Genomic DNA, 57,671 nt, shown 5'->3' with positions numbered 1-57,671 from the left:
CAGGGCTTGGGGCCAAAATCTCTGAAGAACCCGTGAAAAAAAGATTTAGTTTGATCCCAGAATCAGGTTTAAATGTAGGTGTTAAAGTCGATAAAGACGCCGGCGTAACTGTCCCAACTAATTCAATAAATAGTTACAAAGAACAAGGTGTAGTGAAAACTAGCGATGTAATGACAGGAGCAACAATAACTCCAAGAGCCGTTGCTGATTCTATTAATGCAGCTGTAGAATTTTTAAAAGAGGAAGGGGTGATGTGAAAAGATGGCGGATCTGAAAAACTTTACCAACGGTTTGATAAAAAACAACCCAACTTTTGTTCAAGTGTTAGGAATGTGCCCTACTTTAGCTACAACTACAAGCGCAGAAAATGGTTTGGGTATGGGAATAGCTACTCTAGCTGTTTTAACAATGTCAAACATTGTAATCTCTTTGATCAGGAAAATAGTTCCTAAAAAGATAAGAATACCCATTTATATTGTTATTATAGCTTCTTTTGTAACAATGATAGATCTCATAATGCACGGACTAACATACGAATTATGGCAGACTTTGGGAATATTTATACCTTTGATAGTTGTGAACTGTATCATAATGGGAAGGGCAGAATCTTTCGCATCAAAAAACGGGGTATTAGATTCAATATTTGATGCCTTGGGAATCGGTTTAGGTTTTACAGGAGCACTCGTATTATTGGGATCAGTAAGAGAATTATTGGGTAACGGAACGATCTTTGGTTTTACGGTGTGGGGAGACGCCCTCAACTTATACCTTTTCATACTACCACCTGGCGCATTCATTACTTTAGGACTTTTACTTGGAATGTTCAATTCGATAGGTATAAGTAGAGAAAACAAAAAGAAGAAGGCAGGTGCTAAAAAATGAATCTTATCCTTCTCTTTATTTCAGCCGCTTTGGTAAACAATATTATTTTAACTAGATTTTTAGGTATTTGCCCTTTTTTAGGAGTTTCTAGAAGCAAAAGTTCCGCTGTTGGAATGTCTATCGCAGTAATTTTTGTCATGACGATAGCAGGAGTAATAACTTGGCTCTTAAATCAGATACTAATAATGCTTGGAGTAGAATTTTTAAGAACGATCGTGTTTATTTTGGTAATTGCTGTACTTGTTCAATTTGTTGAGTTCTTTATTAAGAAATCAAGTCCAGCCCTTTACGAAGCCTTGGGGATATACTTACCACTCATAACAACCAATTGTGCAATATTGGGGATCGCATTGTTAAACATACAAACTAATTACACCTTTATCGAAAGTTTGGTAAACTCTTTTGCTTCTGGATTGGGATTTTCGCTGGCATTAATAATATTTTCTTCAATAAGAGAAAAAATGCAACTAAACAATGTCCCAAAACCCTTCCAAGGTACCGCTTTAGCGCTAATAACGGCTGGACTTCTTTCAATGGCTTTTATGGGGTTTTCAGGTTTGGTGAAATTATGAAAAGGGAGAATAATCTCCCTTTCACTTTTTGTATATGTAGAATTCATCAATTATTTCGTCAATTGGAGTATATTGATTTGGGAAAAGAGGATTATCAACCCTCGCCACTGCTTTTACAGTAACTTTGATCGAATCTTCGTAAACATCAAAAATAATGTAATGGAGCTTTCCGAGAACGTGCTTTACATGCCAAGGCAGTGGATCCGCTCCATGATTTGTATTTAGCTTAGCACCCCCTCCACCACTGGTTATAAACATGATTCCATCCTTAAAATACCTTTCGTAAGCGTGTATATGTCCGTTTATCACAACATCAACACCGTACTTTTCGAAAATGGGCAACCAATTCTTTGTGTTGAAATGACCTTCGGGAAGATTTTCTTCCATATTACCATACTCCGTGGCTGTCGTCCAAAAAGGATGATGGAAAGCCACGAAGATAAATTTTTTATCATTATTGTTTTTAAGATCTTCTTCCAGCCACTTCATTTGTTTTTCATAAAGATCCGTAGATTCCAAAATATTAGAATCTAAGATAACAAAATGAGAGTTTCCATAATCAAAAGAGTACCATCTCTTGGAATAATCTCCACCACCACTTGGAAGCTCGAATGCCCTATAATAAAGTAAACTGTTTCTTTCGTGATTACCTAAAGCCATGTAATAGGGGATTTGAGAACTTAAAGGGTTTGCAGACTCAAAAAATTTACTCCAGCTCTTCTCTGATGTGCCTTCTTCCGTGTGATCTCCAGGCTTTAGAATGAATGCTGTATTTAGATCCGAATCTCCTACAATTCTATTAACAACGTAAGCGTGTCTTTCGTCATAGATTTGAGTATCTCCATAAACTATAAATCGAAAAGAATCAACATTTTCATCTAAAGGCTTGGTTTTAAAAGCCTTTTTTTCTGTCTTAACATCATTCAGAGTATAAGTATCTTCAACATTTATCACGTATTCATAGGAAGAATCAGGTTGCAAGCCAGAAAGTTCTATATAGTGATATTCCAAAGGAAACTCGTTTTGTATTTCTAACACCTTAGCTTCGCTACTTGAATCATAAACTTCTACAGTTGACCTGGCAGGGACAGCCATCCTGAAATTGATAGTCACACCATCTTCCTCTTTGTTAGTGAGGAAAGGTTGGTAAAAAAAGTAATTTTCTCCAACTTCAACAAAAAGGTCTTCAGACTCTACAATAGAGACAGATTCACTCTTCAAATTTCCAAAATCTACTTTAACTTGGAAATTCCCATAATCTTCATCATTGGGAAGATAAAATTCTGCTTTTCCTTTTTCATCAACTAGTTGAACATCTTGAATGGTTCCCAATTCATCTTCTACAACAACTCTCATGCCCTTAGCAGACTTTTCATTGTTCAATATTATATTTTTTTCGATAGTTGTATAACCTATACCGAATTTATCATAATATCTTTTTTCTATTTCGCTAACGCTCTCACCAACGGTTATAACTCTCGTAAATTCAAGAACATCCTCAGGTTCAAGGGTAAAAAATGAGATACTTGTGGTCATCTCGTCGTTTGCTATAACCCTCTGAAATGTTTGATCATCAACCGGGAAATAGCCAAAGCTTCCAAAATCTTGCTGAAGAACTAATACATAGTTATTTAAGATCTTTGACTTTATAAAAAAAGGAAATGTGTCGGAGTAATCTATTATTTCATTCATTTGGACTCGTTTTTTTGTTTCCGTTTTGTTAGTTATCATAGTACTCAATAAGAGGTTTTGTTCTTGTAGGGTGTAAGTATTCAACACTTTGAAGTCGTTTTCATCATAAATGAAAGAAATCGAATCTTCCGAAGTTTCTACAATGCTGTTTTGGAGCTCTACACCTGAAATTAGAATTTTATGATTTGTGAAAAGACTTTTATTAACTTCATTACTTTTAAAAAGGGTTATATATCCATTTTCTTTAGAAATTCCTATTGTCAAATAGTTGTTGGATAATATATAATTATCCTGATAAGATGAAATTAGATCTGCTGAAAAAAAGAGTACAGACAAAATAGCAAAAAATGTTACGATAAGATACTTTTTCACATTAATGCCCCCTTTTCGTGTTTTTTCGCTCTTTCAATATTATATCATATAAGAAAAACCCTTTGGTGTGGTATAATATTTGCTGAATTAAATTTTATGCGGAGGTGAAGTCATGGCAAAGAGAAGTTCTTATGCGAAAGAAGCAGAAGAAAAAATGAAAAAAACTCTTGAACATTTCGAGGACGAATTAAAAAAAGTAAGAACCGGACGACCTACTACCGCTATTTTTGAGGATATAAAAGTCGATTATTATGGTATGCCTACTCCCATTAATCAGGTTGCAACCTTAAGTGTTGGAGAAGAAAGAACAGTTGTCATAACCCCATGGGATAAAAAGATGCTGGAACCGATAGAAAAAGCTATAAATGCTTCTAATTTTGGCTTTCACGCGATAAACGATGGTAACGTAGTTAGGGTATCTTTCCCAAATCCCACTATTGAAGAAAGAAGAAAACTGGTAAAAGCTATAAAAGAGATGCTAGAAGAAACAAAAGTGGCTTTAAGAAATATTAGAAGAGATGATATAAAAAAGGTTAAAGAAATAAAGAACGAGGGTTCAATAAGTGAAGACGAGGCAAAAAAATTCGAAGAAGAAATCCAAGAGATTTTAAAAGAAAATGAAGATGAGGCAGAAAAAATATTCCAAAGAAAAGAAAAAGAGATCATGGAGTCATAAATGTGGAAAATATAAGTATGAAACTTTCAAAAGTACCTGCCCATGTTGGTATAATTATGGATGGAAACGGAAGATGGGCAACTAAAAGTGGCTATGACAGAAACTATGGACATCAAAGGGGTGCTGAAACTGCCCTCAAAGTTATTGAGTGGTCTAAAGAAGTTGGAATTAATTATCTTACCTTATACACCTTTTCAGAAGAAAATTGGAAGAGACCACAAAATGAAATAGAATTTTTATTTGATTTACTCATAAGATACTTTGAAGATAACCTTAAACGTATCATAGAAAATGGGGTAAATGTTAGATTTTTAGGAAGAATCAATAAACTGCCAGAAAGTCTCATAAAGACTTGTAAAGAAATCGAGGACATAAGTAAAAATAACAAAGATTTCAATTTGATCTTCGCCTTGAATTACAGTGGAAGACAAGAGATTGTAGATGCAGTAAATAAAATCTTGAAAGAACAGAAGACAACAATAACAAAAGAAGATATTGACAGCAACCTTTATTTACCAGATGTTCCTTATCCTGATTTAATAATAAGAACAGCAGGTGAAGAAAGACTAAGTAACTTCTTACTTTGGCAATCTGCTTATTCTGAACTGTATTTTACAGAAACTCTATGGCCTGATTTTTCCTATGATGATTACTTCAACGCCCTTTTAGATTATTCTAAAAGAGAGAGACGATTCGGGGGTATAAGCAGTAAGTCTAAAGATATGGAGGAAAACCTTTGAATAAAAAAGAACTCTGGACAAGAGTAATATCAGGGGTAATTATTGGACCTATAGTTGTTTTTTCTTATTTAACGTATCCCACTCTTTTAGGATTGGTTACAACTATAGTGATGTTAGCTTCCTTTGAATTGATTGAACTATTTACAAGTGATGTCAAAAATAGTTTCATCAAGCTTTTGCTTACTTTTATTGTAGGAACATCCAGTCTTATATATGGATTCTCCTTGGAGGCTGAATATAGAGGAATTTTACCTTTTGAAAGTGAAGGAATATTTTTCTTAGCTTTCGTAGCGTCTGTATTTTCGATCATGCTCTTAGTTAAAGAAATAACGCACACAAAAAGGTTCATAGAATCTTCTGCATTAAGTATTATCTACGTATCTTTTTTCCTTTCAAACTTTTATTTGATTCATTTGAACTATGGACCAGGGATGGCGATTTTAGCATTAACTGCAGTATGGGCTTATGACGCCGGTGCATATTTTTTTGGATTGAGTTTCGGTAAACATAAACTTTCTCCACATTTTTCACCAAAAAAAAGTTGGGAGGGATTATTAGGTGGCATCTTTTTCACTTTTGCTTATATATTTATATTTGATTCCATTGGGGTTTTTTTTGGAAGCATTCAAAAAATAACTCTCTTGCAAACCCTTATCTTTGCATTGATGGTGGGCTTTTTTGATACCATTGGAGATTTAACAGAATCAATTATTAAAAGATATTATAATGTAAAAGATTCTGGAGAAATTTTACCAGGTCATGGGGGAATGCTCGACAGAATTGATGGTTTGTTGATCGTAACCCCAATGTGGTATTTTTTGTTGAGAATACTGTGGATATAGGGGGCGAAAATGAAAAAGACAAAATTTAACGAAGGTTTCACAGTGGTTGAGGTTCTAATAGTATTGGGGATCATTTCAATCCTCGCAAGTATCGCTATCCCATCGGTTACGAGACTTATCAATCAAGCTAAAGCAACTAAAATAGTAACTGAAATGCAAAATGTTCAAGTCGCTGTAATGAACTATGGTATTTATAATTCAACCTTAAGTGGGGTGACGTTTGCTGCTCTCTTGTCAGACGGCTATTTAACTTCTCAACCAGAAAATATAGAAATAGTAAAAGATTCATCTACCCCATTAGAAATCAGAATCGTATATGACGGTGACTCACCTACCGCAACAGAGCTAAAAAAGATTAACAACAACATACTTATCGATAATGATACTGCCTATTTAGTAGTTAAATATTAAAAGAATAGAAAGCAGACACTTTAGTGAGGGTGGGAAACAGGGCAAAGGGTTACTGACAGAAGTTTTAGAGTTTTCAAAGAAAGAATAATTTGAAAAAAATTAGGAGGATTTCTATATGAAATATTTTACCTCTGAAGAAATCAGAGAAAATTTTTTGTATTTTTTCGAGAAAAAAGGGCATAAAAAGTTACCTAGTTCCTCATTAATTCCCAACGATCCTCAATTGTTGTTTACGGTGGCTGGAATGGTCCCTTTTAAACCAATATTTTGGGGAAAAGTTGAACCCACTTATACGAGAATCACTACATGTCAAAAATGTTTAAGAACGAACGATATAGAAAATGTTGGAAGGACCCCCAGGCATCATACTTTTTTTGAGATGTTGGGGAATTTTTCTTTTGGGGATTATTTCAAAAAAGAGGCTATAAAATGGGCTTGGGAATTTTTAACAGAAGAATTAGGACTTCCAGCAGAAAAATTATGGGCTTCTGTGTATGAAACTGATGACGAGGCTTTTAATATCTGGAAAGACGATATCAAAATACCTGAAAATAAAATACTAAGATTTGGTAAAGAAGAAAACTGGTGGGGACCTGCAGGTCCAACCGGTCCATGTGGCCCATGCTCAGAAATATACTTTGATACAGGGTACACCGAAAACTGTCCAGACCAAGAAAATTGCACCCCCGCCTGCGATTGTGGTCGTTTTGTCGAGATTTGGAACATAGTTTTCACTGAATATTATTCCGACGAAAACGGAAACCTATCCCCTTTACCAAGAAAAAACATTGATACCGGTGCGGGTTTTGAAAGAATCTGCGCAGTGGCTCAAGGTAAATATGATAATTTTGACTCCGATCTATTCAAAGAAATAATAGAAGAAATACAACGAATCTTTGGTGTAAAATTCAGAGAAAATAAACGTAAAGACGTATCAATAAAAGTAATAGCCGATCATTCAAGGGCGATTGCCTTTCTAATATCTGAAGGGATTATACCATCAAATGAAGGAAGAGGTTACGTTTTAAGGAGATTAATAAGAAGGGCTGTAAGACATGGAGCTTTGTTGGAAGCAAAAGGCCCCTTTTTAAGCAGTATCCTTGAAACAGTGATTAAAAAAATGGGAAAAATCTATCCTGAACTCATCGAAAAAGAATCTTTAATCAAAGATATTTCCTTTATGGAAGAAGAAAAGTTTTTTGAAACTATGGAAAAAGGAATGGAAAGGTTAAACAATATAATTCAAAACTTAAACAACGAAACTACATTACCGGGGAAAATAGCCTTCGAACTTTACGATACATACGGATTTCCTTTGGACCTCACAAAAGAGATATTATCCGAAAAAGGGATAGAAGTTGATGAAAAAGAATTTACAGAACTGATGAACAAGCAAAGAGAGATGGCAAGATCAGCTTCGGGTAAAGTAGAATATGATACAGAAAAACAAATTTACAAAGAAATCGATAAATTTTTGACTCCAACTGAATTTATTGGTTATGATAAACTAAGTTCGACAGAAGAAGTTCAGCTTATAATAAAAGGTAATAGTATTGTCCCACAAGCTCAAGAAGGTGACGAAATCGAACTCTTCTTCCCTAAAACGCCCTTTTATGCCGAAAGAGGAGGACAAGTCTCAGATAAGGGTGTTATCTACAATGAAACATTCGAAGCTGAAGTTATACATGTCAAACCTATAAGAAATGAGATAATATCTCACCTCGTAAAAATAAAAAAAGGTAGTATAAAAAACGGAGAAAGAGTATTTCTAAAAGTTGATGAAAAAAAGCGAAAAGCTACAGAGAAAAACCATACAGCGACACATCTTTTGCATTCTGCATTAAGAAAAGTAATTGGAGAGCATATAAGGCAGACTGGTTCATATGTAGCCCCAGAAAGATTAAGATTTGATTTCACACATTATGAACCTCTGACCCAAGATCAAATAAAGCAAATCGAATACCTTATAAACGAACAAATACAAAAAGCTATCCCTGTTAACATATACCTAAAAAGCTTAGAAGAAGCAAAAAGTATGGATGTTATAGCCTTATTTGAAGAAAAATACGGAGAAGTGGTAAGAATTGTGGAAATAGACGACTTCTCAAGAGAGCTCTGTGGAGGCACGCATGTTTCCAACACAGGAGAAATAGGTCTCTTCAAAATTTTGGAAGAATCCTCTATTTCATCAGGAGTTAGAAGAATAGAAGCTATTACAGGTTTTGAAAGTCTTAATTATGCTACAGAATTGGAAAGTATTATGACTAATTTATCTAAAATGTTGGATTCATCAAGGGACCAGATACCTGATAAAATCGAAGGTATTCTAAAAACTATAAAAAATCAGGAAAAAGAAATTAAACAACTTCAATTTCAGTTGGCCACAGAAAATATAGAAAGATTAGCTGAAACTCCACAAATCATAGAAGGCGAAAAGGTGGTAGTAGCTCAGTTAGAAAACTTAGAAAAAGATGTTCATGCTAACACGGCCGATATTTTACTTCAAAAGTTGGGTAGAGGCGTTGTGATCCTTTTCAACAAGAGTAACAATGATCAAGTAAGTTTGATAGTAAAGGTATCAAAAGACACTTCTAAAAAGTTCCACGCCGGAAACATTGCAAGAAAAATAGCCTCCTATTTAGGTGGCGGTGGAGGCGGCGGACCAACTTTTGCACAAGCTGGCGGAAAATATGCTAATAAGGTGAAAGAAGTGATAGAACACATAAATGATTTTATGGAGGTTTAATATTGCTTGGGGTTGCTTTATCCGGAGGTGGGGCCAAAGGCGCTGCCCACGTTGGAGCACTTTTAGAACTTGAAAAAATGGGAATTAAATTTGATATCGTTGTTGGTACAAGTATTGGCGCACTCGTAGGTGCTGGGTATGCCATTTTAGGTAATTCCAACTTATTATATGAATACGCTTTAAGGTTACAAAAAGCTCCTTTTATAAAAAAAGCACCCTCATCTCGTAAAATACCATCTATTTTGACGTGTATAGGTGCAAACTTGCTACCATCGGCTTTACCTTCTTTTCTTTATTTTTATATATTAAAAAGGATATTTAAAGACGTCACCTTTGAAGATTTGAAAATTAAATTCTATTGTACAGCGGTAAAAATGGATAGTGGAGATTTGGTAATTTTTCGTGAAGGACCTTTATTCCCAGCTTTAAAGGCTAGCATGGCGATGCCTGGTGCATTCAGGCCCTTTAAAATAAACGGTAGCAAATACATAGATGGCGGAACCCTGGAAAAGCTACCTATCCTAACGGCTAAAAAAGTTGGCGCAGATAAAATTATCGCCCTAAAACTCTTATCAAAGAAGATAAAATACGAGGAAATAAAAAATGCCTCCCAAGCTTTTGATAGGATGGATACAATAAGAGAAAATATATATGATAATTTAACTGAAAAGTTTGCTAACGTACTTATCGAATTGCCCACAGAAGATTTCAATACTTTAGATTTCACACAAACAGAAGCGTTAATAGATACTGGGAGAAGGGCTGTTTTAGAAAGAAAGGAAGAAATCTTGGAGAAAATATCATGATTTTAGTAAGTGGAGGATTTGGATGGCAAGGAATTAAAGCAGCTGAAAACTTAAAAGATTTGGATCTATCCAGTTATGATAAAATCATCACCAACGGCATCACAGGATTTTGTATCGCCTGTTTCCAACTCAAGAAAGAAAAGCTTCTTCATCAAAGTATAAAAAGCTTAAAACCCTACTTGAATACAATAGACAAAGATTACATCTTCTTTGGAAACATAAAAAATTGTCTGAAACTTTCTTCAAATTTAGGCAAGTATGAATATCAATTAAAAGAAGATGCTGAATTAAACATTCCCTTAGAAATCGAACTGATGAATTTAAAAACTGAAGAAATAACAACTAAAAAAATCAGCACCATTCAAGAAAGTTTTTTCTATTCTACCCTCTTACCTGGTATCAGACCACCATTTCAAGGATGGTGCAATACCGCTTCATTTTCAAGAACACCTTGCTACTCATTATTAAAGTATCAAGGTGAAGAAATAGAAATCTATGGATCGCCGTATAATTATCACAAATCTTCAACCATACAAAGGTTATACAAATCCATTCAGGTTATGAGAAGCAGATACTTTTACGAACTGGTCATGAATGAAATCAAAACAAAAAATACGGTAAATTTCAAAGGATAAAAGAAGGGAAAAGGTGAAAAAACTTTACCAGGTGGACGTTGAGGAAAGATCATCAAATAAAAGATACGAATGTCTATTACTTGTAAAAGATAAAGAAGAAATTTATGATATTCTGTCTAACCTCAACATCAGAGTTATCAACATCAATGTTGATAACTTTTATTTCAACAGTAAAAAATTCAATATTGATCAAATGATCAGCCTTGTTGATAATCTGTACCTCCTTGTAAACTCGGGGCTGACCCTCTTTGAAGCTATGGAATTTTTAGTTTTCAACGAACAGGTTGATAAGTTCATAAGAGGTGTTGTTTTTAAAGGTTACTTCTTAGTAAAAAAAGGATTAGACTACAAAACTGCATTTGACTTTCCTGAAATAGATAACTACTTTAGGTATACCATAAACATCTCAAAGACAACGCTAATTTTAAGAGAAAACTTATCCAATTTAAAAGATTACTATAACAACGTCAAACTTTCCAGGTCTACCGCCGAAAAATCATTAATTTATCCACTACTAATTCTTTCATCAATTTTGGTTTTGCTTTTTCTTCTAAATTTTTGGGTCATTCCACAGTTTTCTACTCTTTTAGGATACGATATTAATCTTGACTTATCAACTTACATGTTGATAAGTATGTTGATATTTTTCTTCTTTGGGTTGATAACTTTCTGGATAGGCAAGGGAAACGATATTTTTTGGACAAAGATTCCGTTTTTAAAGTCCTTGTACAAGAATTACATACTTCACGAATTCACAAGGAACGTTAACTTACTTTTAAAAAGTGGTCTCACAATATACAACGCTTTAGAAATAGTCCTTTCTAACACGAATTCACAGTATATATCATCTACTTTCTTAACAGCCTATTTGGATATAGAAAAAGGGAAAGATCTTACCGAAGTTTTTTCAAAAATAAAAGACGTTAAAGAATTTTCTTTAACAATGAGCGTCTCAAAAAGGAAAGGAAATTATAAAGAGGTATTTGACTTCTTAGAAAACTATTATTATTCGTCTTTTAAAACCGCTTCAGATAAGATTATGAAAATGATCGAACCTGTACTTATAATATTTTTATCTGTAATAATTTTGAGTTTAGCATTTGAAATTTACTCCAATGTCTACTTAGGGGGGATAAAATTTGAAATGGGGGGTACATTCTAAATCTCATAAGGAAGGCTTTTTACTTATGGAAGTGCTAGTTTCTTTGGGTATCGAATTAATCTTGTTCTCGTCTATAGTTTTTTTCACTGTATATCCACTTCAAAAATACTTTTCATCTCTTACGGAAAGATTCATAGCTTCAGAGGTGGTGTATAAAACACGAAGCGCCTCTACCCATTACGGAGAGGATAACAACTTAAACGGAATCCTACGCTCTCAAATAGTACAGGGAAAATTAAAAATCGTGACTTATGATATAAGATACAGAATAGAAGATCAAAGTAGCCAAGATCTATTATGGAGCTTTGGAAAAATAGCAGGAATGGGAGGTAGAATAGTAAACAGCGAAGGAAAAACCATATTCAACGTCGTCCCAGTCACAGGAGCTCTTACCAATCCATGATCTATCTTCAAGCCTTTGGAGGAAAATTATGATTAAGCTCAAATACAAAGGGAAAAAAGTATGTATAAATCATATTGATTGTTTTATTAAACCATTTGAAAATGAATTTCAACTGAGAAAAATATATTTCCAAGAAATAACGGATAAAAAAATTGCTTTTAAAAAGATCCATTCTTCTGATAAAGAATATTTTTTAGTAGTCGATGCTATCGACTACAACAAATCAAAAAGATCTTTATTCTTTGACACTATTCTACCGATTCAATCCATTCTTTTGAGAAAAGTCTTAGAATTCAAAGAGGGTAGATACGTTTTAGGTACAGATTTTTTCAATTATGAATTTATTAGAAACAAAGAATTCGCATTTTCAGGATTAATAGTTGACGAAAAACCAACATACTTTTTTAATAATCAAGAATTGAAGGAATTAGCAATAAAATATTTGGAGGATAAAAGAATTGTTCCTGTTAGAATCTAACGTTAGAAAATTTCTGAAATACACACTAATAACAATAATAATTATACTTTTCGTTCTTCTAGTTGTTGAAAGTTATGAGAAATATCAAGAATATCTGAATATCAAAAGGATGCAAAACAACTTAAATTATACTTACAACAACTACCTTTACAAAGTTGCCAACCAAAGGATGGTCGTAGAAGAATTTTTTGATTTCCTAACAGATAACAACTTCTTTCTAATAGAATTCAACTACTCCTTGACCGATGGACTATCAGCAAAAGTTGCAACCTTTATGGAGCCAACTCAGAAAATAAAGAGCAAGTACTCCATATCAGAAGTCTCTAAAATAAACATGGGATCCAATTATTACGTGGTTCTTGAAATTAAAGAACAAGGAGTCAACCAATGAAACGCTATCTATTTATTATTCTTTTGTTGATTATAACTTTAGTGTATATAAAAAATTATGAAATTGAATCACCGAACCTAAAATTCTCTCTCTATACCATATCAGAAGTAGAAAGCAACTTCTCATCAGAGCCTCTACAAAAAGAGTTAGAAAATATTTTATCTTCTGATCTTTTGTTGGAAAATATGATTATAAAAAGAAATAACGATTCTTTTCTTGAACTTGGGGATAATTTTGACATCTTAGTATCCTTTTCATACCCTAATTTTGAGTACAGCCCATCGGATGTTATTAATAATAAAAAATTACACATAAAAAGCTCAAACATTTTCAAGCCTTTAAAAATTGACTTATTAGATCTATGGTCACAAAAAGATAACTTGCCTAAATATCAAAAAGAAGGGGTAGAATTCTCAGGTTTTTTCATAGATTCAGAAGGAAGAAATACAGGGTTTGTTTATTTCTTCGATGAACTTATAAAGCTTTCCGCAGGCGATACATTGGGGGAAGATTTAGTATTGGCAATTTTCAATGATGGAATTTTAATTCTCACTCAAGATAAGAGACTATGTGTTCTCTAGTCAATTCAAATTTCTTTAATTTTCCCATCTCCACTAATAGTATCTGCAAGAAAAATTAACTTCATGTGAATTTTTATTTACTCTTTCGTTATTTTTTATCCCTCTAAGAATATTCGAATTTCTTCAATCTCTCGCTTACGTATAATATGGCCTAATGCAGGTTTTATAGATTTTTCAAAATATGGTATAATTAAATTGACAAACAAAATCTAAAAAAAGAGAGGCCAGACATGAATGAATTAGTGCACAATCCTCATGATCTATTCTTCAAACGAATTTTCAGTGACATAAGGATAGCTCGAGATTTCTTATGGAACTATCTACGTTTGCTGCTTTGTGCAAACTAATTTTTTAGATGATTTTGACTTTGAACTTGTTTTCGTGGATCTTAAGGGGCTTGCCTTTTGCTGGTTTATGTAAAAAAATCTTTTAAAACAAAATTAGGTTTTGGGGATCTTAAGGGGCTTGCCCCTTAATGTGTATGGCTACATATACATTCTGATGGAACACAAAAGCTACATTGAAGGGAAAGTAATCTTTCAACTGTTGAGATATATTACGAGCATCTGGGAAGAAAAATACGATCCCAAAACAAAAAAGGTACCAATAATAATACCGATGGTAATATACCATGGAAGAGAAATCTGGAACGTAGAAACGAATTTATTAAATATGGTACAAGGGATAGAAGATTTACCAAATGAACTAAAAACATACTTACCTACATACCGATATGAAATATGTGATTTCTCGATCAAAAGGAAAAAAAGGATAATAGGATTAACAGCGATGAAAGTTGCAATAGAAGCAATGAGAGCAGGAACGGCAATGACCAAAGAAGAATTTAAAGAAAGATTAAGAAGGGTATTTGAATACATAAAACAACTACCAGAAGAAGAGGTACATGAATGGTTTGAAGAGTGTATGATCTACTTACTAAACGTAAGGGAAGATGTAACGATAGAGGAGATATTAAAAGTACAAAAAGAAATAATGCCTGGAAGGGGTGAGATAGTTATGACGATAGCTGAAAAGTTGAGAAACGAAGGTAAATTAGAAGGAGAAAGAGAAGGGAAACTTGAAGGCGAAAGAGAGTTCGCAATTAGAATATTAAGCAAAAGATTTGGTAACCAACTAACTGAAGAGATAAAAGACAAGATAAGAAAAGCGGATGAAAAAACGATAAACTACATAGGGGATAACTTGTTAGAAATAACCATAGAAGAGCTAAAAGAGTTGTTGAAATAATGGGGTAGGAGGTAGATTAATTAATTTATCTACCTCCTTCCCGATTTTAGCTACATGTTTTTCATGGCATTATATACTATAGCGCAGAAATCAGAGAATGTCAGCAAATCATAGGGTTTGAATTCTCCATCTTTTACATCCATTACCTCTAACGCAGTTACTATCGCTATGCTGTTTTTAACTTCCTTATCAAGGTTATTGATATCTTTTGCCGGTAATATAAAGCATATATCCGAGTCTACAAGTTTACCATAACCCGCAGCTCTCGAAAGCCATAGGGCAATCTGGGCTCTTGTAACGGCATCGGATGGTTTTACATCCTCTTTTATCACACCTTGTTTCATTAAAGCTTTCAAGGCGATTCCTTCAGGCGTGGTTTCTACAGCCCCTTCCTCTGTTCTGGGCTCTGGCGTTGAATAATAATTTGGAATAAATGCCTTAGTAAGTATTAATGCAGCCTGGCCTACCGTCACATTTTCACTAATCTCTGGTACCGGTTGAGGCATAATACCCGTATCAATGAAAATCTTTAAGATCTTCTCATTCTTATCTCCGATTACTCCAGTATAAGGGTCGAACTTTCCTCCTGGCATAGGCAAGGTTGATTCACCATATCCTACAAACTCACCCGTCTTGGCGTCTATCCCAAAGCCGTTGATATCGGAGAGTTGATAAACAGGAATCGGTTCCCCCACAGGATCTCCTGTATACTGATCTCTCGGTAAAGCAAAGGAGAGCTGAAGTTTTTGATACTGAGACAGCTTTACCTCGGCTTCTTCAATGTTAATAATTCCAGTAGTATCGATCTTCTCGATGTCACTGTAATTAATATTAAATCGAACTACCTTACCCTCGTTATCAACATTGACATTAACCGTATTAACGGGGTATAAGACTCCCTCCTGATACATGATGAAGTTTACTGTGTAGTTGTAATCTTTGCCAGACACCACCAGCATGTTTTCAAAAGGAAGATTTGCCTTGGATAAATAATCCTTTGCAATTTCCACTGCCTTTTCTATTCCTATACCATTATCGGCATCCGAGAAAGTCGGCTGATTTAACCCTTTGCCATAATTAAGGCTTATTATCTTCCCTGTCTCCATCTCAATTACTGAGTTAAAAGTGATGTTGCTATCTTTATCCCCATGATTAGCAAAAATATTATATACGTTTATATTTTGATCGTTATAGTTTTCATTTATACTGATATTTAGATTGAATTTTTCTGGGTCATTACCCATGCTCTTCAGATATTCCTCCACAAAATCCTTTGCTTTCTTTTCATCCATCTTCCCCAGGGAAGACATTTTATTTACATTGGTTACCTTATACTCTTCCCTTTCGCCCATCTCAAAAGTCTGACCGGTGTAGTTTACGGGCTCCCCCGTTCTAGCATCAATCCCCATTGGCAAAGGATATAAGCCAGCGCTCTTGGCCGGAGCATACAAGAGCTTATTTTCGGGAGGGGAGTACTCTCTCCATATATCCTTCTGAACAAGGAAGGTACCCATTATTTGATCCATTTTCTCTAAAGCTTCATCTTCGCTCAGTAACCCATCGATGTCAACCTTAGATATGTCTGTCCAGTTAATGTAATAATTTGATACCTTTCCGGTTGTGGCATCAATACTTATATCTATCCCTTGGTTGATATCTATCCCGTCGTTGATACCACTTAGCTGTTCAACGTTTCTCTTGAAATGATAGGTATAATTTGTCTGCCCGTCTTTATAATTATAAAAACCATATTGAAAATCAGGGTCTTTGTCTATCTGGTCATATTTGTCGGGTGCGTACCTCTTTATGAAGTTTAAAGCCTTGTCTTTGAGCTCATCCCTCGTGTAGTTTGGTACATTGTTGTCTTCGCTACCTGGATAATAGTTTTTGTAGTACCTATAGCTCACCAGTTCACCCGTGGAGGCATCCACCAAAGCATTGACAGTGATATTTTCATCCCAATAGCGAATATTCCAAGCCTGAGATGGTACATCGTACCTATAACTCAGCTCGGCACTAAACTTTGCTGCATCGATACCTGAGATCTCTGATACTAAGTTTTTAGCCTTCTGGGAAGAATAAGTCGGCTCGACAGCAAAGACGCCCACCGCCAACATGCTTATGAACATAACAGTTGTAAGAACAACTGATAAAATATTTTTCATTGTTTACCATCTCCTCATATTTGCCTTCACCCCGAAGAGGATTCAAAGAAATAAATCTTCTTGTGGATAAATTATACAACATTCAAATAACAAAAAGTAAATCAAGTTCCAAGACAATAATTACTATCTAGCCATTACCCTATTTCGATGGCAATTAATTATGATCTAATATTGGTTAAAAACATTCACAAAATCCACTTGCATTTCAAAAAATTTTTTCTTCCCAATAGTAGTATCTGCAAAAAAAAATCAAAAAAAATAAATTTTCAAAAAAACAAAAAATCCTCTAAGAATGATGCTCATCATAAAAAAGAAATCCTCTAGGGGTGGTGGGCGGGAAAAGATAATAAGAAAAATAAAATATGAACAAATAATTAAATAATCTGGTATCATTTGGAGGAACATCAAATATACCAGATAAGAAAGAATACCCAAATTCTTGAAACAGATATTGAATATAACAAAGTTGATATTTATTAATTAAGTGAGCCTGATGTAATTAAAAATAAAATGGGTTATATAAGGAAAAGAATCGTAAAATTGCTATTTGTTTAAGAATTGAGCGAAAGTGTTGGGGTTTTGAGTGAACAGTTATATAAATTCTGGCAGCAAAAAAGAGGTGAAGAGAATGTTTAAACCCGATCAACCAATTGAATCATCTAAAGATGATATTTTAGGCAGAGCTTCATTTGCTCAAGCCCTAGGTGATGCTATTCTTAGTTATGAAGGAAAAGATAGTATCGTAATTGGGCTTTTCGGTGCGTGGGGATCAGGAAAAACCTCTATAATTAACATGGCTTTAGAGCATATTGAACTTATTTCAAAAGACAAAAGTGATGACGAGAAACCAATTGTTGTAAGATTTAACCCCTGGAATTATTCCGATCAAAACCAGCTTATTACTCAGTTTTTCAGACAATTATCAATAGTGCTCAGACGACCCGATTACGCAAGTGAGGCTAAAAAGGTAGGAAAGAGGTTAGAAACATATGCTGAAATTTTTGAACCATTTACAGTAATACCAACTGTCGGACCTATTGCAAGGATACTTTCTAAAACTTTTAAAAGTATCGGAAGTGCTACAAAAAGTCTGAGCGATCTTAAAGCAAATGATTTAAACACTATAAAAGCAGATATTAATAAGCTACTAGGTGAACAGAATCATAAAATTGTTGTTGTCATCGATGATATAGATCGGCTTAATAATACTGAAATTAGACAAATGTTTCAATTAGTCAAATCCTTAGGAGATTTTAAAAATACGATATACCTGCTTGCCTTTGATAAGAATGTTGTTATAAATGCCTTGAAGAAAGTTCAAGAGGGTTCAGGTTCAGAATATTTAGAAAAAGTGGTTCAAATACCTTTCGAAGTTCCGCTAATTTCGGAAGACGAAGTAGAGGATTTATTGAAGCGTGAAATTAACGAATTAGTCAATGACGTACCAGTGGAGAGATACGATCAAGAATATTGGTGGGATATATACCATAGCGGATTTAAGGATTTCTTTAGAAACATAAGAGACGTTACACGTTATTTGAACACACTACGTTTCAGCTTTGGAATGGTAAAGAACGAGGTAAATATAGTAGACTTTCTTGCTATTACAGCCATTCAGGTTTTCATTCCTGAAGTTTACTATGAAATAAGAGACAATAAAGATCTTTTCATGGGGGTATACCCTTATTATGGAAGGTCTGATGAAAGTAAAAAGAAAGCAAAAAAACATTGCGATGGGATAATTAGTAGAGGGAAAGTTCTTCCTCCAGAAGTTTTAAAAGATTTGTTGAAAAAGCTATTCCCAAAACTTGAATCTATTTACGGCAATAATAACTTTGGTCAGGAAGAGTTGAGAAATTGGAGAAAAGATTGTCGAATTTGTAGCCCCGATATTTTCGACATGTTCTTTAGGCTTTCTCTTCCAAAAGGAGAACTCTCCCAAAGAGAAATTGAGAGAATCTTGTCGTTAGGAAATAATTCTGAGCCGTTTGCCCAAGCACTTTTAAATCTAGAAGAGGAAAAGGTATCAAGGTTTCTTGAACGGTTAGAGGATTATGCTCTAAGTGATGCCTATATTCCTAAGGAAAATATAGAACCTATTATTACTGCTCTGATGGATGTAGGTGATTCGTTACCCGAAGGCGATTTAAATATATCTGGCCTATATGCGAAACTCCACCGGCTATTCGACAAACTCAGTCATCATTTTGAAAGCTATGATAAGAGATTCAGCATGTTCAAACGAGCAATTGAGAAAAGTACAAAGAGCTTATATACTATCGTTCATGAGATAAGCTTACAGAAAAAACCGTTTGGAAAATATAGATCCCAAGAAAATTTAGTTTCCACAGATGAACCAACTGTAAAATTGGAACAATTTGAAGAATTGAAAAAACTTGCCTACAACAAGCTTCAGATTTGGGCTAAAGATGGCAAATTAGCAAAGCACAAGTATTTGGTGTATATTCTTTTAGAGTTGAAAGAATGGAAGCCAGAAGGAGAAGTAGAAGTAGAAGTAGATAAGTTAGTGAACGATATGATAAAGAGCGATGATGGCTTGATTGATTTTATTACTAGCTTTTTAACGCGGGTCTCTCCTCACAATAGTTCAGATTCTCAGGAAAAAAGCCATTGTCGAATTGATGGAAGTATTGAGAATTTTGTAGACCTAAAAGAGATAGAACCACGAATAAGAGAGATATTCAATTCTCCAGTCTTTGCACAGTTGGAAGATAAAAAGAAACTTGCAATTGAAACGTTCTTAAATGGAAAAATAAAAGATACCTTTTAGATGCAGAGTTGAAACATCATATAATACAGTATAAAAGCTATTGATTTATCTCTGTTGAACTCCCTAGAGGTCTTTTCTGGTTAGTTCCATATCGAATGCCTCCATTTTTTCTTATCCTTTCCCCAAAAGAATCTAGGATATGATAACATTTCAAAGACTCGAATTATGATCTAACCATTCTTTTTCACGGACATCTAATATTATCTAATGCGGGTTTAAAGTCGAAAAATATGGTATAATTAATAATGGGTAGATTATCAGACTCACTCGTAACATTAATGGTATTAAAAAGATGGTTAAAAAGTGGCTTTTTGGAGTTTCTAAAGGTATCAAATAACTCTCAAAAGGAGTTGTGAAGTATTATGAATAAAAAAGTAATTGGTTTAATAATTTTAGTAATGTTCTTCTTAGCGCTTACTGTAAATGGGGCAGAAAATGAAACAAAATGGGAGGTTTTTGTCAGTAAAGATGAAATGACAGGGAAAGAGGTTGGGTATGCAATCTCCCCTTCAGTTACTTCAAGCCGGAAAATGGAAAATGAGGTATCAGCTAAGTTAATAGTAGCATATAATGGTGAATTTGAAATGGCTTTTATATCCTTTAGTGATATTCCACTTCTTCAAGGTACTTCAATTGGAGATGAATGGGACGAGATTATACATACAAGAATTAAATGGGATGATGAAGTAGAACCTGTTACATTACTTCACGAGTGGGATTCACCTGCTTTCCTTTTCAAAGAAGATGAAGAGATTGTTTCTAAAATTATTAATTCAGATACTATGATGCTTGAGTTGAATTGGTATGGTGAGGGAAATGTTTATTTTCAATTTCCTTTAGAGGGAGCAGATGAGGCAATTGATGAAATACATAAGAAGATTCCCAAAGATGAAGCAAAGTGGAGGGTTTATGTCAGTAAAGATGAAATGACAGGAGAAGAGGTTTGGTATGCAATCTCCCCTACAGTTACTTCAACCCAGAAAATGGAACATGAGGTATTAGCTTGTCTAATTGTAGGTTATAACGGTGAAATTGAATTGGTTAATATCTGGTTTAGTCTGATTCCAAATCTTCAAAATAGTTTAATTAATGATGGATATGATATTATACGTACAAGAATTAAATGGGATGATGAAGTAGAACCTGTTACATTACTTCATGAGTGGGGTTCATATGCTCTCATTTTCGCAGGAGATGAAAAAGATTATGTTTCTAAAATTATTAATTCAGATACCATGATGCTTGAGTTGAATTGGTATGGCGAAGGAAAAGTTTATTTTCAATTCCCTTTAGAAGGAGCAGCCGAGGCAATTGATGAGATACATAACAATTTTTCCGAATAAAAAGCAGCAGAAAAAAAGTAGGAGAACCCAAATTCTCTATTCCGTCTCCTTTTTTTTATTTTATTGGCTTTAAAGCTAATAATAATAGAAGTGTTTTCTATTATTATTAAGAATTAAAGAGTAAATCTTTAGAAATAACCATTGAAAATCTATTATTCTTTTTTAGTATCAGAATTCGGTTAGCCATAGCATATTATTCAGAATCATTATAATTACCAGTATTTCTATTATTTTTTCCAAATTTTGGCCAAGGTGAGTCTGCTAATCCACCACTATTTCCTTCTATTGCGTATAACTTACCATCTCCCGACCCAACATAAATAGTGCCATCACTTCCTATCGCTGGGGATGATCCAACATAATCTTCAGTCTCAAAAGACCATTTCTTTCCCTCATCATTACTTGGCCCAAAATAATTTTTGTGATAATTAACTTTTATTATTTTATCTAATTCTTCATTAAGAATGAATTCTAATAAATCAGTATTTTTTCGTACTTTTACTATATTTTTTATTTTTAGCGATTCATACTCATTATAATAATAGGAGTAACTATCACTTAAATTTTCACCATAAGAATAATCTAACGCTAATAAATATTGATTTACCAAACCATACTCATTCATTTCTGTTTTTCTTTCTTTAAGAACATATCCTTTAGACTCATTATCAAAATGGTATAAAGATATGATTTTCATGTTTTCTCCCAGCATGTTGTATTGAGCAGCCATACAAGCATCACCCAGTATTTTATGTATATATCTTAGTGGTTTATACATTTCCACCTTCAACACTATTTCATCTTCTGTTTGATTCAAAGACGAATTTATTGAATTACCGCTTATTTTTTTGGTTAAAATAAATTCATTTTCAATATAATTAAAAATAAGTAAATCCATGTGTAAGTTACCAGAACCAGCACCTGAAAAACTTATTATTAATGTATGTGGTCTTTTTAACTCATCTATTGCTATATGTTCAACAAAACTATATTCCACATAGTCTATATTTTCATTTTCTAAAATCTCCATTATGTTTACCTCATTTTTAAATGAATTATTCTGAAAAGAAAAAATTTTATTATAATTTAAGAAATTATACGTTACATCTTTTCCTATATAATACTTTTTCCCATTATCTTCTCCCAAATATCTCACTTCTATTGCATCACCATAAGGATCACTTAAAAATTGAATCACCACAGAATCATCTCTTTTTTCAAGTATATATTCCTGATTTAGGCCTACATCTAAAAAAGAGACAAAATCATCTACATTATTAATAATTGGATTATAATCACTATTTTCTATATTGTTAGAAAATCCAGAAAAAGTAGTAATAAAAATGCATAGTAAAGCTAAATATTTTTTCATCTTTCTTCCTCCTCGTATAATATGTATGGATATGAAACTTAAAAAATGTACTAAAAATCCGTCTTTTAATCTTTTTATTATTTCTTTTGTTGAGAATATCTAAGAATTCAAAGTTTTTGTTAATTATACCACATAAATCCTATTAAAATAATTACATTTCGATGACAATTAAACATGACCCCGAACGGATGGTAAGAATTCACAGTTCTCTTCCAAAAAGTGTGGGCAGAAAAAATAAAATATGAACAAAAGACTAAATAATCTGGTATCATTTAGAAGAACTCAAAATATACTAGAAGAGTGATACTAGCTAAGAAAAGAACAACATAAATTCTTTGAACAGATAGTGGATATAACAAAACCAGCTTAGATAACGAAGATAACATTCTATAAATTCTAGGTGTTCAATGTGTCAAGTGGTCAATTTGATATAGTGAAAATAAGAGAGAATAAAGATTACATTCTTCTCTTGAGAGAATCAAAAAACTATCTTTCAAAAAAAGGGGGTTTTAAGAAATGAAAATATCAAGAATGTTTTTATTATTGGGGTTATCGTTATTTTTAGGATCGTTTTGTTTTGCACAATCTGAAAACATAATAGTTGCCGTAGGATTAGAAGGGCTAGACATATTCGAGGTTAGTGATCCAACAGAACCAAAGCAAGTTGGACATTACGGAACATTAGGATTTGCATTCGACGTTTATGTAAAAGACAACTACGCATACGTGGCAAATTGGACAAACGGCTTGGTGATAATAGACATAAGTATTCCTACAAATCCAAAAAAGGTAGCGGCTTTCGACACAGCGGGTTATTCAAGTGGTGTTTATGTAAAAGGTGATTACGCCTATGTAGCAGATGGATATAATGGCTTGATGATAATAGACGTAAGTAACCCCATAGAACCAAATGAATTGGGACATTACCCCTCAGCAGCTTTCACACGAGGTGTTTATGTAAAGGATAACTATGCTTATTTGGCAAATGGTCATGGTCTGCTGATAGTAGACGTAAGTGATCCAAGAATTTCTAAAGAAGTGGGGTGTTTCGCAACTGCAGGTATGGCAGTGAATGTTTATGTAAACAATAATTACGCATACGTAGCAGATTGGATTAATGGATTGATGATAGTAGACATAAGCAATCCTAGAGATCCAAAAGAAGTGGGGAATTATGACACAGTAGATTATGCATATGGTGTTTATGTAAAAGATAATTATGCCTACGTGGCAGACGGAGTTAACGGCTTAGTGATACTGGACGTATGTAACCCTAGAGATCCAAAAATAGTGGAGCATTACTACATAGCTGGCAATGTACAAGATGTTTTCGTAAAAGGAAGTTACGCCTTCATCGCAGATAGCAAAAATGGTCTTGTGATATTAGACGTAACTAATCCTAGTGATTCAAAAGTAGTAGAGTATTACAATACAGCAGGTGAAGCAAAAAAAATTTATAGAAAAGATAATTATGCATATGTGGCAGACGGAGTTAACGGCTTGGTGATAGTAGAAGTAACTAACCCAAGAAATCCAAGAATAGTAGGGCATTACCCCACAGTAGGAGATGCAGAAGATGTTTATGTAAAAGATAATTACGCCTATGTGGCATGTGGGAGTGATGGTTGGTTGATAGTAGACGTAAGTATTCCAAAGAATCCAAAACCAGTAGGGCATTACAACGCAGCAGGTTTGACGCAGGGTATTTATGTAAAGGATAATTATGCTTATGTGTCTAATGGTTACGGTTTGTTGATAATAGACATAAGTGACTTAAGGATTCCTAAAGAAGTGGGGCATTATTACACAGCAGGTATGACTCAGGGTATTTATGTAAAGGATAATTATGCTTATGTGACTAGTTGGCATGGTTTGTTGATAGTAGACGTAAGTGACCCAAGAATTCCTAAAGAAATGGGACATTATTGCACAAATGAATCGTCTGATGTATATGTAGAAGAAGGATACGCCTACGTGGCAGATGGTAGTAATGGCTTGGTGATAGTAGATGTAAGTGATCCAACAAAACCAAAAGAAGTTGGACATTACGTAACATTAGAATTTGCATCGGACGTTTATGTAAGAGATAACTACGCATACGTGACAAATTGGACAAACGGCTTGATAATAGTAAACGTAAGTGATCCAACGGATCCGCAAAAAGCGGCGACTTTTGACACAGCAGGTTATTCAAATGGTGTTTATGTAAAAGGTGATTACGCGTATGTAGCAGATGGAGAAAATGGTTTAGTAATAGTGGATGTAAATAATCCTGATAATCCTACTCTTGCGGCTGATATGCTGTGGGTTACATTTTATGGTATTAGTGGTAATTGATTTTTTATAACATGTGTCAAATTTTTATAAAAATAAAATGAGTAATTAATAAACCAAAAAACTATCCCCCAAAGTTTTTGTCTTTTCCCCATTTATTGTGGATTGGTTTTTAAAAAATAAGCGGTAACAGAATCGTTATTATGGCTCTCAGACAATTATGTAAGGAAAGAGTATATAAACAAAGTGGAAGGGGTGAAATAGTTATGACGATAGCTGAAAAGTTAAGAAACGAAGGTAAATTAGAAGGTGAAAGAGAAGGTATTGAAAAAGGAAAACTTAAAGGTGAAAGAGAGTTCGCAATTAGAATATTAAGCAAAAGATTTGGTAACCAATTAACAGAAGAGATAAAAGACAAGATAAGAAAAGCAGATGAGAAGACGATAGATTACATAGGAGACAATTTATTAGAAATAACTATAGAAGAGCTAAAAGAGTTATTGAAATAATTTCTGAAAAGGCGCCCTTCATGGACGTTTTTTAATTAAAAATTTTTTACTAGCTTTAATAAACTTTTCTCTTTCTTCCTTTTCACAAAAATAGAAAAAGGAAGAATGGCTCCTGAGTTTGACAGTTACAAAAACGTAAGAATTAGACGTTTTTTAAGCTTTCACTAATTATACTATACAAATCCTATTAAATATCTCGATGACAATTAATTATGACCCCAAACGGATGGTAAGAATTCATGGTTCTCTTCCAAAAAGTGTGGGTAGAAAAAATGAAATATGAGCAAATGATTAAATAATCTGGTATCATTTAGAGGAAGAACATAAAATATCCAAGAAGTGATACCAGCTAAGAAAAGAACAACATAAATTCTCGAAATAGATAGTAATATAACAAAGCCAGCTTAGTTAACGAAGATAATATTTTCTAAATTCCACATGATGGAATGTATTAAGTGACCAATTTGATAAAGTGGGAATCAAAGAGAATAAAGATTACATTATTGTGGAAAAATTATATTTCAAAAAAGGGGTTTTAAGAAATGAAAAAAGCGAGAATATTTTTATTATTAGGGTTATCGGTTCTTTTAGCCTCGCTATGTTTGGCACAATCAGAAAACATAATAGTTGCCGTAGGATTAGAAGGATTAGACATATTTGATGTTAGTAATCTAACAAATCCTGTACATTTGTCGCATCTGAATTTAGAAGATGGAGCAAGGGATGTTTATTTAAAAGATAATTACGCATATGTGACTGATTGGAGAAATGGTTTGGTAATAGTAGATGTAACCAACCCAACAGACCCGAAAAAAATAAAACATTATGACACAGCAGGAGGGATAGCTGATTTTTATCTAAAAGACAATTACGCATATGTGGCAGATGGGGATAACTTGGTGATAGTAGATGTAAGTAATCCAACAGATTCAAAAAAAGTTGGGCATTACAATACAGCCGGCGAAGCCTGTGATGTTTATGTAAAAGGTGATTACGCATATGTGGCAGATTTATATAATGGCTTGGTGATAGTAAAAATAAACGATCCAACAAAACCAAGAGAAGTGGGGCGTTGCTCTACAGGAACGTTGTCTAATAACGTATATGTAAAGGAGAATTACGCATATGTACTAGATGTTTTTTCAGGTTTGGTGATAGTAGATGTAAGTAATCCTAGAGATCCAGAAGAAGTGGGGCATTACCAAGCAACCGACGAAGCCTATGATCTTTATGTAAAAGGTGATTACGCATATATTTCAATTGGAGGTTACATAGTGATAGTAGATGTAAGTAATCCTACCAATCCGCAAAAAGTAGGGGATTTCGAAATATCAGGTGTGGATTATATAAAAGATAATTACGCTTACGTAGCAAATGGAAGTGATGGTTTGGTAATATTAGACGTAAGTAATCCGACAGATCCAAAAGAAGTGGGGCATTACGACATAGCAGGCAATACAGAAGGTGTTTATGTGCAAGAAGAATACGCATACTTGGCAGATGGTAGTAATGGGTTGGTGATAATAGACGTAAGTAACCCTACTGAACCAAAAGCAGCTGGACATTGCGAGATAATAGGGGATGTAAAGAATGTTTGTGTAGAAGAAAAATACGCATTCGTAGCAGATGGAGAATATGGCATGGTGATAATAGATGTAAGTGATCCAACTGACCCAAAAGCAGTGGAAAATTTTGACACAATAGGGGTTGTAGAGAATGTTTATGTAGAAGAAAAATACGCCTATGTAGCAGATGCGGAAAATGGCCTGGTGATAGTAGATATAAGCAATTCAAAAAAACCAAAGGAAGTGGGACATTACAACACATTAGATTATGCATGGAGTGTTTATATACAAGAAGAATACGCATACGTGGCAGATAGTTATAATGGCCTGGTGATAGTAGATGTAAGTAATCCAAAATTTCCAAAAAGTGTGAAACACTACAACACGGCAGGACAGGCACAAGACGTTTATGTAAAAGACAGTTACGCATATGTGGCTGATGATAGTAATGGCTTGGTGATAGTAGACGTAAGCAATCCAACAGAGCCAAAAGAAATAGGGCACTACAACACGGCAGGACAGGCACAAGACGTTTATGTAAAAGACAGTTACGCATATGTGGCTGATGATAGTAATGGCTTGGTGATAGTAGATGTAAGCAACCCAACAGAGCCAAAAGAAGTAGGGCATTACAACACGGCAGGACAGGCACAAGACGTTTATGTAAAAGACAGTTACGCATATGTGGCTGATGATAGTAATGGCTTGGTGATAGTAGACGTAAGTGACCCTGAAAAGCCTACTCTTGCAGCTGATATGTTGTGGCTTTCATTTTATGACATTAGCGGGTACTAATTTTTTATAAAATGTGTCAAATTTTTATATAAAAAATGAATAATTAATGAACTCAAAAAAGGGGGTTGTAAGAAATGAAAAAAGCAAGAATATTTTTATTGGTAGCGGGGTTATTGTTATTTTTATCTTCGTTATGTACTGCACAAATGCCAACAGCCCCAGAAGAAGATTCAAGAAACATAATAGTTGCTGTAGGATTAGAGGGAATGGACATATTCGATATAAGTGATCCAACAGAACCAAAGGAAGTGGGCCATTACAATACAGGTTGGGCACAAGATGTTTATGTAAAAGATAATTACGCCTATGTAACAGACGGGATTAATGGTTTGGTGATAGTAGACATAAGCAATCCAACAAATCCAAAAGAAGTTGGATATTTCGATACGGGGGGTTATCCACACGGTGTTTATGTACAAGAAAGGTACGCATATATGGCAGATCCCAAAAATGGCTTGGTGATAGTAGATGTAAGTGATCCAACTGATCCAATAGGAGTGGGGCATTACGATATAGTAGGGCTGGCAGAGGATGTTTACGTAAAAGATGATTACGCATATGTGACAGATTGGGAGAATGGTTTGCTGATAGTAGACGTAAGCGACCCAACAGTTCCAAAGGAAGCAGGGCATTACAACATATGGGGGGCAGAAGGAGTTTATGTAGAAGAAGGGTACGCATATGTGACAAATGATGATTATGGCTTAGTGGTTGTAGACGTAAGCAATCCAACAAATCCAAAAGAAGCAAGGCATTACGATAGAGTGATTTCTGCAGAAGGTGTTTATGTAAAAGATAATTACGCATATGTGGTAAATGACAATTATGGCATGATTATAGTAGACATAAGTGAACCAACAAAACCGAAAGAAGTTGGACATTACCATCCAGCAGGTTGGGTGATAGATATTTATGTATATGTCAAAGATAATTACGCTTACGTGATAGATAGGGACAATGGCTTGATTATAGTAGACGTTAGCGATCCTACAAATCCAAAAGAAGTAGGGCATTACAGCATAGCAGGTTGGGCAAAGGATGTTTTTGTAAAAGATAATTACGCCTATGTGGCAAGTGGAAGTTATAGTTTGATTATAGTAGACGTAAACGATCCTACAAATCCAAAAGAAGTTGGGCTTTACAATACAGCTGGTGAAGCCCGTGCTGTTTATGTAAAAGATAATTACGCATATGTAGCAGATTGGAATAATGGCTTGGTGATAGTAGATGTAAGTGATCCAACAAATCCAAAAGAAGTAGGGCATTACGACACAGCAAATAATGCAGTAGGTGTTTATGCACAAGAAGGGTACGCATATGTGGCAGATGGTTATAATGGCTTGGTGATAGTAGATGTAAGTGATCCAACAAATCCAAAAGAAGTAGGGCATTACGACACAGCAGATTATGCAGTAGATATTTATGTACAAGGAGAATACGCATACTTGGCAGANNAGATGTAAGTGATCCAACAAATCCAAAAGAAGTAGGGCATTACGACACAGCAGATTATGCAGTAGATATTTATGTACAAGGAGAATACGCATACTTGGCAGACGAAAATAACGGCTTGGTGATAGTAAACGTAAACGATCCAACAAATCCAAAAGAAGTAGGGCATTACGACACAGCAGATTATGCAGTAGATATTTATGTACAAGGAGAATACGCATATGTAGCAGATTGGAATAATGGCTTGGTGATAGTAGACGTAAACGATCCAACAAATCCAAAAGAGGTTTATCGTCGCGTCACATTAGGGAGTGCAAATGATCTTTATATACACACTAGCTATGCTTACCTGGCAAGTGGAGAGAATGGCTTATTAGTGGTAGACATAAGTGACCCAAAAAATCCAAAAAAAGCTGGACATTATGACACAGCGGGTTGGGTATGTGGTGTTTATGTTAAAGACAGTTACGCATATGTGACAGATGACAAGAATGGCTTAGTGGTAGTAGACATAAGTGATCCAACAAATCCAAAAGAAGTTGGGCTTTACGACAGGGGATTTTCTGCAGAGGATGTTCATGTAAAAGATAATTACGCATATGTGGCAGATGGAGACAGTGGTTTAGTGGTAGTAGATGTTAGCGATCCAACAAATCCAAAAGAAGTTGGACATTACGACACAGCAGGTTGGGCAGAAGATGTTTTTGTAAAAGATAATTACGCATATATGGCAAGTGAAGATTATGGCTTGGTGATAGTAGATGTAAGTGATCCAACAAAACCAAAAGAAGTTGGACATTACGACACAATCGAGAACGCAGAGGATGTTTTTGTAAAAGATAATCACGCATATGTGGCAGCTGGTTACTTGACAGTAGATCCTGGCTTGGTGATAGTAGACGTAAACGATCCAACAAATCCAAAAGAAGTAGGGCATTACAACACAGCAGGTTGGGCAAGGGATGTTTTTGTAAAAGATAATCACGCATATATGGCAAGTGAAGATTATGGCTTGGTGATAGTTGATGTAAGTGATCCTACAGAACCTATGGGGGTTGAATATTGCAACAGAGGGGGTAGAACTTTGTCTGTTTTTGTAAAAGATAGTTATGCCTACTTGGTAGATAGGGAACCTGGTTTATTGATATTAGACGTAAGTACTCCTGGTGACTCTAAAGAAATAGGATATTACCACACAAAGAACACATATGATCAATATGTATATGATGTAGATGTATATGTAGATGAAAAATATGCTTATGTGGTAAATGGACAAAATGACTTGGAAATTATAGACATAAGTGATCCATCCAATCCGAAAAAAATAGGGGAGGTTGACACAGCGGGCTGGGTAAAAAGTATTTATGTTAAAGATAATTACGCTTACTTGGCAGACGGAGATAACGGGTTGGTGATAATAGATATAAGTGATCCTGAAAATCCTACTCTTGCAGCTGATATGTTGTGGCTTACATTTTATGGAATTAGCGGTAACTAATTTTGTATAACATGTTTCAAATTTTATAAAAAATAAAATGAGTAATTAATAAACCGAAATACTATCTCCAAAGTTTTTGCCTTTTACCCGTTTATTGTGGATAGGTTTTTAAAAAATAAGCGGTAACAGGATCGTTATTATGGCTCTCAGACAATTATGTCAGGGAAGAGTATATAAACAAAGTGGAAGGGGTGAGATAGTTATGACGATAGCTGAAAAGTTAAGAAAGGAAGGTAAAGTTGAAGGAAAACTTGAAGGCGAAAGAGAGTTCGCAATTAGAATATTAAGCAAAAGATTTGGTAACCAACTAACTGAAGAGATAAAAGACAAGATAAGAAAAGCACATGAAAAGACGATAGAATACATAGGAGACAATTTATTAGAAATAACTATAGAAGAACTAAAAGAATTACTGAAATAATTTCTGAAAAAGCGCCCTCCATTTCTTGAATCTTCGATTTTTAATTTTTTTTCAATTAGTAAGTTCAATATAAAATCTTAATCTTCAAAGGAATGTCCCCCTCTCTATTTTTATATTCTAGACACATAATTTTTTATATTCTGACAATATAACTTTGTTAAAGTTTATATTAATTATATACAATTAATTTAATTCAAAGTGAGGGGGTACCCAGATTTGATCAAAGTAGAGAATATCAAAAAATACTATGGAAAATACCTCGGAGTAGAGGACATCAGCTTTAAAATAAAAAAAGGAGAAATATACGGCCTTATAGGACCTAATGGTGCTGGGAAAACAACGACTATAAGAGCTATGATGGGTATGATTTCAATTGATGAAGGGCGAATTACAATTGGGGATAAAAACATCCCACACGACTTGAAGCATATAAAAAATAAAATAGGATACCTCCCTGGAGAAGTCAATTTTTATGAAAATATGAGAGTAAAAGATTTTTTTGATTTTAACGATAGATTTTATAAAAATATTGATAAGAAATATGAAAAAGAGCTAATAGATCTATTAGAACTTGAAACAAACAAAAAGTTCAAAGAACTTTCAATGGGAAACAAGAAAAAAGTTGGAATAATACAAGCCATTGTACACAGACCCGAGTACATAATTTTTGATGAACCTACCAACGGTTTAGACCCTCTTTTGCAGCATAAATTATATAATATTTTAGAAAAAGAAAAAGAAAGAGGTGCTACAATTCTTTTTTCATCACATATTTTATCGGAAGTTGAAAAAATTTGTGATAAAGTAGGGATAGTAAAAAAAGGAAAAATAATAAAAGAAAGTGATATTGAAGAGATATCTAAAGTATCTAAAAAAACAATTACGATCTACAAACTCAAAGAAAGAAATAAATTCAATGATTTTGAAATAGAAGAACAGACGGATTCTTTTATAACTTATCTAGTAAAAAATGATGATTTAAATAGTTTTTTTGAAATTTTATCTAAATGTTCATATGAAGACATTGAAATTAAAAGACCGTCTCTCGAAGAAATATTTATCGATTATTACAGGAGTGATGAAGAATGAACTTCAATTTATTAAAAAAAGAGCTTAAATTCACATATAAAAATACAATATTATGGTCACTGTTGTTTGTTTTATTTACCGGTATGTATATACCTATGAGTAATCAAATCCTTTCCCAGTCTAATAATGTATTAGAACTAATTAATAATATGCCCAAATTTTTACTCGAATCTTTCAACTTTAGCGAACAAATATTTACTAAACCAGAAGGCATATTCGGGTCAGAAGGTATGAGCTTTGTTTATTTATTAGGAGCTGTTTTTTCAGCGATGCTTGTGGGGAAAGTTTTTGCAGATGAATATGAAAAAGGAACCATAGAATATTTGAGCGTAAAACCAATAAGTAGATCAACTTTATACATAACTAAATTCACGAATATAATGATAAATATATTATTTTTAAACATTATTTTTACCCTTTCAGTTGTTTCTATGTACGCTATTTTTATGGAATATGAATATAATCCAGAAATATTGTTAGCTTTTGGAATATATTCGCTCACAGTACAAATATTTTTCTCTTCAATTTCTGTGATAATAAGCATACTCACCCAAAACAATTCTTCAAACTTGGGTATCTCGCTTAGTATACTAATTTTCATGTATTTTGGAGATACTATGGCAAAGACTATAGAGGCAACAAGTTGGATAAAATACTTCAGCATATTTAATTATATTCCTTTGATGGAAACCGTTTTAGAAGAAAAAATCTTTTGGGTAAATTCATTAATAATTTTGCTAATATCTTTTGGAATATATTATTTTTCTTATTACCTATTCAAAAATAAAGATATTAATGTATGAAACTTTCAATGTTTTGTATATTTTCCAACCAAACCAACTTCGTGTTTCAAACGTCTCATCTTTTTATGATTGATTATTATTCCATATTTTTCCTTAAAATACTCACACAGCTTAGTAGAACCAAGAGTTTTCAAATAAGGCTTTGAGACATACATATTGAGATGTTCCTTGATTTGCTTTAATTCTGAAATTACAAATTCATCTGGAACCTTATCACCATTCACAGTATAGCAAAAACCTCGAGTTTTAGAATTAGTATGCTTTTTCTTTGACAAAGAACTGGTATCCAAGAAGAACCTCGTTTTATAATGATAAGTGCTGGAGTTTACGTTGAACTCTTCAAAAAGATAAGAAAGAGAAACGCCGTACTCTCTATGTAGTCTATTGATATATAGGATATCCAAAATGGGTGTAGATTTGAAATCAGCATGTCTATTTTCCATCATTTTCTCTGATTCAAGTTTTTTTTACAAACTCAACTTTTTCTCTAAGAACTCTGATCTCTATCTCCTTTTCGATCACCAAATCTTTCAAAGCTTGAAGAGTTTGAGCGAGATCGGGGTATTCCATACAAAGCCGAGAAATCTCATCCAAATCGACACCAGAATTATCGTATACCACAGGAGGAACCTTAGAACCACGAGAAACTATGTAATTTTTATTGAAAGAGCCATTGAAAAAGCAAGAATAATTCTCACCAGAATCTCTAAACTTCTTAACCCATTTTTGGATATTTCTGACAGGGATGTTGTAAGTTTTACTAAGTTGAGAACAAGAAACGCCTTTTTCGACATGCTCTTTAACAACGTTGGCCTTTAACTCTGGAGGGTAAGACTTCACAAAAATCACCTCTTTTAAGAATTTATATTTATATCTATTTTACTACCATGCCCTTCAAATTTCCAAATTTCCTAAGGACCACTTGTGGGCGTTTTTCAATTAAAAATTACTGCTAATTTTGATAAACTCTTCTCTTTCTCCCCTTCAAAAACATAAAAAGAAAGAATGGATGGCTTTCTGACAATTTATTCCCGTATGATATAATATTACTAGAAACCAGAAAATAAAGGGGATGAATCTAATGAAAGTCAAAGAAATTATATTTTTAGTAGAAGAAGACCCGGAAAGCGGATATAACGCTAGGGCTTTGGGAGAATCAATATTTACAGAAGGATCGACCTTAGATGAGTTGAAAGAAAATATTAAAGATGCTATAAAATGTCACTTTGATAAAGAAGAAGATATTCCCAATATTATAAGGTTGCATATTGTAAAAGAAGAGACATTCACATATGTCTAAAGTTCCAAGAAATATCTCAGGGAAAGAATTAGCAGATCTACTCGGAAAATATAATTATAAAATTTTAAGAAAGACAGGAAGCCATTTAAGATTGAATTCTGACTATATGGGGTATTCGCATAACATAACCATACCTGATCATAAATTTCTTAAAATAGGAACGTTAAATAGCATATTAAGAGATGTTTCAGAATACTTAAAAATCACAAAAGAGCAGATGGTAGAAGAAATTTTCAAAAAATAAAAGGGGGATATTGAGTGTCAATTTTAGAGCATATTGAAAAAAATCAATGGGGATATACAACAGAAGGCATTCCAGTAACTTTGTTCACATTAAGAAACGAGAATGGAATTACGGTACAAGTAACAAATTATGGTGCTACTTTGGTTTCTTTGTACTTACCTGACAAAAAGGGAGAACTGGAAGACATAATTTTAGGATTCGATACCGTTTCAGATTATGAAAAACCCAACCCACAGAATCCATTTTTCGGCGCTACAATAGGACGACATGCAAATAGGATAAAAAACGGGCAATTCTCACTTGAAGGTAAAAATTACACCTTGGCTCAAAACAATAATTCAAACCATCTTCATGGGGGAATAAAGGGGTTTCAAAAACAGATATTTCAAGCTCTAGCTTTTACAACCGTTGAAGGACCTTCTGTTCGTTTCAAGCGTTTAAGCCATGATGGTGAAGAAGGTTATCCAGGAAACTTACTTGTAAGCGTTACTTACACCTTAACCAACGATAATGAATTAAAGATTTCTTATACCGCAACTACTGATAAAACCACTATTATAAATTTGACAAATCACAGTTATTTTAATTTAGCAGGAGAAGGCAGAGGAAATATTTTTGATCACCAGTTAGAACTTTTTGCTAATCATTATACACCTGTAGATGAAACGCTAATACCCACAGGAGAAATAAAAAGTGTCAAAGACACACCCTTTGATTTTACAGTCCCAAAAATTCTTGGAGAGGTACTCAAAGATTTGAAAGATTCTCCGTTAGAAGGAATAGATCATAATTTCGTATTAAACAAGGAAAATAGCAAAATATCCTTAGCTGTAAGGTTGGTTGAACCCACAAGTGGAAGAGTGATGAAGATATACACAACAGAGCCTGGAATTCAAGTTTATACAGGTAATTTTGTTGATACTTATGGAAAAGAAGGAAAACACTACGGAAAATATTCTGGAATAGCCTTGGAAACACAGCATTTTCCAAACTCTCCAAACCAGAAAAACTTTCCTTCCACAATTTTAAGACCCTCAGAAGTGTATTCTTCAACAACAATTTACAAATTTTCTATCGTGAATTAGAGAAAATTTAGGTTTTCTAAAGCTAGTAAAATAAATTGTTTCATGGAGGTAAAAGTATTGGATATAATCAAAACAATAACAGAAGATCTGAACATAAAACTATTTCAAACTGAAAACACTATAGAATTATTAAATGAGGGAAACACTGTACCTTTTATCAGCAGGTATCGAAAAGAAAGAACAGGTAATTTAGATGAAGAAAAGATTAGGCAAATAGAAGAATTATTTAAATATTATCAGAACTTAGAAGACTACAAAAAAACTGTCTTAAAAAGCATCGAAGAGCAAGGTAAATTAACAGATGAACTAAAAGAAAAGATCATCAACACCAAAAAAATGACTGAATTGGAAGATCTGTATCTTCCTTACAAAAAAAGGAAGAAAACCAATGCAGACAAAGCTATAGAAGCTGGTCTTGAACCTGCAGCAAACAAAGTGTTGTTAGGTAATATCAAATCTTTAGATGAATTAGAAGAATTTGTATCTGAAGAATACGACAATATTGACAAAGTGGTAGAAGGTATTTCCTACATAATAGGTCAAACCTTTGCCCATGACAAAGACAATCGGGAAAGTCTAAGAAAGTATTATGAAAAATTCGGCAAAATTCACTCTGAAAAAAAGAAAGAGTTTGTCGAAGAAGCCACCAAATACGATATGTATCATGAATTCACTCAAGAAATTTCAAAAATCCCAAATTACAGGGTTCTAGCTTTAAACAGGGGCGAAAAAGAAAAAGTTTTAAATGTAAAATTAATTATTGATGATGAGTGGCTTGATAGAGAAAAATCTAAATACAAAACAGGAAATGAGATCTGTGATGAAATAATATCCAAAGGTTTGAACTATGGATTCACAAATATGTTAAACCCATCAATAGAAAGAGAAATAAGACAAAATCTAACAGAAAAAGCAGAAGAAGGGGCGATAGATCTCTTTGCCAAAAACCTCAGGCAATTATTACTAACTCCTCCTTTAAAAAATAAAAGGATCTTAGCAATTGATCCTGGTTTCAGAACGGGATGTAAAGTCGTGGCATTAGATGAATTGGGAAATTTTCTGGCTAACAATACGATATACCCCGTTCCTCCACAAAACGATGTAGAAAACTCAGAGAAAATTATGATGAATTTAATTCAAAAGTATAATATAAATCTAATAGCTATAGGCAACGGGACCGCCTCACGAGAAACTCAACAATTCGTTGTTGACTTAATAAAGAAAAATAAGTTAAATCTTAAGTATATATTCGTTGATGAATCTGGAGCTTCTGTTTATTCTGCTTCTAAGTTGGCAAAAGAAGAGTTTCCAGAATACGATGTTACCGTTCGAGGAGCTATAAGTTTAGGGAGAAGGATCCAGGACCCTCTTGCAGAATTTGTAAAAATTGACCCGAAATCTATAGGTGTTGGGCAGTATCAACACGATGTCAACCAAAAAAAGTTGAAAGAAAAGCTCGATGCAACTGTGGAAAGCGTGGTTAACCTCGTTGGTGTTAATTTAAACACAGCCTCATATTCTTTATTAGAATACGTTTCGGGAATAACAAGTAGCCTTGCAAAGAAAATTGTCCAATACCGCCAAAAGAATGGCTCATTCCAAAAAAGAGTTGATCTCTTCAACGTAAAAGGCTTTGGAGAAAAAGCCTTTGAACAAAGTGCAGGATTTTTGAGAATAATAGATGGGGAAAACCCGTTAGAAATGACGGGAATACACCCAGAAAGTTATGAAGCAGCAGAAAAATTAATAAATATACTTGGCTACACCTTGGATGATTTAAAAATCAAAGAAAAATTGGACCCCTTGAAATTAAAAGTTTCGCAACTTTTAAACGAAAAAGAAAATCTTAAATCAATATCCGAAAAATTGGAAATTGGGGAATATACACTGATTGATATACTTAAAGAACTTCAAAAGCCTGGCAGAGACCCAAGGGATGAAATGCCTCAACCTCAACTTATGGATGATATTCTAAAATTTGAAGATCTTAAAGAAAGTATGAGATTATCAGGTAAAATAACAAATATTACTGATTTTGGTGCTTTTGTGGATTTGGGAATAAAAGAAAACGGCTTGATTCATAAGTCAAACCTTGCTGAAAAATTTGTTGCTCATCCTACGGATATTGTACAAATAAACGATATCGTGGAAGTGGAAATAATAAACATTGATAAAACAAGAAGAAGAATTGGTTTAAGACTAGTAAACATAAAAAAATAAAAACTTTATCTTTATTTTGAGATTTTGAGCGTCCTTTTTTATGGACGCTTTTTTATTTATTTCTTAATAATATTTCACTACTAAATTCAAAATATATACCTTTATTTTTAACCTAAACCCCAAATAATCTGATAAAATATTGATAAGGATAACGAATTAATTTTAACATTAAAGGTGATAGCAAATGAAAATCAAAGATACAGGAAAAGTTGACGTTTTAAAAACATCCATTTGGAAAGCTTTGTTTACTTTAGCCTGGCCAATCATTTTGACAAATATGATGCAAGCGATATATAATATAACTGATGCTTATTTTTTGGGAAAATTGGGTCCTTTGGAATTGTCTGTTCCTACTGTAATTTGGCCGCTGATCTTTGTTTTTATATCTTTTGCCACAGGTTTTTCCTACGCTGGAACCTCTTTGATAGCTCAATATACAGGATACGGTGATCAAAGAAGAGCTGAAAAATCGGCAGCGCAAACCATTTTGGTAATGACTTTTGTGGCTTTATCCATTATGGCAATAGTTTTGATCTTTAGCAAACAACTATTATCTCTTCTACGATTAGACGAAAATATATTTGAACTCAGTCACACCTATCTAAAAATAATGGCATTTAGTTTGCCTTTCAGCTTTTTAATGCAAACTGTGGCAGGTATATTTAGGGGATGGGGAAATTCATTTATAGCCTTGAAATACAACGGTATATCAATATTGTTGAATGTGGCCCTTGATCCTCTTTTCATTTTTCAATTCAATTTAGGCGTTTTTGGTGCTGCTTTAGCAACTATGTTATCTCAAGTTATAATGTCCGTTGTATTCCTAATTGTATTATTCAAAGGTAAAGAGGGTTTTAAATTACACACCAAAGATTTTGTTCCTGATCCAAAACTTATAAAAAAAGTTCTATCGGTTGGCTTACCTTCTTCTATTGGTGAATCTTTTACAGCTATTGGATTTGCTATAATTATGGGAGTTATAGCGCAATTTGGACCTATTGTTATTAGCGGATATGGAATTGGAAATAGAATGAACAATTTAATAACGATGTTCGCAATGGGAATATCCTTGGCAACGGCTACGATGACAGGTCAATACGTGGGTGCTAATCAACCTGAAAAGGCTGAAGAAACCGTTAAAAAAGCTTCTTTGGCAACTTTACTGATCGTTGGAAGTGCTTCAATGGTTATGTTTTTATTTGGACACAATATAACAAAATTTTTCATAAATGACCCTGAAGTAATTAAAGTAGGAGAGGAATTTTTTAGATATGTTTCTTTCTCACTTCCATTCTTCTCTTTAGTTTCTGTTTTTCTTGGTACTTTAAGAGGTACAGGGCATACGATTCAGTCGACCATTATCGATATCACTCGATTGTGGGGAATAAGGGTACCCTTGGTTTTTTTCTTTGCGGAGACTCACGGTTACATAGGTGTTTTCATAGCGATGATAATAAGTAATTTCTCTGCCCTTTTATTAGCCTTAGGTTTTCTAATTTTTGGTAACTGGAAAAGACCTGTAATTGAAGAAGCTTCACAAAGAAATGCTTAATATAGTCAACAAAGGGGGAAGTTTTCATGAAAAACTTTGACGAACTGCTGAATAGAGCAAAGTCCAAACCAACAAAGAACATTGTTCTTGTCTGTGCAGAAGATTTGGAAGCTTTGAAGGCTTTATCAAAAGCAAGTGAAGAAGGTTTTGCAAACCCTGTCTTGGTTGGAAATAAAGAAGAAATTAAAAAAAATTTGGAAATTGTTGGAAAGGAATTTGATATTATAGAGGCAGAAAATCCACAGGAAGCTGCAGAAAAGGGTGTTCGTCTCGTTTCAAGTGGGGCTGCTGATCTGCTGATGAAAGGTAAGATAAAAACCTCTGAATTGTTAAAAGCTGTTTTAAACAACGATTGGGGATTAAAAACGGGAAATTTGCTTTCTCATGTTGCCCTAGTAGAAACACCTTATTTGGATAGATTACTTCTAATAAGCGATGGTGGAATGATAATCCATCCAGATTTAACGCAAAAGGTTCAAATTATATACAATGCCGTTGAAGTAGCCAAAAGTCTTGAAATAAAAACTCCTAAAGTAGCTCTATTAGCGGCAGTCGAAGTAGTTAATCCGGATATGCCCGAAACAATAGATGCCGCCATATTGACCCAAATGAACAAAAGAGGCCAAATAAAAGGCTGTATTGTCGATGGTCCCCTTGCCCTTGATAACGCTATAAGCGAACAAGCTGCCAAGATTAAAAATATAAACAGTGAAGTTGCAGGTAAAGCAGATATTTTAATTGTTCCAGATATCCATTCCGGGAACTTGTTAGGAAAATCTGCGGTATATTTCTCAGGGGGAAACGTGGCAGGTATTGTAGTGGGAGCGAAGGCTCCCGTGGTATTAGTATCAAGAGCCGACAACGATCAATCGAAATTAGCCGCTTTGGCACTCGGAGTTTTAAACTCTTGAGATTTCTCATATAACATAAAAAAACACTGAGAAAAAGTGGCATATACTTCCTGCAAGCACTATCAAATGCCATATAGCATGATGATATGGGATTTTTCTCCATACGTAAAATATGGTCCCGACTGTGTAAAGAATGCCTCCTATAACCAACCAAACTACTCCCCAGAAATCCAAGTTTGTAACTAAAGGCTCCATAGCAAATACAACCAACCATCCCATGGCTATGTATAAAATTGTTGAAAGAATCCTAAACCTTTTAACAAAAAATATTTTAAAAATAATGCCTATAGCTGCCAAACCCCATACTACAGAAAATATAATCCAACCTAACCTTCCATTCAACGTAATTAGTGCAAAAGGTGTGTAAGTACCCGCTATTAAAATATAAATTGCCGAATGATCGAATATTTCAAAGAGATCTTTTATTTTTTGACGTTGAAAGCTGTGATATAGTGTTGAAGATGTATAAAGAATAATCAAGGACGAACCATATATAACCGAACTGAAAATACTCCAAGGTTGTCCGTTAATCGCTGAAAAAACTACCAATAACACCAAAGCAGCTATACTCAACAATGCTCCTATACCGTGTATAACGGCATTAGCTATTTCTTCACCCGTGGTAAATTTTTCGATATTATCTAAATCCTTCACCCTATTACTCCTTTCGCATCTTTCATTTCAAGAAATTCTTCTCTCAAAATGTCCATAAATATTATATCGTATCTATTGTTTTTAAAAAACTTTGCTTGTCTTCGCCTGCCTATTTCTTTAAATCCTGCTTTTTGGTAAGATCTTATGGCTCTTTTGTTGTATTCAAAAACCTCTAACATAATGTTATTTAAGTTTAAAACGTTGAATCCATAATTCAACAACAATTTAATGGCTTCGGTACCATATCCTTTAGACAGATATTCTCTATTGCCAATAAAAATCCCCAAGACACCCGATTGATTAATTCTATTAATGTCATGCAACCCACAATTACCTATCAGCTCTTCTGTTTCTAAATCCACGATGGCAAAAAATACATCGTTACCTTTTGCCATTTTTTCCAAGATATCTTTTTCTTTTAGCAAAGAAATGATATTATCCTCTACCATCATGTTTTCTGATATTTCTGGGTCATTTAACCATTCCGTGTATTTTTCAAAATCATCAGGATTAACTGGTGACAAAAAGCATTTTTCTCCTACTATTTTTTTAAAATATTTACCCATAATGTCCTTCCCCCTATTATTCTGTTATACGATCTTTAAAATAAACTCCCTCTTCCCACTACAGCTAATTCGAAAGTCTTTTTATCTCAAAAGGAGCCCTTCCCAGTATTTCGTATTGCCCAGTTCTTTGATCTAACCATATTTCTCCCCAGAACATAACTTCTTCCCCAACTAAATCATAGATATCGTATCCGTCAAAAAAGGCATCAAACTCCTGTTTTCTTATTCCATAGTAAAAATCTTCGCCTTCAGAGATAATTTTGTAATAATTTTCGCCTTCTTTTATAACATCCTTTACTTTGGCCTTCACCCACCGCATTCTACCTAAATCCTTTTGGGTTAAGGCATCAGATTCCACGACAAGACTTTCATCATCATATTTTTCAAAGATGCCTTTTCTATCTTCATATGCTTGGATATAAGCTTTAACAAATATTTCTTGCTTTTTTGAAGTATCTTCATAAAACAACGGTCGGGCTAATCCATTTTTTAATATTTCTTCGTTTAATAATACTAAGTTACCTTCTTCATCTTCATAATAAACATACGCCAAAACTCTGCCATAATCGTCAAACTTATCCTCATCAAACTCTAAATATACGTTCCTGTTTGCAACATTTATTAGTCTATCTTTCACAAATTGATACGACTTATAGCCATACTCGCTAATGGGCTTACTCCCAGCTTTGATCTCTGGTGTGTCTATTCCAATCAATCTTATACTTTCAGCGTACTGGTAAGTGTTAATCGTGTCTCCATCGAATATAGAAGAAACTTTTGCTTTTTCGAGGTTTTCTATATCTGGTATTGTTATTAATTCTTGCGAATTAGCATAAACTACGCTTAATACCAATAAAAGTAACAGAAAAAATGAAGATATTTTTCTCATATGATTTTTCTCCCTCTGTAATTCAGGGCTTCCGAAACATGACTTATTTCCACATTCCTTGAATCAAAAGTGTCAGCTATAGTTCGCGAAATTCTAACTACCCTGTTTACCGATCTTGCAGTTAATTTTAAATTGATAGCTGCTTGTTTTAGAAAGTCTTCCGCTTTTTCAGTAAGAGCAGCAAATTTCTTCAGCTCTTTATTGCTAAGTTTCCCATTCAATTTATTTTGCCTTTTTATCTGTATTTGGGAAGCCTTTGAAACTCTTTCTTTAATCTTTTCTGAGCTTTCTCCATCTTCCTTGGACATGAGCTCGTCAATTTTTACCCTTGGTACATCTATTCTTATATCTATTCTATCCAATATAGGACCTGATATTTTTCTGTTGTAATTTAAGATCTGGTTCAAACTACACGTACATTCAATCTCCTTATCTCCATAATATCCGCATGGACACGGATTTTGAGAGGCTATAAGCATGAACCTTGCAGGAAAATTAGCAACGGATTTTGCTCTTGTTACCGTCACTTCTCCGTCTTCTAAAGGCTGTCTTAGGGACTCTATTACATCCGTACGGTACTCGGGAAATTCATCCATGAATAATACTCCATTGTGAGCCAAGCTTATTTCACCAGGTTTCGGAACGGCCCCTCCCCCTATTATTGAGGCCGTTGAAGCTGTGTGGTGAGGAGATCTGAAGGGCCTTTTATCGATTATCGTGTTCATATATCCAGCAACTGAATAGATCATAGTTGATTCGATGATTTCTTCCCTCGTCATATCTGGTAATATTGTTGGAACCCTTTTAGCTATCATTGTTTTTCCCGAACCGGGAGATCCTCTCATTAAGACGTTGTGAAATCCACTGGCTGCTATCTCTATACCCCTTTTGGCAAAGATTTGACCTTTGATTTCACGAAAATCCAAGTTGTAAGACGGTTGTACAATATCCTCATACTTTGGAGAGTATTCATCCAAAATACCCAGCGATATATTTTCGATATCTTTCAAATTATCTATAACGATAACTTCGTTTTTTTCTACAAATTTACTTTCCCCCTGATTTCCGCGTGGAATTATGAATTTTGCTTGTTGATTTCTTTCTTTTATGTACATCAAAAAAAGAGATATCCCAGAAACAGGTCTAACTTCTCCATTCAAACCGAGTTCACCAAATATATAGTAATCATCACTTAATTCTTTTATCTGACCAGACGCTTCCAACAAGGATACAGCAATTGGTAAGTCAAAATGTGAACCGTCTTTTCTCATAGAGGTGGGTGAAAGATTTGCAACTATCGATCCGTTAGGAATAGTAAACCCAGTATTTCTAATGGCACTGGTAACTCGTTTCTCACTTTCTAAAACAGATGTGGAAGGCATTCCTACTATTTTGAATGTCTGTTGGGTAGAACGAGAGTTTACATCGATTTCTACTAAGATATTTTCTACTTTAAAACCGTCTATGCAGCCAGTTTTTATCTTAGAATATTTCATCTTCCCCCCCTTTGGGTACGCTTTTTAATTTCAATTGCCATTATCTAATTTCTCCTTACCCAATTTTTGGGTGATAAAAATGATGATGGCAAAAGTTAAAAAAGGAATGGCGTAGGAGATATTAAAATTAATATCACCAATTACCCCCATGGAAGTTGCGATTATCATAGCCCCAATCCCAGTGGAACCAAAAGCCAACCCATTGTACATCCCTAAGATTCTCTTTGGAAGATTTTGGTTGGAGTATTTTTGAATACTTGGAAAAATGGCAGATAAACTAAAACCAACGAAAAGAAAGAAAATAAAGTGTTGAAATATCAGTAACAACGCAAGACTTATTATAAGAGAAATAGAGAAGTACAAAATGGTACCCAATTCTGTTAATTTTCTGTTTAAAAATTCCGTAATTGCCCTACCAAAGGTAAAAACAACCCAAAATAAACTTATAATTATAGATGAAAATTCCTTAGAATAATTAAAAACATCATGGAAAAGGTTTGCACTCCAAGTTATTATGCCTATTTCACTTCCCGAATAGAATAAGAATATCAACAATGACAAATAAACAAATTTTTTCCTTATTATACCTGTGGCTTCTTTAAATTTAATCGCTTCATACTTTATGTTTTGAATGGGTTTATAAATTAACACAAAAATGAAAAGTAATGAAATTAATATTAAGTGTATAAAATACACAAATCTAAAATCTAAATTCATAACTAAAAATAAGCTAACCAAAAGGGGTGCTATTATTCCCCCAATTCCAAAACTCGCGTTTAAAAATCCAAAATTTTGGATTTTTCTATCAAGATGTGAAAAAGCGGAAGTTAAAGTCATAAAAGCGGCTCCTGTGGCTACTCCAAACAAGAAAACTGATAATACTACCATGGGGAAACTAAATGCAGTTACAAATAAAAACAAACCCATAATTAGAACAATTAAAGCACCTATCAAGAAATTTTTATAGCCTATCTGGGCGATAAAAAAGCTGCCTATAAAGTTGGATATCATGGTACCAAAGGTACTTATAAACGGTAATGAAGAAGAAATAGTTATTGAAACAGAGAATCTTTCTTGAATGGAAGTCATAAGAGGAGCAAGAGTATTCATGACCATCGAAAATAGAATCATTGATATGTATATAAAATTTCGCGTGTTCTTTTCGGTCAACAACGTCACCTCTGCTTTAAACTTTGAGTGTATAAGTGTGCCTTTCGAGTTATCTCAGGAATTTTATACTTTGTGGCAAAATGATAAGTAAAATCCAAAGCGTTGTTGAAATCAACCAAGTTGCCAGGAGATACAAATACAGGTTTCACATTGTCTCTTGTTCTCAACACTATTCCTATTTTCTCATCTTTATGGTACAGAAATGTGAATTCACCTTTTTTCTTTCCTGGTTCTTCGTATTCACCAATTAACTTAGATTTAGCAATTCCTATAGTAGGCTTTTCAATAAAAAAAGACGCATGTGTAGCTATGCCCATCCTTCTGGGATGGGCATAGCCTTGACCATCAAAAAAAACAATATCAGGTTCAATTTGAAGTTTTTCCCAAGCCTTTAAAAAGATAGGAAGCTCTCTAAAAGCAAGAAGGCCTGGTATATATGGTAAGGTAATCTTATCCACGGCATATGTTACATCGATCACCGATAATTTCTTAAAATCCATCGTTACAATTACAGCTAATCCTTCGTCTTGTTGAAAGGAAAGATCAACACCGCTTACTAAGTTTGGTACATCAGAGAAATAACTTAATTTAACCTCTTTAGCCAACTGTCTCTGAATTTTGATCATATCTTTGGGAGTCATATCGAAGCTATGAACGAGCTTATATTTCATCTACCTCACCCAGTATGGTACAATAAACTTCTATACCTTCGTCTTTTCCACCAATTCCCAAACCGTTGCCACTCTTGCCTTTTAAGTTTATTCGGCTCACTTCTAAATTTAAGATGCGTGAGGTATTATTTTTTATTTGATCAGATATAGGACTAATTTTCACACTATTAGATATGATTAGCGCATCTATATTATTTATCTTAACAACATACCTTTTACTTATCAAATCCATAGTCTTTTCTAAAAGTATAGAGCTATTAATATTTTCAAATTCTTTACTTTCAGGAAAGTACTCCCCTATCGACCCCAAACCGCACATCCCTAATAAACTATCAATTATCGCATGAAAAAAAACGTCTCCATCCGAATGGCCCAATAATCCATAACCTTTTGGATGATTAATTACAACTCCACCCAATATTAATCTTCTATTTTCAACGAAAGGATGCACATCATAACCAAAACCAATTTTTAACATGCTTCAACTTTTCCTTTTTGGCATTATTATAAACATGTAACTGTTGTCTTCTATAGGTTTTAAAATGGTAGGTTTTTCCTCATCGGATATATCGAACTCAAACTCCACAGTTTCTATTCTTTCTAACGCTTCTCTGAAATATCTCGGTGAATAAGCAATCTCAAGATTTCTACCTTCTTGCTCAACATCAATCTCTTCTTTTGCTTCGCCAACATCGGGAGAACTTGCATAAAACTGTATTCTTCCATCTTCAATATTTAATAAAGTATATTCCTCACTTCCAGCTGTGATAGACATCCTTTTCATAATAGCCAAAAATTCTGAGGTTTTAGCCTTGATCTTTGTTATAAAACTCTGGGGAATTATACCCAAATAATTAGGAAACTCGGCATCTATAACGTTAAAAATCAGCTGGTTATTATCTTCTTCAAAATCAAAGAGAACTTGCGAACCACTTTGAACTACTTTTATCTTCTCTGTCTTTGCTGCTGAAAGTATCGTTTTTAATTCATCCATACTTTTTAAGGATAAAAGAAATGGTGAAAGAACATTGTCATCTTCCAGCTTACTTTCAGATAGGGCTAATCTATATGAATCCGTGGCGACTAAATTCAAAAACCCTCCTTGCCTAAAGTCCCAGTAAACGGCATTTAAATTGCGTGAAAGGGAAGAAGAATCCTTTAAAGCACAAAAAATTACCTTATCAATCATATTAGTAATAACTGTTCTATCTAGCGAAATTGAGCTCCCTGTAACGTCAAAAGCAAGAGAAGGAAACTCATCAGGATCCATGGTAGGTAATCGAAATACAGAATTTCCACCTGAAATCTTCAAAACTCCATCCAAAGTGATCGTAATTGTCTCAGAAGTGAGATTTGATAGTATTTCCAAGAATATCGTCTGTTCCACCACTGTAGAAAAGTTTTCATCACTATCTTTAACCTTCAGCCATTTGTGAAAACCGGTCTGCAAATCTGTAGCATAAATATGTAACTCATCGTCTTCTACAGCCAATTTTATTCCTTTCAAGATAGGGTTAGCTGTTTTTCTTGAAACAGCATTACTGGTTAATTGAACAGCATTTTTTAAAACCCTTGTATCTATTTCAAAAGACATCAAGTTTTCCTCCCTTTGGAAGAATTAGGGTTTCACTATCTCAATTTTACACTAAAAAAAAATTTAAAGCAAGAATAAATTAATTAAAAATTATTCGTTTTGCTCTCTTTCTTTTAGTTTCTTAGCCAAAAATGTGGCAACGTGATTCCCTTTGGTACCTCTTCCAAAGCCAGCGTCCATGTAATTATTGATCGCTAAATCATTGGTTATCTGAGTTCCTCCAACGATAAGTAATAATTTATCTCTAACTCCTTTTTCTACAGCAATTTCATGTAATTTTTTCATATTTTCCACATGAACTTCGTTATGAGTAATAATCATAGAAGCTAAAACCGCCTGGGCTCCAACTTCTATCGCACTATCTATGATTTTTTCTGGGGGCACAGAAGTACCAAGGTAAACGTAATTTATTCCATATTTTTCTATGCCTCCATGTTTTATATCTAATATTTCTCTGATACCTATGTTGTGCTCATCATTGCCTATCGTTCCAGCTACTACTTTTACCTTGTGTTTACCAAAAAATTCAAAAAGCTTGTCATCACTCATCACTTCGTTCTTTTGGGGAAGCTCTAACTCATCCTTTTTAACAAAAAAAGGTACCTTTGCCTTCAATTCAAGATACGTTCCTTCCGATGGATGTAAAACGGCAGAATGAATAACATGAATATCTTCGAGTCCCATTTTTTTGCATATTTCGACCGCCGCTGCTTTGGCGTATTCTTCAGATTCAGGGATGGTCATGTCCAATTGTATCCAACCATCATAACTCCATTCAACTTCTGGTTTTATAAGATTATTTTCTTTGTATTCTTTTATTTCTTGCAATCTTTTTTCGACATTATCACTCTCATCTAACTCGTCAATAAATTGAATCTTTTCTCTATTATGTAAGGTACAACCACCGATTAAATCACAAGGTTTATCTAATCCTTCAGGTAAGGCGTTGTACCCAAAATGTTCACAAACGGGTGCCATATAATCTTTATCCCTTGGTACAACAGAGCCTGCCGCAATTTCTCCGTTCTTTTTTCGGGCTATTCCGTCTCCTGCTCTTTCAGGATAGTACCCGTTATCTACAAACATGCCATTTTCTAAGGCTTCAAAATATCCACCCATTTCTATTATTTCTTCGAGCATCAATATAGCTCTCATCTTCAATTCTCTTACTTCTTTTCTAACTTGTTCTTCATCGATTTTGAGGTATTGTTTAATATTATCCGCTGATATCAATGTATGTTTAGCCGTTTCGACACCTCTAATAGAATTAACGTGCCATGGAACATTTCTACCTTCGTCGGGAGTAATAGTTGATTGAATGTCTGCAGAGGTTAACCGAGAAATGAGGGTATTTAAAACGTGAATCCTTGTGGCATCGAATAAATCAGATTCGATGTACCTTGTGTTCATTTGAGCTCTGAACTTGTAGCCTTTAAACAGTTCTCTCAATGTAACGGCATAGACCAAGTTGATTCTGAACTCAGGAGAAGGGGAAACTACAGGGGGAACGGTTGATAAAGCGATATTTTCTTTTTTCATGCCTACTTTTAATGAAAATAGCGAGTTTATAGCATGTTGGACCAAAAGCTCCGGCATCACGTTTCTAGCTTTTTTAGCAGATGCGTTCGCGTTATGGGCACCATCTATTTGGAGTATATTCGCCCAAGCCATCACTTTTTTTGCAACAGCGGCATCCACAAAAGATCTTATAGGATTGATACCTCTGTACAAAATATTGTACTGTGGATCTTGGTGAGCTCCATTAACCCCCTCTTCGGCAAACATTACAGCTATTTCAGGGCCTGCTACACCTGAAACATAACTGTGAAAGTTTATGGGTCTACCTACTTCGTCTTCAATTAGATCAAGCGCTTTTCTAGTTGCCCTCAACTGTTTTCTCGTTATCGGTATCCCACCAATACCTTCAGGGGTCCCTTCCATAAGACCGTCTATATGGCTTTGCCCAAGTGTTCTTATGACCATAATATGATCTGCTCCGTGCCAGGCAGCCATGCGCATTCTTCTAACATCTTCCTCAAATCTTCCTGAAGCAATTTCCGATGTTATCACCGTGTCTGGTTGTGGGTCTAGGTTATCAAAGTAATGGGCCGCAGGAAGAGGAATCGAGTTTTTCAAATCCTCACTTATCTCATAGTAATTAAAATCGCTTTTTTTGGTTCCTTCAGGTAATTTTTTCCTCCAAGTCCATCCCTTTCTTCTTGGTGTGTAATGTTCCAAATCGTTTAAAATCTCTTCTATGTTGATCTTTTCATTTGGTTGAAGTTTCATTTGTATCACCACCTCTAAAGATATTCTCAACATCATCCCAAAAACGACCGTTTAATAGTGCCTCTCCCGCTTCCATTATTCCTATATTTTTTTGTTTTGCGATTTTGTAGACCACATTCCCTGCTCCTTTTGATAATAAATTTTCTTGTACAATCTTATCAACCAACGCCTTTGCCTGAAGGGAATTAAACCCCATTCTCAGCAAGACAGATCTTTCTATAGAAGGAGAGGTATGTGTTTCTGCCAAATTTACTAAGGGATCTACTACCTTTCCAACTAAATTCCAAAAATAATTGTCTAATTCCTCATCAGTCATACTTTGAAGTTTCTTTGACCTTTCCTGAAAGTCATCGGCTCTTTCTTTCACAAAGACTCCTCCTTTGCCTTTTTAATCAAGTTTATTACCGAATCTTCATCTTCCCTTATTTCCTCTGATATGAATTGAATTTCTTTTTGAGTGAAATCAGTTTTTCCAAGTCTTTTTATAAGCTGGTTTACATACGATTCTTTCAATTGAGACATTGGAATTTCGATGTAGCCTATTTGTGAAGGATCTTCAGGTATCACGATTCTTTCCCCTGGTTTATCATCTTTAATTGGATCGCCTGATATTACTTGAATCCCATTTTCTTTGGCAAAAGTGAGTTGGGCACTTGGTAACTTCCCTGCTCCTGTGTATTCTGTTTCGTTTACAACTATTATTTCATCCTCATTCATTTCCCTTGCCAAAGCAAAAGCTGCCACCAGCGAGGTATTACCAGCAGGTCCTCTTTGTAGCCCTTCGAGTTTTGCGAGTAATTCAGTCATATAGAATACTTCTCCTTGAGTTACAAGAACATATCTGTCCATATACCTCAACACCCTTGCCGCATTCCTTGGAACATCGGATCTGTCAGGAAAGACCGCAAACGGGATCCCGAATCCAGTGTGTCCTGTAGTGAAAGATTTTCTATTGAAATCTTTATCAGAAGCCATATGCAAGCCTCTTAAATCAACGCTTGCCCCAACAATCTTGGTTGAATCTGCCCCAGCTTTTTTTAATCCTCTTGCAGTTCCAGTGGTCAAACCTCCTCCTGCATGGGTACTTACAACAAGATCTGGGAATTTCCCTGTCAATTCTTTGGTTTGATTAGCTATCTCCACACCCAACGTTTCTATTCCGGTAATGCCGTAAGGTGAGTAAAGCGATGCATTAAAAAATCCTGTTTCTTCAAGAAGAAGAAGGGTATAATAAAACAATTCCGGTCCTACACTTACTTGAACAACTTCACTTCCATAAGCTGCACACGACCTTTCTTTTTCTAAGATCTCAGGTTGACCAACGCCTCGAGAATCGAAACATTCTTGAATTATAATAGATTTTAAACCTCTTTTAGCTGCTTGAGAAGCTACAGCAGCGCCATAATTACCACTTGTTGCTGCTATAACGCCTTCATACCCTAATTTTTTTGCCATATATACACTTATAGAAGCCCTTCTATCTTTGAAAGAACCTGATGGGTTAGTCTGTTCATCCTTAACAAAGATCCTAGCTCCTTTCCCTTTATCAGACAATTTTTTAATCAATTTGTTTATGTTTTTTAGTTCAACAAGGGGAGTGTTTCCAACACCTGTTTCTTTTTGGATTCTTACAACTTCTTCAATTGAAAAACCCGACTCATTCATCATCTTTTCATAATCAAAGGCGATTCCTTCTATTTCATATTTATTGTAATCAAGTCCTACAGATTTTTTGATGATCTCTACCTGTCTTTCCATCACCGCTTTGTAAGATTTATCCATTTCTTTCAAAAAATTACTGCAGTAGGCTTATTACCCTAGTAGGAAAAGAAATGCAGTAATTTTTCTTCCTCCTTTCAAGATATTTGATCAAGATATTCAATACTCACCCATCGGAGTCAAGGAACTGGCTCCAGCATTCCAAAATTTCGAATTTAGGCTGGTGGCTTTTCGCCTCTGTCTTCAGACAGAGGCAGTTTATCCTTGTTAACTTTTAACAATTCGGGAATAGGTTCCCCAAAGTTATGCTCGTATTTAGGATTAACTTTTTCCAATTTTCCTTTAACTAATCTCCCAATAGGTGTTTTAATGGTGACGATATCGCCTATTTCAGCCTCTTCATCTTCCAAAAAACCTTTTATTCTAACTTCAAAAGGTACTTTTTTGGTGTCTTCCGGCAAATGTGAAGCCCTTTCTTCAGGATTTAAAACAATGTAAAGAATTTGAACCCATGCACCCTTTTTTATCTCCATAAATCTAACCTCCTTCAGTGAACCTCTGCAAGTAAAGCTCTTGGTATTGGCAAATCCACCATGGTTAACAGACCAGGCCGAGCTTCAACTACAGAGGGAATCATATTGGTGGCTATGGCAATTGTGCCTTTGCCACCTGGTATTTCAGGATTTATACCCATTGAAATATCAGGATCCCCCTGAATTGTTATATAATCTCCTGTTTGAACGTTTTCTAAATGGGGAAGTACTTGCTGAGGATGCTCAAGTTCTATCAACAGTTCATTTTTGTAAAATGCCTTTGCGGTATGATTACACCCTGCTACCATCCCTGGTTGAACCTTAACATACTTTGTTTCCCTCACGACATTAGAAATAATAGGTTCTCTTTTTTGTTCGATGCGATCAATTTCCCATCCTAAAGCCTTGGCTATCATATGTATTGACTGTTCAAACCCTATATGACCTACTATCTTTCCGTTTTTTATTCCTTGTTCAAATTCTTCTGGTGTTGTTCCCACACCTTGTGTTTCCATAACCGTTGGTCCAAAAGGTGAAAGATCATTAATTCTGGCTGCTTTAATCCTCTGAACATTCAAACATACTCCTGTCAATGTTATAATTAGTGTATCAAGGACAAACCCTGGATTTACACCAGTCCCTAAAACCGATACATTATGTTCCTTCGCAACGGTGTCAATTTCATTTGCAGCTTTTGGATCTTTTGAAAAAGGAAAAGCCATTTCTTCAGCAATGGTAATTACGTTTTTGTTTTCTTTTAATATAGAAATAATCTGATCCTTCACCACTGAGATAAAAGAGTTAGTAGCGATTACAACAAGATCTGGATCTGTTTGTTTAACCATTGTTATAGGATCAGGGTAAACTTTTATTCCAATTTTTCCTAAACCCAACAACTCTCCAACATCTTTTTCGATATATTCTTCCCTGAAATCGTGAACACCAACTAATTTTAGATTTTTCTTACTTAATATATTTTTTGCTATACCACTCCCCATTGCTCCAAAACCCCAAACACTTACTTTATACAATTTAAAAACCTCCTTGCAGTGTATTTGCTACAATGTGTGAAATTTTTTTCATTATCAATTATATCTTACAACATTATACCTTCTTTCTCAAACTAGATAATTCCCAATTAAGACGAAAAAAAGGCGTTTAAACGCTTTTAAAAGCGATTAAACGCCTTATACTCCTTTTTTAGACTTCTTCTTCTATTTACCGCCCACGCTTAAATCCCTTATCAACATAGTAGAACCGGCTACTGGACCTAAATACTTGAAATCAGAACCTATATATTCTAAATTATTCAACAACTCTTCCAGCGTTCCAGCTAAGGTCATCCCTCTAAAACTTCTTACAAACTCTCCGTTTTCAATTAATCTTCCACTTATTTGCACAGAGAATCTTCCAGAAACCGGATCGGCGGTATGCATACCCATTATGTTGGTGACATAAAGAGCTTTTGGAACATTCAAAATATCTTTTCTCGTCTTGTTAGCGATAAAATGAAGGTTTATCGTTCCAATGGAAGGATTTGGAGATTCCACCGATGCAAAACTGTTGCCGGTTGGTCTTGCACCCAATTTTTTTGCAGAATATATGTTATGTAAGAATCCTTTTAGGACACCATTTTCTATAACGTTGAATCTTGAGGTATTGGTTCCTTCATTGTCAAAGGAGGCTATGATTGGTGCAGAACCATTCATAGGATCATGTATGAGGGTAACCGATGAATTGGCTACTTTCTCACCTAATTCATCTTTCAAAAAAGATTTACCTTTGTATACATTTTCTCCCGATAAAGGAGTTATCAATGTCCCTAAGAACATACTAGAAGCGAAAGGACTCATGACAATATCATATCTACCAGAACTTAAAACCTCTGATTTTAAACCTGACACCGCCATTTCTACAGAATTTTTTACAATACGATCTATGTCTATAAGCCTGTAGCTTTGAGATAATTGATAATCAAAACCAAATGAGGAATCTTCTCCTTCAATTGCTGCTAAACTAATCGAACTGGCAGCGTTTGTAAACAAAGCGTTTTTGTAAAGACCATTCGTATTGCCAAAATGAATCCTGGTTAATGCAACTTCATACTCAGCACCACGAACAAATTTTATCCTTTCATCTTCACTCTTAGCCTTTTTTTCTAGTTCTTGAGCTAATTTCATAACCTCGTCTAAATTCATATCCTTTGTGTCTGCATCGAAAGCCCAATCTATGTATGTAAACTGTTCGTCATTTGATATGTCGTTTGCTTCGTCTTTTTCTGTATATTTAGTCATTTCAATTGCTTTTTCAACAGCTTGCATTATTCCTTCTTCTGTTAAAATATTAGATGACGATGTGGCTGTTCTTCCATCGGGAGAAATAACTTTGATACCTGCTGCTCCCTTTTCTCCTTCGGTTAACTGTTCTAACTTTCCATTACTGAAAGAGGCATTCTTACTTTCAGTGGAAATCACATTTATCTGTCCTTTAAGCCCTTTACTTTTTATCTCTTTCATGGATTTTTCTATAATTGATTTTATATTAGTCATTAATTGTTACCCCCTTTTACTATTCCACCAACAATTAACTTCGGTATTCTTATGGTAGGCTGGGCATCGGAAACTGGAGCCCCTTGACCGTCTTTACCACAGGTTCCAACACCATATCCCAAATCATTACCAACCATATCTATGCTTTCTAAGACTTTTAATCCGTTGCCAACTAAGCTCGCTCCACGGATCGATTGCTTTATTTCACCATTTTCTATAATATAACCTTCATCAACTCCAAACTGAAAATCACCACTTATTACATCAACTTGTCCCCCACCCATCTTTCTAACAAATATACCGTATTTTACAGATTTAATTATATCTTGTGGATCATCTTCTCCTGGTAAGATCATCGTGTTTCTCATCCTAACGATGGGTAACACCATATAAGATTCCCTTCTACCGTTACCTGTGGGTTCAACACCGAATTTTTTGGCAGTAATTTTCGAGTGCATGTATCCTTTTAACACACCGTTTTCAATTAAAACGGTCCTCTGGGTAGGAGTTCCCTCGTCATCATAATTAAGGGTCCCTCTTTTGTTTTTATCTGTTCCGTCGTCTACAACGGTAATTTTTTCCGAAGCGATTTTCTTTCCAACTTTTTCTCTGTACACAGAACCGGAAAGTACCAAGTCTGCTTCCATACCGTGCCCACATGCTTCATGTATCATGGTTCCTCCAGCTTCAGAAGACAAAACAACCGTGAATTCGCCTGCAGGAGCATCCACTCCTTCTATTTGTGAAACTACTTGTCTGACGGCGTCTTTTGCTACTTTTTCTATCATCTCATCTGTAAAAAATTCAAATCCCATGTTTGCTCCATCGGAGGAATAACCTCTAAACAAATTCCCTTCTTCGTCCTGTGCAAATATTATAGCAGCATAACGTGGATAATTTCTAATATCCTCAACTATTTTCCCTTCTGAATTCACTATTTTTACCTTTCTACTACTATCCGCATAGGAAACGGTGATCTGTTTGATGCGTTTATCGGCATTCTTAAGTAATTCTACACCTTTAAGAACCTTTTCTACTTTTTGTTCTACAGATACATTGTCAAAAGGTATTTCAAAGGGGGCAAAATCCCTCTTTTCTGCCTCTTTCAATTCTTCAACCTTTACGATATCATTAGAGCCAAATCTTTCGCTTGCGTTCTTTCTCAAAGTCTCAGCAAGACTCATAAGATTCTCGTATGTGGGATCGTTAGTATGAGCAAAAATCGTTTCTTCAGCTGATACAACCCTTATACTTGCACCTTTTGTACTTGAAAAATTTATTTTTTCAATTTTACCGTTATCGTAAACAATCGAGGTACCATAAAAATCTTCATAGAAGATTTCTGAATACTCTCCCCCCGATGAAAGAGAATGGTTTAAAATCTCTAAGTATTGAGCATTACTTAAATTCACTTCTATCCCTCCTATAAAAAGTTAGCAATCCTTCCTTTCATATTATATCATATTTATTCCTCTTGGAACTTGTATTTGTATCAGTAATTATAATTGTAACCACTAAAAAAAAAAAGAAAGGCGCCAAAGATTGGACGCCTTTTATACGTATAAAATTATTTATATAGTTTTTATATCAAAAGTTTTTGCGACCGTCTCCAAAACGTTTGGTGATAGAAAGGCAGGCAGTGTTGGACCTAATCTTATTCCCTTTACTCCCATATACAACAATGATAATAAAACAGTTACAGCTTTCTGTTCGTACCAAGCTATGTTGTATTCAATGGGTAGTTCGTTTATGTCCTTTAAATCAAATGCTTCTTTCAATTTTAAGGCCGTTAAAACTAAAGAATAAGAATCATTACATTGCCCTGCATCTATAACCCTTGGTATTCCATCAATATCCCCCAAATCTAGCATATTGTACCTGTACTTGGCACAACCTGCGGTTAAAATAACGGCACTTTTTGGGAGATCTTTGGCAAAATTAGTGTAATATTCACGATCTTTGTTTCTTCCATCACAACCACCCATGACGTAAAATTTGGTTATTTTACCAGATTTTACTGCCTCGACAATTTTATCAGCAACTTGAGCTGTCTGTTCATGAGCAAATCCAATAGTTATAGCTTTTCCATCTCTTTTTTTGATGGGGCCAATTTCGAGTGCTTTTTGTATTACAGGAGTAAAATCCTTTTGACCGTCCTTTTTTCTATTTGGTATATGTTGAACATCTGGCCATCCCACAAGTCCGGTTGTGAAAATTCTGTCTTTGTAGGAATTTCTTGGCTTTTGAATACAATTCGTTGTCATTACTACAGCTCCACCAAAATCTTCAAACTCTTGTTGTTGTTTCCACCAAGAACCTCCAAAATTTCCTGCTAAATGTTCGTACTTTTTTAATCCTGGATAGGCGTTTGCTGGTAGCATTTCTCCATGCGTATATACTTTGATTCCTTTACCTTTAGTTTGTTCTAAAATTTCATACAGATCTAAAAGATCATGGCCACTGACAAGAATAGCGGGTGTTTCGTATGTTCCTGTGTAAACTTGGGTTATTTCAGGATTTCCAAAGGTAGAAGTATTCGCCTCATCTAGTAAAGCCATGGCGTTTACCCCATATTCGCCTATTTTCAGCACTAAATTCATTAATTCATCAACGGTGATATCTTCACGTAAGGTTTCTGCCAAAGCCTTTTCTATGAATGCAAGTATATCGTCGTTGGAGTGTTTTAAGATATAGGCATGATCGGTGTAGGCAGCTACTCCCTTTAAACCAATTACAAGAAAATTCTTAAGCGATCTTATATCTTCGTCTGATTCCGATAAAACACCTACTTCAACGGCTTTATTTAAGTATTCGTCTTCATTGTTATCTTTCGGATTCCATACTGCGGCATCAGGTACTTTTTCCTGAAATTTTTCGTTGTATTTTTTTTCATAAACTTCTTTGAATTTATTTTCTATGATTCTTCTTTTATCTACTGCTTCATCAATGTATTCAACTATTCTTCCTTCATCAAAGTTAACATTCGTTATTGTTACAAACAAGCCTTCTGCAACAAAAAGGTCAACACTTTCATCTTCTACGTTCAATTCCCTTGCTTTATTAGCCCAATAGGAAATCCCTTTTAGTACGTAAATCAATAGATCCTGCAAGTTTGCAGTTTCCGGACTTTTTCCACATACACCTTGAGCAACACAAGCCTCATTTCTTAAGGTTTCCTGACATTGATAACAAAACATCTCCATCTTTTCTTTCCTCCTATCTGAAATTTTATTTTTTTACCACTGAAACCTTTCTTTATTGAAGAAACTTTGAATTTCCTTTCATTTTAAGTATAATTAAATCGGAGTAATTTTGTCAGTAACAAATGTTACGCACTTTGTTTTTTAAATTTTGAGGTGATTGAATCATGGATAGCTACATTGATAAGATAGGTAAATTAAAGATATTTAAAAATTTTTCAAAAGCTGAATTGATGAAAATTTTTGGTAATGTTCGATATTCAATTAAAAAATTTTCAAAAGGTTCCCTTATCTATACTTCTGGGGAAAAAGTTG

At 34.5% G+C, this 57,671-nt stretch carries 54 protein-coding genes (2 of these 54 cut by a window edge); 33 read left to right on the top strand and 21 right to left on the bottom strand.

The features are described from left to right. The 3 genes in view from X926_RS03775 to rsxA are tightly spaced (at most 4 nt apart) and all read left to right on the top strand, a layout consistent with a single transcriptional unit that may run on beyond the window. A protein-coding gene (locus X926_RS03775; RefSeq protein ID WP_103065067.1) for an RnfABCDGE type electron transport complex subunit G crosses the window boundary here: on the top strand, positions 1 to 257 show its 3' end. The gene continues 442 nt to the left of window position 1, outside the view; 257 of the gene's 699 nt are visible here — the last part of the coding sequence; its start codon lies beyond the left edge, outside the window; the stop codon is at positions 255 to 257. Positions 258 to 261: 4 nt separating this feature from the next. After that, positions 262 to 882, top strand: coding sequence for an electron transport complex subunit RsxE (gene rsxE, locus X926_RS03770; protein WP_012208451.1), 621 nt, complete (start codon positions 262 to 264; stop codon positions 880 to 882). After that, positions 879 to 1,454: an electron transport complex subunit RsxA gene (gene rsxA / locus X926_RS03765; protein ID WP_012208452.1), complete on the top strand. Its 576-nt coding sequence runs from the start codon at positions 879 to 881 to the stop codon at positions 1,452 to 1,454. Before rsxE ends, rsxA begins: the two co-directional genes overlap by 4 nt. Positions 1,455 to 1,475: 21 nt before the next feature. Here the strand turns inward: rsxA and X926_RS03760 are convergent, their stop codons facing one another. Beyond that, positions 1,476 to 3,518: a metallophosphoesterase gene (locus tag X926_RS03760; protein ID WP_103065066.1), complete on the bottom strand. Its 2,043-nt coding sequence runs from the start codon at positions 3,516 to 3,518 to the stop codon at positions 1,476 to 1,478. 112 nt (positions 3,519 to 3,630) lie between these two features. On the opposite strand from X926_RS03760, the gene frr reads away from it, so the two are divergent. The 13 genes from frr (at position 3,631) to X926_RS03695 (ending at position 14,637) form a co-directional block, all read left to right on the top strand. Then, a complete protein-coding gene (gene frr / locus X926_RS03755) occupies positions 3,631 to 4,194 on the top strand; it encodes a ribosome recycling factor (RefSeq protein WP_103065065.1) in 564 nt (187 codons plus the stop codon). A 17-nt stretch (positions 4,195 to 4,211) separates the two neighbouring features. After that, positions 4,212 to 4,934 carry a polyprenyl diphosphate synthase gene (uppS, locus tag X926_RS03750; protein ID WP_369973674.1) on the top strand — a complete coding sequence of 241 codons (723 nt, stop codon included), beginning with the start codon at positions 4,212 to 4,214 and terminating at the stop codon, positions 4,932 to 4,934. Further along, positions 4,931 to 5,776 (top strand): phosphatidate cytidylyltransferase, encoded by an 846-nt coding sequence (locus X926_RS03745; protein WP_012208456.1) that lies wholly within the window; start codon positions 4,931 to 4,933, stop codon positions 5,774 to 5,776. Before uppS ends, X926_RS03745 begins: the two co-directional genes overlap by 4 nt. Before the next feature lie 9 nt (positions 5,777 to 5,785). After that, a complete protein-coding gene (locus X926_RS10375) occupies positions 5,786 to 6,187 on the top strand; it encodes a prepilin-type N-terminal cleavage/methylation domain-containing protein (RefSeq protein WP_103065063.1) in 402 nt (133 codons plus the stop codon). Positions 6,188 to 6,302: 115 nt separating this feature from the next. After that, positions 6,303 to 8,933, top strand: a complete 2,631-nt coding sequence (gene alaS, locus X926_RS03735; protein ID WP_103065062.1) for an alanine--tRNA ligase — start codon at positions 6,303 to 6,305, stop codon at positions 8,931 to 8,933. A gap of 2 nt (positions 8,934 to 8,935) precedes the next feature. After that, positions 8,936 to 9,739 (top strand): patatin-like phospholipase family protein, encoded by an 804-nt coding sequence (locus X926_RS03730; RefSeq protein WP_012208459.1) that lies wholly within the window; start codon positions 8,936 to 8,938, stop codon positions 9,737 to 9,739. Beyond that, positions 9,736 to 10,374 (top strand): hypothetical protein, encoded by a 639-nt coding sequence (locus X926_RS03725; protein ID WP_103065061.1) that lies wholly within the window; start codon positions 9,736 to 9,738, stop codon positions 10,372 to 10,374. The genes X926_RS03730 and X926_RS03725 overlap by 4 nt, the downstream gene beginning before the upstream one ends. Positions 10,375 to 10,387: 13 nt before the next feature. After that, a complete protein-coding gene (locus X926_RS03720; RefSeq protein ID WP_103065060.1) occupies positions 10,388 to 11,536 on the top strand; it encodes a type II secretion system F family protein in 1,149 nt (382 codons plus the stop codon). After that, entirely contained in the window at positions 11,514 to 11,939 is a 426-nt protein-coding gene (locus X926_RS03715) for a hypothetical protein (protein ID WP_041534031.1), read from the top strand. Before X926_RS03720 ends, X926_RS03715 begins: the two co-directional genes overlap by 23 nt. A gap of 28 nt (positions 11,940 to 11,967) precedes the next feature. Continuing rightward, positions 11,968 to 12,417: a hypothetical protein gene (locus tag X926_RS03710; RefSeq protein WP_103065059.1), complete on the top strand. Its 450-nt coding sequence runs from the start codon at positions 11,968 to 11,970 to the stop codon at positions 12,415 to 12,417. After that, positions 12,398 to 12,808 carry a hypothetical protein gene (locus X926_RS03705; protein WP_103065058.1) on the top strand — a complete coding sequence of 137 codons (411 nt, stop codon included), beginning with the start codon at positions 12,398 to 12,400 and terminating at the stop codon, positions 12,806 to 12,808. Before X926_RS03710 ends, X926_RS03705 begins: the two co-directional genes overlap by 20 nt. Beyond that, the gene (locus X926_RS03700; protein ID WP_103065057.1) at positions 12,805 to 13,389 is read left to right on the top strand and encodes a hypothetical protein; all 585 of its coding nucleotides are present in this window, start codon (positions 12,805 to 12,807) and stop codon (positions 13,387 to 13,389) included. Before X926_RS03705 ends, X926_RS03700 begins: the two co-directional genes overlap by 4 nt. A gap of 477 nt (positions 13,390 to 13,866) precedes the next feature. Next, entirely contained in the window at positions 13,867 to 14,637 is a 771-nt protein-coding gene (locus X926_RS03695; RefSeq protein ID WP_233186671.1) for an Rpn family recombination-promoting nuclease/putative transposase, read from the top strand. 50 nt (positions 14,638 to 14,687) lie between these two features. Here the strand turns inward: X926_RS03695 and X926_RS03690 are convergent, their stop codons facing one another. Continuing rightward, on the bottom strand, positions 14,688 to 16,802 hold the full coding sequence (locus X926_RS03690) for a YcdB/YcdC domain-containing protein (RefSeq protein ID WP_103065056.1): 2,115 nt from the start codon (positions 16,800 to 16,802) through the stop codon (positions 14,688 to 14,690). A gap of 628 nt (positions 16,803 to 17,430) precedes the next feature. Here X926_RS03690 and X926_RS03685 point away from each other — a divergent pair. Further along, positions 17,431 to 19,593, top strand: coding sequence for a P-loop NTPase fold protein (locus X926_RS03685; protein WP_103065055.1), 2,163 nt, complete (start codon positions 17,431 to 17,433; stop codon positions 19,591 to 19,593). A 362-nt stretch (positions 19,594 to 19,955) separates the two neighbouring features. Next, on the top strand, positions 19,956 to 20,936 hold the full coding sequence (locus tag X926_RS03680) for a hypothetical protein (RefSeq protein WP_103065054.1): 981 nt from the start codon (positions 19,956 to 19,958) through the stop codon (positions 20,934 to 20,936). 193 nt (positions 20,937 to 21,129) lie between these two features. On the opposite strand, the gene X926_RS10230 is transcribed toward X926_RS03680, so the two are convergent. Continuing rightward, complete coding sequence (locus X926_RS10230) at positions 21,130 to 22,308, bottom strand: PQQ-binding-like beta-propeller repeat protein (RefSeq protein ID WP_199171170.1); 1,179 nt, start codon at positions 22,306 to 22,308, stop codon at positions 21,130 to 21,132. A 516-nt stretch (positions 22,309 to 22,824) separates the two neighbouring features. Between X926_RS10230 and X926_RS03670 the strand changes: the two genes are divergently transcribed. The 8 genes from X926_RS03670 to X926_RS03635 all read left to right on the top strand — a co-directional run bounded on the left by X926_RS03670 (position 22,825) and on the right by X926_RS03635 (position 32,714). Beyond that, positions 22,825 to 24,645 (top strand): LVIVD repeat-containing protein, encoded by a 1,821-nt coding sequence (locus X926_RS03670; RefSeq protein ID WP_103065053.1) that lies wholly within the window; start codon positions 22,825 to 22,827, stop codon positions 24,643 to 24,645. Positions 24,646 to 24,848: 203 nt separating this feature from the next. Further along, positions 24,849 to 25,091 (top strand): hypothetical protein, encoded by a 243-nt coding sequence (locus tag X926_RS03665; RefSeq protein ID WP_233186670.1) that lies wholly within the window; start codon positions 24,849 to 24,851, stop codon positions 25,089 to 25,091. A 542-nt stretch (positions 25,092 to 25,633) separates the two neighbouring features. Then, entirely contained in the window at positions 25,634 to 27,451 is a 1,818-nt protein-coding gene (locus X926_RS03660) for an LVIVD repeat-containing protein (RefSeq protein ID WP_103065052.1), read from the top strand. A gap of 74 nt (positions 27,452 to 27,525) precedes the next feature. Then, positions 27,526 to 28,914, top strand: a complete 1,389-nt coding sequence (locus X926_RS03655; protein ID WP_103065051.1) for a hypothetical protein — start codon at positions 27,526 to 27,528, stop codon at positions 28,912 to 28,914. After that, on the top strand, positions 28,887 to 30,401 hold the full coding sequence (locus X926_RS03650; protein WP_369973673.1) for an LVIVD repeat-containing protein: 1,515 nt from the start codon (positions 28,887 to 28,889) through the stop codon (positions 30,399 to 30,401). The genes X926_RS03655 and X926_RS03650 overlap by 28 nt, the downstream gene beginning before the upstream one ends. A 202-nt stretch (positions 30,402 to 30,603) precedes the next feature. Then, a complete protein-coding gene (locus X926_RS03645; protein WP_103065049.1) occupies positions 30,604 to 30,822 on the top strand; it encodes a DUF4351 domain-containing protein in 219 nt (72 codons plus the stop codon). A gap of 216 nt (positions 30,823 to 31,038) precedes the next feature. Further along, complete coding sequence (locus X926_RS03640) at positions 31,039 to 31,911, top strand: ABC transporter ATP-binding protein (protein ID WP_103065048.1); 873 nt, start codon at positions 31,039 to 31,041, stop codon at positions 31,909 to 31,911. Next, positions 31,908 to 32,714: an ABC transporter permease subunit gene (locus tag X926_RS03635; protein ID WP_103065047.1), complete on the top strand. Its 807-nt coding sequence runs from the start codon at positions 31,908 to 31,910 to the stop codon at positions 32,712 to 32,714. The genes X926_RS03640 and X926_RS03635 overlap by 4 nt, the downstream gene beginning before the upstream one ends. A gap of 5 nt (positions 32,715 to 32,719) precedes the next feature. On the opposite strand, the gene X926_RS03630 is transcribed toward X926_RS03635, so the two are convergent. Next, on the bottom strand, positions 32,720 to 33,160 hold the full coding sequence (locus tag X926_RS03630; RefSeq protein ID WP_123821327.1) for an IS3 family transposase: 441 nt from the start codon (positions 33,158 to 33,160) through the stop codon (positions 32,720 to 32,722). A 10-nt stretch (positions 33,161 to 33,170) separates the two neighbouring features. Next, complete coding sequence (locus X926_RS03625) at positions 33,171 to 33,554, bottom strand: transposase (protein ID WP_158245188.1); 384 nt, start codon at positions 33,552 to 33,554, stop codon at positions 33,171 to 33,173. A 241-nt stretch (positions 33,555 to 33,795) separates the two neighbouring features. Between X926_RS03625 and X926_RS03620 the strand changes: the two genes are divergently transcribed. From X926_RS03620 to X926_RS03595, 6 genes are all read left to right on the top strand, one after another. After that, a complete protein-coding gene (locus tag X926_RS03620) occupies positions 33,796 to 34,014 on the top strand; it encodes a 2-oxoisovalerate dehydrogenase (protein WP_103065044.1) in 219 nt (72 codons plus the stop codon). Continuing rightward, entirely contained in the window at positions 34,007 to 34,258 is a 252-nt protein-coding gene (locus tag X926_RS03615) for a type II toxin-antitoxin system HicA family toxin (protein WP_103065043.1), read from the top strand. Before X926_RS03620 ends, X926_RS03615 begins: the two co-directional genes overlap by 8 nt. A 14-nt stretch (positions 34,259 to 34,272) precedes the next feature. After that, a complete protein-coding gene (locus tag X926_RS03610; RefSeq protein WP_103065042.1) occupies positions 34,273 to 35,343 on the top strand; it encodes an aldose epimerase family protein in 1,071 nt (356 codons plus the stop codon). 57 nt (positions 35,344 to 35,400) lie between these two features. Beyond that, complete coding sequence (locus X926_RS03605; RefSeq protein ID WP_103065041.1) at positions 35,401 to 37,563, top strand: Tex family protein; 2,163 nt, start codon at positions 35,401 to 35,403, stop codon at positions 37,561 to 37,563. A gap of 184 nt (positions 37,564 to 37,747) precedes the next feature. Beyond that, positions 37,748 to 39,115 carry an MATE family efflux transporter gene (locus X926_RS03600; protein ID WP_103065040.1) on the top strand — a complete coding sequence of 456 codons (1,368 nt, stop codon included), beginning with the start codon at positions 37,748 to 37,750 and terminating at the stop codon, positions 39,113 to 39,115. Positions 39,116 to 39,141: 26 nt separating this feature from the next. Continuing rightward, positions 39,142 to 40,026 (top strand): bifunctional enoyl-CoA hydratase/phosphate acetyltransferase, encoded by an 885-nt coding sequence (locus X926_RS03595; RefSeq protein WP_103065039.1) that lies wholly within the window; start codon positions 39,142 to 39,144, stop codon positions 40,024 to 40,026. Positions 40,027 to 40,032: 6 nt separating this feature from the next. Here X926_RS03595 and X926_RS03590 read toward each other — a convergent pair whose 3' ends face one another. The 16 genes from X926_RS03590 to hcp all read right to left on the bottom strand — a co-directional run bounded on the left by X926_RS03590 (position 40,033) and on the right by hcp (position 57,359). After that, complete coding sequence (locus X926_RS03590; RefSeq protein ID WP_103065038.1) at positions 40,033 to 40,680, bottom strand: hemolysin III family protein; 648 nt, start codon at positions 40,678 to 40,680, stop codon at positions 40,033 to 40,035. After that, positions 40,677 to 41,246 (bottom strand): GNAT family N-acetyltransferase, encoded by a 570-nt coding sequence (locus X926_RS03585; protein ID WP_103065037.1) that lies wholly within the window; start codon positions 41,244 to 41,246, stop codon positions 40,677 to 40,679. Before X926_RS03585 ends, X926_RS03590 begins: the two co-directional genes overlap by 4 nt. Positions 41,247 to 41,310: 64 nt before the next feature. Then, positions 41,311 to 42,135, bottom strand: a complete 825-nt coding sequence (locus X926_RS03580; RefSeq protein ID WP_103065036.1) for a thermonuclease family protein — start codon at positions 42,133 to 42,135, stop codon at positions 41,311 to 41,313. After that, a complete protein-coding gene (locus X926_RS03575; RefSeq protein WP_103065035.1) occupies positions 42,132 to 43,631 on the bottom strand; it encodes a YifB family Mg chelatase-like AAA ATPase in 1,500 nt (499 codons plus the stop codon). The genes X926_RS03580 and X926_RS03575 overlap by 4 nt, the downstream gene beginning before the upstream one ends. 30 nt (positions 43,632 to 43,661) lie before the next feature. Then, complete coding sequence (locus X926_RS03570) at positions 43,662 to 44,801, bottom strand: sugar MFS transporter (protein ID WP_103065034.1); 1,140 nt, start codon at positions 44,799 to 44,801, stop codon at positions 43,662 to 43,664. A 5-nt stretch (positions 44,802 to 44,806) separates the two neighbouring features. Beyond that, complete coding sequence (gene nfi / locus X926_RS03565) at positions 44,807 to 45,472, bottom strand: endonuclease V (protein WP_103065033.1); 666 nt, start codon at positions 45,470 to 45,472, stop codon at positions 44,807 to 44,809. After that, the gene (ispF, locus tag X926_RS03560; RefSeq protein WP_103065032.1) at positions 45,462 to 45,950 is read right to left on the bottom strand and encodes a 2-C-methyl-D-erythritol 2,4-cyclodiphosphate synthase; all 489 of its coding nucleotides are present in this window, start codon (positions 45,948 to 45,950) and stop codon (positions 45,462 to 45,464) included. The genes nfi and ispF overlap by 11 nt, the downstream gene beginning before the upstream one ends. Before the next feature lie 3 nt (positions 45,951 to 45,953). Beyond that, positions 45,954 to 47,066: a DNA polymerase III subunit beta gene (gene dnaN / locus X926_RS03555; RefSeq protein WP_103065031.1), complete on the bottom strand. Its 1,113-nt coding sequence runs from the start codon at positions 47,064 to 47,066 to the stop codon at positions 45,954 to 45,956. A 90-nt stretch (positions 47,067 to 47,156) separates the two neighbouring features. Beyond that, entirely contained in the window at positions 47,157 to 49,355 is a 2,199-nt protein-coding gene (gene oraE / locus X926_RS03550) for a D-ornithine 4,5-aminomutase subunit OraE (protein ID WP_103065030.1), read from the bottom strand. Further along, positions 49,336 to 49,722, bottom strand: coding sequence for an ornithine aminomutase subunit alpha (locus X926_RS03545; protein WP_103065029.1), 387 nt, complete (start codon positions 49,720 to 49,722; stop codon positions 49,336 to 49,338). The genes oraE and X926_RS03545 overlap by 20 nt, the downstream gene beginning before the upstream one ends. Next, entirely contained in the window at positions 49,719 to 51,137 is a 1,419-nt protein-coding gene (gene ortB, locus X926_RS03540) for a 2-amino-4-oxopentanoate thiolase subunit OrtB (RefSeq protein ID WP_012208987.1), read from the bottom strand. The genes X926_RS03545 and ortB overlap by 4 nt, the downstream gene beginning before the upstream one ends. A 152-nt stretch (positions 51,138 to 51,289) precedes the next feature. Beyond that, complete coding sequence (gene ortA / locus X926_RS03535) at positions 51,290 to 51,607, bottom strand: 2-amino-4-oxopentanoate thiolase subunit OrtA (protein WP_103065028.1); 318 nt, start codon at positions 51,605 to 51,607, stop codon at positions 51,290 to 51,292. A 14-nt stretch (positions 51,608 to 51,621) separates the two neighbouring features. Further along, entirely contained in the window at positions 51,622 to 52,638 is a 1,017-nt protein-coding gene (ord, locus tag X926_RS03530; protein WP_103065027.1) for a 2,4-diaminopentanoate dehydrogenase, read from the bottom strand. A gap of 183 nt (positions 52,639 to 52,821) precedes the next feature. Beyond that, the gene (locus X926_RS03525; RefSeq protein ID WP_103065026.1) at positions 52,822 to 54,156 is read right to left on the bottom strand and encodes a TldD/PmbA family protein; all 1,335 of its coding nucleotides are present in this window, start codon (positions 54,154 to 54,156) and stop codon (positions 52,822 to 52,824) included. After that, positions 54,156 to 55,568 carry a TldD/PmbA family protein gene (locus X926_RS03520; protein WP_158245187.1) on the bottom strand — a complete coding sequence of 471 codons (1,413 nt, stop codon included), beginning with the start codon at positions 55,566 to 55,568 and terminating at the stop codon, positions 54,156 to 54,158. Before X926_RS03520 ends, X926_RS03525 begins: the two co-directional genes overlap by 1 nt. Before the next feature lie 159 nt (positions 55,569 to 55,727). Next, positions 55,728 to 57,359, bottom strand: coding sequence for a hydroxylamine reductase (hcp, locus tag X926_RS03515; RefSeq protein ID WP_199171169.1), 1,632 nt, complete (start codon positions 57,357 to 57,359; stop codon positions 55,728 to 55,730). Between the two features lie 164 nt (positions 57,360 to 57,523). On the opposite strand from hcp, the gene X926_RS03510 reads away from it, so the two are divergent. After that, on the top strand, positions 57,524 to 57,671 hold the 5' end (the start) of the coding sequence (locus X926_RS03510) for a Crp/Fnr family transcriptional regulator (RefSeq protein ID WP_103065024.1). The gene runs 515 nt beyond the window's last position; the window shows 148 of its 663 coding nt (coding positions 1-148); the start codon lies at positions 57,524 to 57,526; its stop codon lies off the right edge, out of view.

Source organism: Petrotoga sp. HWHPT.55.6.3, assembly GCF_002895495.1.
GTDB lineage: Bacteria > Thermotogota > Thermotogae > Petrotogales > Petrotogaceae > Petrotoga > Petrotoga mobilis.
This window is presented reverse-complemented; position numbering and strand designations above follow the sequence as displayed.

Coding starts and splice junctions, on each gene's coding strand:
- ortB (WP_012208987.1), bottom strand. CDS start 51,137: ATGGATAAATCTTACAAAGCGGTGATGGAAAGACAGGTAGAGATCATC.
- uppS (WP_369973674.1), top strand. CDS start 4,212: ATGAAACTTTCAAAAGTACCTGCCCATGTTGGTATAATTATGGATGGA.
- X926_RS10230 (WP_199171170.1), bottom strand. CDS start 22,308: ATGAAAAAATATTTAGCTTTACTATGCATTTTTATTACTACTTTTTCT.
- X926_RS03660 (WP_103065052.1), top strand. CDS start 25,634: ATGAAAAAAGCGAGAATATTTTTATTATTAGGGTTATCGGTTCTTTTA.
- X926_RS03635 (WP_103065047.1), top strand. CDS start 31,908: ATGAACTTCAATTTATTAAAAAAAGAGCTTAAATTCACATATAAAAAT.
- nfi (WP_103065033.1), bottom strand. CDS start 45,472: ATGAAATATAAGCTCGTTCATAGCTTCGATATGACTCCCAAAGATATG.
- X926_RS03680 (WP_103065054.1), top strand. CDS start 19,956: ATGAATAAAAAAGTAATTGGTTTAATAATTTTAGTAATGTTCTTCTTA.
- ispF (WP_103065032.1), bottom strand. CDS start 45,950: ATGTTAAAAATTGGTTTTGGTTATGATGTGCATCCTTTCGTTGAAAAT.
- X926_RS03630 (WP_123821327.1), bottom strand. CDS start 33,160: ATGATGGAAAATAGACATGCTGATTTCAAATCTACACCCATTTTGGAT.
- dnaN (WP_103065031.1), bottom strand. CDS start 47,066: ATGTCTTTTGAAATAGATACAAGGGTTTTAAAAAATGCTGTTCAATTA.
- X926_RS03600 (WP_103065040.1), top strand. CDS start 37,748: ATGAAAATCAAAGATACAGGAAAAGTTGACGTTTTAAAAACATCCATT.
- X926_RS03580 (WP_103065036.1), bottom strand. CDS start 42,135: ATGAGAAAAATATCTTCATTTTTTCTGTTACTTTTATTGGTATTAAGC.
- hcp (WP_199171169.1), bottom strand. CDS start 57,359: ATGGAGATGTTTTGTTATCAATGTCAGGAAACCTTAAGAAATGAGGCT.
- X926_RS03645 (WP_103065049.1), top strand. CDS start 30,604: ATGACGATAGCTGAAAAGTTAAGAAAGGAAGGTAAAGTTGAAGGAAAA.
- alaS (WP_103065062.1), top strand. CDS start 6,303: ATGAAATATTTTACCTCTGAAGAAATCAGAGAAAATTTTTTGTATTTT.
- X926_RS03615 (WP_103065043.1), top strand. CDS start 34,007: ATGTCTAAAGTTCCAAGAAATATCTCAGGGAAAGAATTAGCAGATCTA.
- X926_RS03700 (WP_103065057.1), top strand. CDS start 12,805: ATGAAACGCTATCTATTTATTATTCTTTTGTTGATTATAACTTTAGTG.
- ortA (WP_103065028.1), bottom strand. CDS start 51,607: ATGGAGATAAAAAAGGGTGCATGGGTTCAAATTCTTTACATTGTTTTA.
- X926_RS03620 (WP_103065044.1), top strand. CDS start 33,796: ATGAAAGTCAAAGAAATTATATTTTTAGTAGAAGAAGACCCGGAAAGC.
- X926_RS03585 (WP_103065037.1), bottom strand. CDS start 41,246: ATGGGTAAATATTTTAAAAAAATAGTAGGAGAAAAATGCTTTTTGTCA.
- X926_RS03690 (WP_103065056.1), bottom strand. CDS start 16,802: ATGAAAAATATTTTATCAGTTGTTCTTACAACTGTTATGTTCATAAGC.
- X926_RS03670 (WP_103065053.1), top strand. CDS start 22,825: ATGAAAATATCAAGAATGTTTTTATTATTGGGGTTATCGTTATTTTTA.
- X926_RS03710 (WP_103065059.1), top strand. CDS start 11,968: ATGATTAAGCTCAAATACAAAGGGAAAAAAGTATGTATAAATCATATT.
- X926_RS03595 (WP_103065039.1), top strand. CDS start 39,142: ATGAAAAACTTTGACGAACTGCTGAATAGAGCAAAGTCCAAACCAACA.
- rsxA (WP_012208452.1), top strand. CDS start 879: ATGAATCTTATCCTTCTCTTTATTTCAGCCGCTTTGGTAAACAATATT.
- X926_RS03685 (WP_103065055.1), top strand. CDS start 17,431: ATGTTTAAACCCGATCAACCAATTGAATCATCTAAAGATGATATTTTA.
- X926_RS03525 (WP_103065026.1), bottom strand. CDS start 54,156: ATGACTAATATAAAATCAATTATAGAAAAATCCATGAAAGAGATAAAA.
- X926_RS03725 (WP_103065061.1), top strand. CDS start 9,736: ATGATTTTAGTAAGTGGAGGATTTGGATGGCAAGGAATTAAAGCAGCT.
- frr (WP_103065065.1), top strand. CDS start 3,631: ATGGCAAAGAGAAGTTCTTATGCGAAAGAAGCAGAAGAAAAAATGAAA.
- X926_RS03665 (WP_233186670.1), top strand. CDS start 24,849: ATGACGATAGCTGAAAAGTTAAGAAACGAAGGTAAATTAGAAGGTGAA.
- X926_RS03575 (WP_103065035.1), bottom strand. CDS start 43,631: ATGAAATATTCTAAGATAAAAACTGGCTGCATAGACGGTTTTAAAGTA.
- X926_RS10375 (WP_103065063.1), top strand. CDS start 5,786: ATGAAAAAGACAAAATTTAACGAAGGTTTCACAGTGGTTGAGGTTCTA.
- oraE (WP_103065030.1), bottom strand. CDS start 49,355: ATGAAACTTCAACCAAATGAAAAGATCAACATAGAAGAGATTTTAAAC.
- rsxE (WP_012208451.1), top strand. CDS start 262: ATGGCGGATCTGAAAAACTTTACCAACGGTTTGATAAAAAACAACCCA.